This is a genomic window from Pseudomonas sp. LS2P72 (assembly GCF_054897865.1).
In genome coordinates this window covers 340053-397723 of the sequence record NZ_CM142708.1, presented here as the reverse complement: position 1 = coordinate 397723, position 57671 = coordinate 340053, and the positions used below count along the sequence as shown (strand labels likewise).

The 57671-nt window shown below is 60.2% G+C and carries 44 protein-coding genes, 1 tRNA gene and 3 pseudogenes (2 of these 48 cut by a window edge); 39 read left to right on the top strand and 9 right to left on the bottom strand.

Translation table 11 applies throughout. The annotated features are described in order from the left end of the window. Positions 1 to 5327, bottom strand: the beginning of a protein-coding gene (locus ACYZUA_RS01745) for a retention module-containing protein (protein WP_461961844.1). 6556 nt of this gene lie to the left of the window's left edge; 5327 of the gene's 11883 nt are visible here — the first part of the coding sequence; its start codon is at positions 5325 to 5327; the stop codon falls past the left edge of the window. 357 nt (positions 5328 to 5684) lie between these two features. Between ACYZUA_RS01745 and ACYZUA_RS01740 the strand changes: the two genes are divergently transcribed. The 12 genes from ACYZUA_RS01740 (at position 5685) to ACYZUA_RS01685 (ending at position 20149) form a co-directional block, all read left to right on the top strand. Then, complete coding sequence (locus ACYZUA_RS01740; RefSeq protein ID WP_461961843.1) at positions 5685 to 7037, top strand: TolC family outer membrane protein; 1353 nt, start codon at positions 5685 to 5687, stop codon at positions 7035 to 7037. Between the two features lie 44 nt (positions 7038 to 7081). Then, positions 7082 to 9238, top strand: coding sequence for a type I secretion system permease/ATPase (locus ACYZUA_RS01735; protein WP_461961842.1), 2157 nt, complete (start codon positions 7082 to 7084; stop codon positions 9236 to 9238). Next, positions 9228 to 10595 (top strand): HlyD family type I secretion periplasmic adaptor subunit, encoded by a 1368-nt coding sequence (locus ACYZUA_RS01730; RefSeq protein ID WP_461961841.1) that lies wholly within the window; start codon positions 9228 to 9230, stop codon positions 10593 to 10595. The genes ACYZUA_RS01735 and ACYZUA_RS01730 overlap by 11 nt, the downstream gene beginning before the upstream one ends. A 58-nt stretch (positions 10596 to 10653) precedes the next feature. Then, positions 10654 to 10776 carry a hypothetical protein gene (locus ACYZUA_RS01725; RefSeq protein ID WP_461961840.1) on the top strand — a complete coding sequence of 41 codons (123 nt, stop codon included), beginning with the start codon at positions 10654 to 10656 and terminating at the stop codon, positions 10774 to 10776. Between the two features lie 123 nt (positions 10777 to 10899). Continuing rightward, on the top strand, positions 10900 to 11796 hold the full coding sequence (locus tag ACYZUA_RS01720; RefSeq protein ID WP_461961839.1) for a TauD/TfdA dioxygenase family protein: 897 nt from the start codon (positions 10900 to 10902) through the stop codon (positions 11794 to 11796). A gap of 18 nt (positions 11797 to 11814) precedes the next feature. Next, entirely contained in the window at positions 11815 to 12840 is a 1026-nt protein-coding gene (locus ACYZUA_RS01715; protein ID WP_461961838.1) for an ABC transporter substrate-binding protein, read from the top strand. A 5-nt stretch (positions 12841 to 12845) separates the two neighbouring features. Further along, positions 12846 to 13706: an ABC transporter ATP-binding protein gene (locus ACYZUA_RS01710; RefSeq protein ID WP_461961837.1), complete on the top strand. Its 861-nt coding sequence runs from the start codon at positions 12846 to 12848 to the stop codon at positions 13704 to 13706. A 20-nt stretch (positions 13707 to 13726) separates the two neighbouring features. Further along, entirely contained in the window at positions 13727 to 14593 is an 867-nt protein-coding gene (locus ACYZUA_RS01705) for an ABC transporter permease (RefSeq protein WP_033058673.1), read from the top strand. Positions 14594 to 14793: 200 nt separating this feature from the next. Continuing rightward, entirely contained in the window at positions 14794 to 15714 is a 921-nt protein-coding gene (locus ACYZUA_RS01700) for a LysR family transcriptional regulator (protein ID WP_461961836.1), read from the top strand. 219 nt (positions 15715 to 15933) lie between these two features. Beyond that, complete coding sequence (locus ACYZUA_RS01695) at positions 15934 to 17469, top strand: MFS transporter (RefSeq protein WP_461961835.1); 1536 nt, start codon at positions 15934 to 15936, stop codon at positions 17467 to 17469. 26 nt (positions 17470 to 17495) lie between these two features. Next, complete coding sequence (locus tag ACYZUA_RS01690; RefSeq protein ID WP_461961834.1) at positions 17496 to 18566, top strand: HlyD family secretion protein; 1071 nt, start codon at positions 17496 to 17498, stop codon at positions 18564 to 18566. Next, the gene (locus ACYZUA_RS01685) at positions 18563 to 20149 is read left to right on the top strand and encodes an efflux transporter outer membrane subunit (protein ID WP_461961833.1); all 1587 of its coding nucleotides are present in this window, start codon (positions 18563 to 18565) and stop codon (positions 20147 to 20149) included. The genes ACYZUA_RS01690 and ACYZUA_RS01685 overlap by 4 nt, the downstream gene beginning before the upstream one ends. On the opposite strand, the pseudogene ACYZUA_RS01680 reads toward ACYZUA_RS01685, so the two are convergent. Continuing rightward, a pseudogene (locus tag ACYZUA_RS01680) lies at positions 20130 to 20530 on the bottom strand (NYN domain-containing protein). The gene ACYZUA_RS01685 and the pseudogene ACYZUA_RS01680 overlap by 20 nt on opposite strands. A 256-nt stretch (positions 20531 to 20786) precedes the next feature. On the opposite strand from ACYZUA_RS01680, the pseudogene ACYZUA_RS01675 reads away from it, so the two are divergent. Beyond that, positions 20787 to 21002: pseudogene (locus ACYZUA_RS01675) on the top strand (efflux RND transporter periplasmic adaptor subunit); the annotation flags it as partial. Next, positions 21002 to 21928, top strand: a pseudogene (locus tag ACYZUA_RS01670) (sulfotransferase family protein). The pseudogenes ACYZUA_RS01675 and ACYZUA_RS01670, both read left to right, overlap by 1 nt. A gap of 86 nt (positions 21929 to 22014) precedes the next feature. On the opposite strand, the gene ACYZUA_RS01665 reads toward ACYZUA_RS01670, so the two are convergent. The 3 genes from ACYZUA_RS01665 to ACYZUA_RS01655 all read right to left on the bottom strand — a co-directional run bounded on the left by ACYZUA_RS01665 (position 22015) and on the right by ACYZUA_RS01655 (position 24055). Beyond that, positions 22015 to 22398, bottom strand: a complete 384-nt coding sequence (locus ACYZUA_RS01665; protein ID WP_461961832.1) for a DUF6124 family protein — start codon at positions 22396 to 22398, stop codon at positions 22015 to 22017. A 365-nt stretch (positions 22399 to 22763) separates the two neighbouring features. After that, entirely contained in the window at positions 22764 to 23522 is a 759-nt protein-coding gene (locus ACYZUA_RS01660) for a slipin family protein (RefSeq protein ID WP_461961831.1), read from the bottom strand. A 2-nt stretch (positions 23523 to 23524) separates the two neighbouring features. Beyond that, positions 23525 to 24055, bottom strand: coding sequence for an NfeD family protein (locus ACYZUA_RS01655; RefSeq protein ID WP_461961830.1), 531 nt, complete (start codon positions 24053 to 24055; stop codon positions 23525 to 23527). A gap of 241 nt (positions 24056 to 24296) precedes the next feature. Here ACYZUA_RS01655 and ACYZUA_RS01650 point away from each other — a divergent pair, with 241 nt between their 5' ends. From ACYZUA_RS01650 to pgaD, 14 genes are all read left to right on the top strand, one after another. Then, positions 24297 to 24758, top strand: a complete 462-nt coding sequence (locus ACYZUA_RS01650; protein ID WP_461961829.1) for an aminoacyl-tRNA deacylase — start codon at positions 24297 to 24299, stop codon at positions 24756 to 24758. A 141-nt stretch (positions 24759 to 24899) separates the two neighbouring features. Next, positions 24900 to 25145 (top strand): DUF2789 domain-containing protein, encoded by a 246-nt coding sequence (locus ACYZUA_RS01645; RefSeq protein ID WP_461961828.1) that lies wholly within the window; start codon positions 24900 to 24902, stop codon positions 25143 to 25145. 101 nt (positions 25146 to 25246) lie between these two features. Next, positions 25247 to 26722, top strand: coding sequence for a Fic family protein (locus ACYZUA_RS01640; protein ID WP_461961827.1), 1476 nt, complete (start codon positions 25247 to 25249; stop codon positions 26720 to 26722). Positions 26723 to 26853: 131 nt separating this feature from the next. Next, positions 26854 to 27282, top strand: coding sequence for a MarR family winged helix-turn-helix transcriptional regulator (locus ACYZUA_RS01635; protein ID WP_046047267.1), 429 nt, complete (start codon positions 26854 to 26856; stop codon positions 27280 to 27282). Continuing rightward, positions 27279 to 29351: an FUSC family protein gene (locus tag ACYZUA_RS01630; RefSeq protein ID WP_461961826.1), complete on the top strand. Its 2073-nt coding sequence runs from the start codon at positions 27279 to 27281 to the stop codon at positions 29349 to 29351. The genes ACYZUA_RS01635 and ACYZUA_RS01630 overlap by 4 nt, the downstream gene beginning before the upstream one ends. After that, positions 29348 to 29557, top strand: coding sequence for a DUF1656 domain-containing protein (locus ACYZUA_RS01625; protein WP_033058629.1), 210 nt, complete (start codon positions 29348 to 29350; stop codon positions 29555 to 29557). Before ACYZUA_RS01630 ends, ACYZUA_RS01625 begins: the two co-directional genes overlap by 4 nt. After that, positions 29554 to 30441, top strand: coding sequence for an efflux RND transporter periplasmic adaptor subunit (locus tag ACYZUA_RS01620; RefSeq protein WP_461961825.1), 888 nt, complete (start codon positions 29554 to 29556; stop codon positions 30439 to 30441). Before ACYZUA_RS01625 ends, ACYZUA_RS01620 begins: the two co-directional genes overlap by 4 nt. Continuing rightward, complete coding sequence (locus ACYZUA_RS01615; RefSeq protein WP_461961824.1) at positions 30438 to 31886, top strand: efflux transporter outer membrane subunit; 1449 nt, start codon at positions 30438 to 30440, stop codon at positions 31884 to 31886. Before ACYZUA_RS01620 ends, ACYZUA_RS01615 begins: the two co-directional genes overlap by 4 nt. A gap of 82 nt (positions 31887 to 31968) precedes the next feature. Continuing rightward, complete coding sequence (locus tag ACYZUA_RS01610) at positions 31969 to 32607, top strand: NADH:ubiquinone oxidoreductase subunit N (RefSeq protein WP_095127689.1); 639 nt, start codon at positions 31969 to 31971, stop codon at positions 32605 to 32607. A gap of 293 nt (positions 32608 to 32900) precedes the next feature. Continuing rightward, positions 32901 to 34406 (top strand): YdgA family protein, encoded by a 1506-nt coding sequence (locus tag ACYZUA_RS01605; RefSeq protein ID WP_461961823.1) that lies wholly within the window; start codon positions 32901 to 32903, stop codon positions 34404 to 34406. 261 nt (positions 34407 to 34667) lie between these two features. Further along, a complete protein-coding gene (gene pgaA / locus ACYZUA_RS01600) occupies positions 34668 to 37148 on the top strand; it encodes a poly-beta-1,6 N-acetyl-D-glucosamine export porin PgaA (protein ID WP_461961822.1) in 2481 nt (826 codons plus the stop codon). A 12-nt stretch (positions 37149 to 37160) separates the two neighbouring features. Beyond that, positions 37161 to 39158 (top strand): poly-beta-1,6-N-acetyl-D-glucosamine N-deacetylase PgaB, encoded by a 1998-nt coding sequence (gene pgaB, locus ACYZUA_RS01595; RefSeq protein ID WP_461961821.1) that lies wholly within the window; start codon positions 37161 to 37163, stop codon positions 39156 to 39158. A 1-nt stretch (position 39159) separates the two neighbouring features. Continuing rightward, the gene (gene pgaC, locus ACYZUA_RS01590) at positions 39160 to 40515 is read left to right on the top strand and encodes a poly-beta-1,6-N-acetyl-D-glucosamine synthase (RefSeq protein WP_461961820.1); all 1356 of its coding nucleotides are present in this window, start codon (positions 39160 to 39162) and stop codon (positions 40513 to 40515) included. Next, positions 40512 to 41039: a poly-beta-1,6-N-acetyl-D-glucosamine biosynthesis protein PgaD gene (gene pgaD, locus ACYZUA_RS01585; protein WP_461961819.1), complete on the top strand. Its 528-nt coding sequence runs from the start codon at positions 40512 to 40514 to the stop codon at positions 41037 to 41039. The genes pgaC and pgaD overlap by 4 nt, the downstream gene beginning before the upstream one ends. Here the strand turns inward: pgaD and ACYZUA_RS01580 are convergent. Then, a complete protein-coding gene (locus ACYZUA_RS01580) occupies positions 41036 to 42565 on the bottom strand; it encodes an FAD-dependent oxidoreductase (protein WP_461961818.1) in 1530 nt (509 codons plus the stop codon). The genes pgaD and ACYZUA_RS01580 overlap by 4 nt on opposite strands. A 139-nt stretch (positions 42566 to 42704) precedes the next feature. Here ACYZUA_RS01580 and ACYZUA_RS01575 point away from each other — a divergent pair, with 139 nt between their 5' ends. The 5 genes from ACYZUA_RS01575 (at position 42705) to ACYZUA_RS01555 (ending at position 46519) form a co-directional block, all read left to right on the top strand. Next, positions 42705 to 43265: a YbhB/YbcL family Raf kinase inhibitor-like protein gene (locus tag ACYZUA_RS01575; protein ID WP_461961817.1), complete on the top strand. Its 561-nt coding sequence runs from the start codon at positions 42705 to 42707 to the stop codon at positions 43263 to 43265. Between the two features lie 87 nt (positions 43266 to 43352). Continuing rightward, positions 43353 to 45059, top strand: coding sequence for a vWA domain-containing protein (locus tag ACYZUA_RS01570; protein ID WP_461961816.1), 1707 nt, complete (start codon positions 43353 to 43355; stop codon positions 45057 to 45059). A gap of 1 nt (position 45060) precedes the next feature. Continuing rightward, complete coding sequence (locus ACYZUA_RS01565; RefSeq protein WP_461961815.1) at positions 45061 to 45627, top strand: RNA polymerase sigma factor; 567 nt, start codon at positions 45061 to 45063, stop codon at positions 45625 to 45627. After that, the gene (locus ACYZUA_RS01560; RefSeq protein WP_461961814.1) at positions 45624 to 46232 is read left to right on the top strand and encodes a hypothetical protein; all 609 of its coding nucleotides are present in this window, start codon (positions 45624 to 45626) and stop codon (positions 46230 to 46232) included. Before ACYZUA_RS01565 ends, ACYZUA_RS01560 begins: the two co-directional genes overlap by 4 nt. A 20-nt stretch (positions 46233 to 46252) precedes the next feature. Beyond that, the gene (locus tag ACYZUA_RS01555; RefSeq protein WP_224789229.1) at positions 46253 to 46519 is read left to right on the top strand and encodes a hypothetical protein; all 267 of its coding nucleotides are present in this window, start codon (positions 46253 to 46255) and stop codon (positions 46517 to 46519) included. 143 nt (positions 46520 to 46662) lie between these two features. Here ACYZUA_RS01555 and ACYZUA_RS01550 read toward each other — a convergent pair. Beyond that, a tRNA-Arg gene (locus tag ACYZUA_RS01550) sits at positions 46663 to 46739 on the bottom strand. A 350-nt stretch (positions 46740 to 47089) separates the two neighbouring features. Here ACYZUA_RS01550 and gabD point away from each other — a divergent pair. The 3 genes from gabD (at position 47090) to ACYZUA_RS01535 (ending at position 51370) form a co-directional block, all read left to right on the top strand. After that, a complete protein-coding gene (gabD, locus tag ACYZUA_RS01545; RefSeq protein WP_461961813.1) occupies positions 47090 to 48532 on the top strand; it encodes an NADP-dependent succinate-semialdehyde dehydrogenase in 1443 nt (480 codons plus the stop codon). Between the two features lie 197 nt (positions 48533 to 48729). After that, positions 48730 to 50007 carry a 4-aminobutyrate--2-oxoglutarate transaminase gene (gabT, locus tag ACYZUA_RS01540; RefSeq protein WP_033058568.1) on the top strand — a complete coding sequence of 426 codons (1278 nt, stop codon included), beginning with the start codon at positions 48730 to 48732 and terminating at the stop codon, positions 50005 to 50007. Between the two features lie 148 nt (positions 50008 to 50155). Then, entirely contained in the window at positions 50156 to 51370 is a 1215-nt protein-coding gene (locus ACYZUA_RS01535) for an HDOD domain-containing protein (protein WP_461961812.1), read from the top strand. Positions 51371 to 51497: 127 nt separating this feature from the next. Here the strand turns inward: ACYZUA_RS01535 and ACYZUA_RS01530 are convergent, their stop codons facing one another. Next, positions 51498 to 52487, bottom strand: a complete 990-nt coding sequence (locus ACYZUA_RS01530; RefSeq protein ID WP_461961811.1) for a GGDEF domain-containing protein — start codon at positions 52485 to 52487, stop codon at positions 51498 to 51500. Positions 52488 to 52638: 151 nt separating this feature from the next. After that, on the bottom strand, positions 52639 to 53823 hold the full coding sequence (desA, locus tag ACYZUA_RS01525) for a delta-9 fatty acid desaturase DesA (protein ID WP_056745676.1): 1185 nt from the start codon (positions 53821 to 53823) through the stop codon (positions 52639 to 52641). Positions 53824 to 53970: 147 nt separating this feature from the next. Between desA and dibA the strand changes: the two genes are divergently transcribed. The 3 genes from dibA to ACYZUA_RS01510 form a co-directional block, all read left to right on the top strand. Continuing rightward, positions 53971 to 55890 (top strand): phosphodiesterase DibA, encoded by a 1920-nt coding sequence (dibA, locus tag ACYZUA_RS01520; RefSeq protein ID WP_461961810.1) that lies wholly within the window; start codon positions 53971 to 53973, stop codon positions 55888 to 55890. A gap of 515 nt (positions 55891 to 56405) precedes the next feature. Beyond that, complete coding sequence (gene oscA / locus ACYZUA_RS01515) at positions 56406 to 56588, top strand: sulfur starvation response protein OscA (protein WP_007945260.1); 183 nt, start codon at positions 56406 to 56408, stop codon at positions 56586 to 56588. A gap of 142 nt (positions 56589 to 56730) precedes the next feature. Continuing rightward, positions 56731 to 57671, top strand: the 5' portion of a protein-coding gene (locus ACYZUA_RS01510) for a sulfate ABC transporter substrate-binding protein (protein ID WP_461961809.1). 73 nt of this gene lie beyond the right edge of the window; 941 of the gene's 1014 nt are visible here — the first part of the coding sequence; its start codon is at positions 56731 to 56733; its stop codon lies beyond the right edge, outside the window.

Genomic DNA, 57671 nt, shown 5'->3' with positions numbered 1-57671 from the left:
GCGGTGAAGGAACCCGTCACGCCAGCGACAGTAAAGGTCGCGACACTCAGGGTGTTGTCGACATCGCTGTCGTTGCTCAGCACATTACCGGTGGCGATGCTGTCTTCGGCGGCGGTGTTGCTATCAGCCGTCAGGACGCTTGCGTCATCGACCGGAGTGACGCTCAGGTCCAGGGTGCTGGTGGCGCCGGTGTTGGTGGTGTAACTGACTTGCGGAGCAGTGCCATTCCAGTTCGCCGTCGGGGTGAAACTGTAGTCGCCGTTGGCGGCAATGGTCACTGTGCCAACGCCAGCGATCGTTGCGACTTGACCGGCGGTGAAGGAAGCCGTCACGCCAGCGACGGTGAAGGTTGCCACGCTCAGGGTGTTATCCACATCGCTGTCATTGCTCAGCACGTTGCCGGTGGCGATGCTGTCTTCGGCGATGGTGTTGGCATCGGCGGTCAGCACGCTCGCGTCGTCGACCGGGGTGACGCTCAGGTCCAGGGTGCTGGTGGCGCCAGTGTTGGTGGTGTAACTGACTTGCGGCACGGCGCCGTTGTAGTTGGTGTTCGGGGTGAAGCTGTAGTCGCCGTTGGTGGCGATAGTCACAGTGCCGACATTTTCAATGGTCGCGGTCTGGCCGGCGGTGAAGCTGCCAGTTACGCCTTGTACGGTGAAGGTCGTCACACTCAGGGTGTTGTCGACATCGCTGTCGTTGCTCAGCACATTGCCGGTGGCGACGCTGTCTTCGGCGGCGGTGTTGCTATCAGCCGTCAGCACGCTTGCGTCATCGACCGGGGTAACGCTGAGGTCCAGGGTACTGGTCGAGCCAGTGTCGGTGGTGTAGCTGACTTGCGGCACCGCGCCGTTGTAGTTGGTGACGGGGGTGAAGCTGTAGTCGCCGTTGGCGGCAATGGTCACTGTGCCGACGCCGGCGATCGTTGCGACTTGACCGGCGGTGAAGCTGCCAGTCACGCCTTGTACGGTGAAGGTCGCGACACTCAGGGTGTTATCGACGTCGCTGTCATTAGTCAGCACGTTGCCGGTGGCTGTGGCGTCTTCGGCGACGGTGTTGCTATCAGCAGTCAGCACGCTCGCGTCATCGACCGGGGTGACGCTCAGGTCCAGGGTGCTGGTGGCGCCGGTGTTGGTGGTGTAGCTGATCTGCGGAGCGGTGCCATTCCAGTTCGCCGTCGGGGTGAAACTGTAGTCGCCGTTGGCGGCGATGGTCACTGTGCCAACGCCAGCGATCGTTGCGACTTGACCGGCGGTGAAGGAGCCGGTGACACCGGCGACGGTGAAGCCGGTCACGCTCAGGGTGTTATCGACATCGCTGTCGTTGCTCAGCACGTTGCCGGTCGCTGTAGCGTCTTCGGCGACGGTGTTGGCATCAGCGGTCAGCACGCTCGCGTCATCGACCGGTGTGACGCTCAGGTCCAGGGTGCTGGTGGCGCCGGTGTTGGTGGTGTAGCTGACTTGCGGCACGGCACCGTTGTAGTTCTCAACCGGGGTGAAGCTGTAGTCGCCGTTGGCGGCGATAGTCATCGTGCCGACGCCAGCGATCGTTGCAACTTGACCGGCGGTGAAGGAACCCGTCACGCCTTGTACGGTGAAGGTCGCCACACTCAGGGTGTTGTCGACATCGCTGTCGTTGCTCAGCACATTGCCGGTGGCGACGCTGTCTTCGGCGACGGTGTTGCTATCAGCCGTAAGCACGCTCGCGTCATCGACCGGGGTAACGCTCAGGTCCAGGGTGCTGGCGGCGCCGGTGTTGGTGGTGTAGCTGACTTGCGGCACGGCACCGTTGTAGTTGGTGACCGGGGTGAAGCTGTAGTTGCCGTTGGTTCCGATAGTCAGCGTACCGACATTTTCAATGGTCGCGGTCTGGCCGGCGGTGAAGCTACCGGTCACACCAGCGACGGTGAAGCCGGTCACACTCAGGGTGTTGTCGACATCGCTGTCATTAGTCAGCACGTTGCCGGTCGCTGTAACGTCTTCGGCGACGGTGTTGCTATCCGCCGTCAGCACGCTCGCGTCGTCGACCGGGGTGACGCTCAGGTCCAGGGTGCTGGTGGCGCCGGTGTTGGTGGTGTAGCTGACTTGTGGCACCGCGCCGTTGTAGTTGGTGTTGGGGGTGAAGCTGTAGTCGCCGTTGGCGGCAATGGTCACTGTGCCGACGCCGGCGATCGTTGCGACTTGACCGGCAGTAAAGAAACCCGTCACGCCTTGTACGGTGAAGGTCGCGACACTCAGGGTGTTATCGACATCACTGTCATTGCTCAGCACGTTGCCGGTGGCAACGGTGTCTTCGGCGACGGTGTTGCTATCAGCCGTCAGTACGCTCGCGTCGTCGACCGGGGTGACGCTCAGGTCCAGGGTGCTGGTGGCGCCGGTGTTGGTGGTGTAGCTGACTGGCGGGACGGCGCCGTTGTAGTTGGTGACCGGGGTGAAGCTGTAGTCGCCATTAGTGGCGATGGTCAGCGTGCCAACGCCAGCGATCGTTGCGACTTGACCGGCGGTGAAGGAACCCGTCACGCCAGCGACGGTGAAGGTCGTCACACTCAGGGTGTTGTCGACATCGCTGTCATTAGTCAGCACGTTACCGGTGGCTGTGGCGTCTTCGGCGACGGTGTTGCTATCAGCCGTCAGCACGCTCGCGTCATCGACCGGGGTGACGCTCAGGTCCAGGGTGCTGGTGGCGCCGGTGTTGGTGGTGTAGCTGATCTGCGGAGCGGTGCCATTCCAGTTCGCCGTCGGGGTGAAACTGTAGTCGCCGTTGGCGGCAATGGTCACTGTGCCAACGCCAGCGATCGTTGCGACTTGACCGGCGGTGAAGCTGCCAGTTACGCCTTGTACGGTGAAGGTCGCGACACTCAAGGTGTTATCGACATCGCTGTCGTTGCTCAGCACGTTGCCGGTCGCTGTAGCGTCTTCGGCGATGGTGTTGCTATCAGCGGTCAGGACGCTCGCGTCGTCGACCGGGGTGACGCTCAGGTCCAGGGTGCTGGTGGCGCCGGTGTTGGTGGTGTAGCTGATCTGCGGAGCGGTGCCATTCCAGTTCGCCGTCGGGGTGAAACTGTAATTGCCGTTGGTACCGATAGTCAGCGTACCGACATTTTCAATGGTCGCAGTCTGGCCGGCAGTAAAGGAACCGGTGACACCGGCGACGGTAAAGGTCGCCACACTCAGGGTGTTATCGACATCGCTGTCATTGCTCAGCACGTTGCCGGTGGCGACGCTGTCTTCGGCGATGGTTTGGGCATCGGCGGTCAGGGCGCTCGCGTCGTCGACCGGGGTGACGCTCAGGTCCAGGGTGCTGGTGGCGCCGGTGTTGGTGGTGTAGCTGATCTGCGGAGCGGTGCCGTTGTAGTTGGTGACCGGGGTGAAGCTGTAGTCGCCGTTGGTGGCGATAGACACTGTGCCGACATTTTCAATGGTCGCGGTCTGGCCGGCAGTAAAGGAACCGGTGACACCGGCGACGGTGAAGGTCGCGACACTCAGGGTGTTATCGACATCGCTGTCATTAGTCAGCACGTTGCCGGTGGCTGTGGCGTCTTCGGCGATGGTGTTGCTATCCGCCGTCAGCAGGCTTGCGTCATCGACCGGAGTGACGCTCAGGTCCAGGGTGCTGGTGGCGCCGGTGTTGGTGGTGTAGCTGACTTGCGGCACGGCGCCGTTGTAGTTGGTGACCGGGGTGAAACTGTAGTCGCCATTGGTACCGATAGTCAGCGTACCGACATTTTCAATGGTCGCGGTCTGGCCGGCGGTGAAGCTGCCAGTTACGCCTTGTACGGTGAAGGTCGCGACACTCAGGGTGTTATCGACATCGCTGTCATTAGTCAGCACGTTGCCGGTGGCTGTGGCGTCTTCGGCGATGGTGTTGGCATCGGCGGTCAGCACGCTCGCGTCATCGACCGGGGTAACGCTCAGGTCCAGGGTGCTGGTCGCGCCGGTGTTGGTGGTGTAACTGACTTGCGGAGCAGTGCCATTCCAGTTCGCCGTCGGGGTGAAACTGTAGTCGCCGTTGGCGGCAATGGTCACCGTGCCAACGCCAGCGATCGTTGCAACTTGACCGGCGGTGAAGGAACCCGTCACGCCTTGTACGGTGAAGGTCGCGACACTCAGGGTGTTATCGACATCGCTGTCATTGCTCAGCACGTTGCCGGTGGCGACGCTGTCTTCGGCGATGGTTTGGGCATCGGCGGTCAGCACGCTCGCGTCATCGACCGGGGTGACATTGAGGTCCAGCGTGCTGGTCGAGCCAGTGTTGGTGGTGTAGCTGACTGGCGGCACCGCGCCGTTGTAGTTGGTGACCGGGGTGAAGCTGTAGTCGCCATTGGCGGCAATGGTCAGCGTGCCAACGCCAGCGATCGTTGCAACTTGACCGGCAGTAAAGGAACCCGTCACACCAGCGACAGTAAAGGTCGCCACACTCAAGGTGTTATCGACGTCGCTGTCATTTCCCAGCACGTTGCCAACTGCAGGGCTGTCTTCTGCAATGGTTTGGGCATCGGCAGTCAAAACGCTCGGATCATCAACCGCCGTTACGGTGAGATCCAGTGTGCTGGTGGCGCCAGTGTTGGTGGTGTACGTGATTTGCGGCACGGCGCCGTTGTAGTTGGCGTCCGGAGTAAAGGTGTAGTTGCCGTTGGCGGCAATAGTCACCGTACCAACGCCGACGATGGTCGCCGTCTGGCCTGCGGTGAAACTACCGGCCATGCCGGTGACGGTGAAGTTGGCGACGCTGAGAGGCGTGTCGGCATCGCTGTCATTGCCCAGCACGTTGCCGGTGGCGACGCTGTCTTCGGCCTGTGTGCCGGTATCAGCGATCAGTACGCCCGGAGCGTTGGTGGCCGTGGTGTTCTGATTGCCGATATCGAGCGTGGTGGTTGTGGCAGTGGAATCAAGACCGTCGGTTGGGAAACCAATGGTCGGGTCGACCCGGCCAGCGGTTGCCTCCAGAGCCACGAAGCTGTGGCCGCCACCTGCCGCGCCGCCTGTGCCGGCAGCTGTCGGGCCGGCCGCGGTGGCTTCAAGATCGGTGGTCGGGTCGGCACCGGCAACGATGGCTTGCTGCAGCTCTTCAACCGATGGCGCGGCTTGTGCAGTGGCTTGTGCAAGATCGGTGCTGGAGTCCGGATCGCTGCCGCTCCACTGAGTGTCGCGACCCAGGTCCAGGGTCCGGCCGTCAGCCAGTTCAAGCGTAACGGCGCCCGCCGCGCCGGTGTCTACCTGATCGCCGACAAACAACCGATCGCCTTCAACGAGTACGCGACGCACGCCCTCTGGGGACACAGCGAAAACCTGACCGACAATGCTTTTGACGATGGCCACAACACTGCTCATTGAAGACTCTCCGGGTGTCGCATTCAATTGACTTCCATGAACCTGGCGGCGTGTTTGCCAAACAGTCTGGACGTACTTTCAAGGTATTAGAGGCGCAATTTTGACATGGTTATTCGTCAATAAATTGACTATATTTTTTCGCTATAAACTTTATGCCAATCTATTGACCTTCTGCCTGTCATCCTAAACACTCGCCTCGGTAATGTCACATTGATATTTCGGTGCCAGCCTGCTCCGCGAGTGTGATGCAGATCAAAAAACCAACTTTCCGACACACGGTCATTCCGGTTGTCATCATCCGATGCAGCGGCACGTTCTGCAGTGATTCAAGACAAGCAATTCCGGGAAATTTCAACAATGCGTTTGCACCTGCTCACGGCTTTACCCTTCGCCCTCGCCGCCAGTTTTGTTCAGGCACAGTCCCTTCCGGAAGCCATGCAACAGGCACTGGATGTCCATCCGGAAATCCAGGCAGGCGTTAATAGTCGATTGGCCGCGGATTATCAGTTAAAGGCAGCCAAAGGGGGATACCTCCCACGGGTCGATCTGCTGGGTGGTTATGGCCGCGAAGGTACTGACAACGTCACCACACGTGGCGCCGGCAACAACAATCACTGGGAAACCCTGAATCGCAGCGAGTCGAGCGTGCGGTTGTCGCAAATGGTTTTTGACGGTTTTGCGACTTCCAGTGAAGTGGGGCGTCAACAAGCCACCGTTAATTCCCGCGCTTACTCCTTGCTGGGAACGTCCGAGCGCACCGCGCTCACCGTCGCTCAGGTGTATCTCGACGTGTTGACCCGCCGCGAATTCGTGCGCCTGGCAACCGAGAACCTGAAGAGCCACGAACGGATTTTCGACCAGATCAAACTGCGCACCCAACGCGGCGTGGGCAGCGGTGCCGACCTCGATCAGGCCGAAGCGCGCATGGCCCAGGCCCGCAACAACCTGATCACCGAGCAGACCAACCTGGCGGACGCCGAGACCAACTTCCTCAGCGCCGTCGGCCAGATGCCCGATCAGCTGGAGCGTCCTTCCGATTTCATGGCGCTGTTGCCGGCCAACCTGAATGAAGCCCGGACGCAGATGCTGGAAAACAGCCCGATCCTGCGTTCCGCCGAATCCGACATCGCCGCTGCCGAGAAACAATACGAAGCCGCCAAGTCGAGCTTCTATCCGCGCTTCGATGCCGAATTGGGTCGCACCGCCGACAACGATCTCGACGGCCAGAACGGTCACAGCAATGAATGGCAGGCCATGTTGCGCATGCGCTTCAATCTGTATGCCGGTGGCAGCCACAAGGCTGAGCTGGAATCCAAGTCCTACCAGTCCAACCAGGCACTGGATATCCGCAACAACGCCTTGCGCGTGTTGAACGAAGAGTTGGGTCTGGCCTGGAATGCCTTGAACAACGCCAACGCCCAAGTGCCGATCGCCCAGCAATATGTCGATCACAGCACCCGCGTGCGCACCGCCTATCAGAAGCAGTTCGGTCTCGGCGAGCGCACCTTGCTCGACTTGCTCGACAGTGAAAACGAGCTGTTCTCGGCTTCTCGTCGCCTGGCGGAGATCAAGAACATTCAGTTATTTACTCAGTACCGAATCAAGGCGACCATGGGCGAGTTGCTCAAGAGCCAGGGAGTGGTCGCACCGTTGGCATCCGTCGTGCAAAACGACGTGAAGCCTAAGGTTCAACTGCCCGGTATGAATTGAGCAGAACCTTCATTGTTCAATTGTTAGCCAAGAGTGTGCCGAGCGTGGAATCAGAAGTCAGTCGAGTTCAACTCATTCATGATCCACGCGCGCTGCACGACGATCCGTTACTGGACGGCTTGCTGGCTCTTTGCATCCTGCATCAGAAACCGGCCAGCGCCGCGATGTTGACCACCGGCCTGCCGTTGCCCAAGCAGCGCCTGAGCGTTGAACTGCTGCCCCGCGCGGCCGCTCGCGCCGGCCTGCAAGGGCGGGTGCTGGTGCGCAAACTGGAGCAGATCCCGGCGATTGCCCTGCCGGCGCTGCTGCTGCTCAAGGATGGTCGCAGTGCCGTCCTGCTTGGCTGGCAAGGTGAAGACCAGGCGCGCCTGCTGCTCAGCGAAAGCGATGGCGGCGAAAGTGTCGTCAGCCGCGAGCTGCTGGCCGATGACTACATCGGCAAAGTGTTCTTCGCCCAACCCCAGCACAAATTCGACGTCAATCACGGCACGCTGATCCCGCGCGCGCGCTCGTGGTTCCGCGACACCCTCAAGCGTTCGCGCTGGCTGTACGCCGACGCCATCGCCGCCAGTTTCCTGATCAACATCATTGCCATGGCCGCGCCGCTGTTCGTGATGAACGTCTACGACCGCGTCGTGCCGAACCAGGCAGAATCGACGCTGTGGGTGCTGGCCATCGGCATCACCGGGGCGTACCTGTTCGACCTGATCCTCAAGAGCCTGCGCAGCCTGTGCCTGGACCTGGCCGGGAAGAAAACCGACCTGATCATCTCGGCCACGTTGTTCGAGCGCATTGTCGGCATGGCCATGAAGTACCGCCCGGCGCGGGTCGGCAGCTTCGCGCAGAACATCCATGAGTTTCAGAGCCTGCGCGACTTCCTCGCCTCGCTGACCCTGACCAGTCTGATCGACCTGCCGTTTACGCTGCTGATCTTCATGGTCATCGCGATTCTCGGCGGGCATCTGGTGTGGATCCCGGTGCTGGCGTTCCCGATCGCCCTGCTGATCGGCTATGCCTTGCAGAAGCCGCTGGTGGCGACCATGGAACGAACCATGGCGCTGGGCGCCGAGCGTCAGTCGAGCCTGATCGAAACCCTCGCCGGCCTCGATGCAGTGAAGGTCAACAACGCCGAAAGCGAACGCCAGTACCAGTGGGAGCAGACCATCGGCACCCTCAGCCGCCTCGAGTTGCGGGTGAAAATGCTCTCCGGTCTGGCGATGAACATCACCTTGCTGATCCAGCAACTGGCCGGGGTGATCATGATCGTCTTCGGCGTGTACCAGATTATCGACGGTAACCTGAGCATGGGCGGTTTGATTGCCTGCTACATGCTCAGCGGTCGCGCGCTCAGCCCGCTGGCCTCGCTGTCTGGCCTGCTGACCCGTTACCAGCAAGCGCGGGTAACCATGACCTCGGTCGACCAGATGATGGAACTGCCGCAAGAGCGCAACTTCGAGGAGCGCCCACTGAGCCGCAAAGTGCTGCAAGGCGCCATCGAATGCCGGCAGATGAACTTCACCTACCCGAACCAACAGAACGCGGCGCTGAAGAACATCAACCTGATCATCAAGCCTGGCGAGAAGATCGGCATCATCGGGCGCAGCGGCTCGGGGAAAAGTTCCCTGGCCAAACTGCTCGTAGGCCTCTACCAGCCGGACGATGGCGCCCTGTTGGTGGATGGCGTCGATATCCGTCAGATCGACGTCAGCGAATTGCGCCACAACATTGGTTACGTGGCCCAGGACATTCAGCTGCTGGCCGGGACCCTGCGCGACAACCTCGTGTCGGGCGCGCGCTATGTCGAAGACGAAATGGTGCTGCAAGCGGCCGAACTGGCCGGCGTCCACGAATTCGCCCGTCTGCACCCGCAAGGTTATGAGCTGCAAGTCGGCGAGCGCGGGCAGAACCTGTCTGGCGGTCAGCGCCAGAACGTTGCCCTGGCCCGTGCGTTGTTGCTCAACCCGCCGATCCTGCTGCTCGACGAACCGACCAGCGCCATGGACAACACCGGCGAAGAACGCCTCAAGCAACGCCTCGCGGCGGTGGTTGAAAACAAGACCGTGGTGCTGGTAACGCACCGGGCTTCGCTGTTGTCGCTGGTGGATCGTCTGATCGTCATCGACCGTGGGCAGATTCTCGCCGACGGCCCGAAAGCCGCCGTGATGGAAGCGTTGAAGAAGGGGCAGATCAGTGTTGCTTAAGTCGGGTTTCAAGAATTCGATCGGCCGTTATTTCAAAGGCTCCGATTCGCTGCATGGCCAGCCACTTCCCGAGGTCAACAAAGCGCTGATCGAGGACGCCCCACGCGTGGTGCGGCTGACCATCTGGGCGATCATCGGTTTCTTCGTGTTCCTGATGCTCTGGGCCAACTTCGCCGTGATCGACGAAGTCACCAAGGGCGACGGCAAGGCGATTCCGTCGTCCAAGATCCAGAAAATCCAGAACCTTGAGGGCGGCATCGTCTCCGAGTTGTACGTGACCGAAGGGCAGATCGTTGAGGCCGGCGCGCCGCTGATTCGCCTGGACGACACGCGATTTGCCTCCAACGTCGGCGAAACCGAGGCTGATCGGCTGTCGATGCTGCTGCGAGTCGAACGCTTGAGCGCGGAAGTCGACGACCGTCCGCTGAACTTCCCGGCTGACGTGCTCAAGGCTGTTCCCACCCAGGCCGCCAGCGAAGAGTCGCTGTACATCAGCCGTCGTCAGCAGCTGCACGATGAAATTGGCGGTTTGGAGGAGCAGTTGATCCAGCGTCAGCAAGAGCTGCGCGAGTTCACCTCCAAACAGTCTCAGTACCGCAACGCGTTGTCGCTGCAACGCCAGGAAATCAACATGTCCGAGCCGTTGGTGGCCCAGGGCGCGGTATCACCGGTTGAAGTGCTGCGACTCAAGCGCGCCGAGGTTGAAACCCGCGGACAGCTGGACGCGACCACCCTGGCCATTCCTCGCGCCCAATCGGCGATCAAGGAAGTGCAACGCAAGATCGACGAGACTCGCGGCAAATTCCGCAGCGAAGCACTGACTCAACTCAATGAAGCACGCACTGATCTGAACAAGGCCCAGGCCACCGGCAAGGCGCTGGAAGACCGGGTCAGCCGGACGCTGGTGACCTCGCCGGTGCGCGGCATCGTCAACAAGTTGCTGGTGAACACCATTGGCGGCGTGATCCAGCCGGGTAGCGACCTGGTGGAAATCGTACCGCTGGACGACACCTTGCTGGTTGAGGCGAAAGTTCGCCCGCAAGACATCGCCTTCCTGCATCCGGGGCAGGAAGCGACGGTGAAGTTCACGGCGTATGACTACACCATTTATGGTGGGCTGAAGGCCAGGCTTGAGCAGATCGGTGCTGACACCATTACCGATGAAGACAAGAAAACCACTTACTACATCATCAAGCTGCGCACTGATCGCAGTCACCTGGGGACGGATGAAAAGCCGTTGCTGATCATCCCGGGGATGGTGGCTTCGGTGGACATCATCACGGGCAAGAAGACCGTTCTCAGCTACCTGCTCAAGCCGATTATTCGCGCCCGCGCCGAAGCTTTGCACGAGCGGTAGTTCTCCTGCGCGGCTGATGGCCTCATCGCGAGCAAGCTCGGCTCCTACAGGAGATCGCGTGGCCGACAAAATCCCTGTAGGAGCCGAGCTTGCTCGCGATGGCGGCATCAAAATCACTGCAACTCAAAAGCCATATCGTTATTCGCTAACGGTATTTAAATTTCAGTTCTTATATCTATAAAGTCATTCCCCTGCGTACCTGCCGACCAATCGGCGCGCCGCACGACACGAACCAACACGGGACCTCCGTGAGTTTCTTGATCGACGCGCGCGCCCTTGAGCGTGCCGTGCGTGGGAGTGATTTATGTCTGCAGCAATGGCTTCCCCAAGCGCCGCGAACATCGCGTCGCAAACCTTCGACATCCGCCCGTTCAGTGGCGCTGTCGGTGCCGAAATCATCGGCCTCGACCTGTCCCGCCCGATCAATGATCAGGACTTCGCCCGCATTCACCGCGCGCACCTGGATCATCACGTTGTGGTGTTCCGCGACCAGCGTATTACCCCCGAGCAGCACATCGCATTCAGCCGCCGTTTCGGCGTGTTGCAGATCCACGTGCTCAAGCAATTCCTGCTGGCCGGGCATCCGGAAATTCTCATCGTTTCCAACATCATCGAAAACGGCCAATCCATCGGCCTCGGCGACGCCGGCAAGTTCTGGCATTCCGACCTTTCCTATAAAGAACTGCCGAGCCTGGGCTCGATGCTGCACGCCCAGGAGTTGCCGTCCGAAGGCGGCGACACGCTCTTCGCCGACATGCACAAAGCCTGGGACAACCTGCCCGAAGCGCTGCGCAAAGCCGTCGAAGGCCGCTCGGCCGCGCACTCCTACACCGCGCGCTACAGCGAGACCAAATTCGAAGGCAACTGGCGCCCGACGCTGACGCCCGAGCAACTGGCGCAGGTCGCTGAAGTGGTTCACCCGATTGTTCGTACCCACCCGGAAAACGGCCGCAAGGCGTTGTTCGTCAGTGAGGGATTCACCACGCGCATCGTTGGTTTGCCGGAAGACGAAAGCAAGCAACTGCTCGACGAGCTCTACGCCCGCAGCGTGCTGCCGCAAAACATCTACCGCCATCAATGGCAGGCCCACGACCTGGTGTTCTGGGACAACCGTTCGCTGATTCATCTCGCCGCCGGATGCCCAAGCTACCTGCGCCGCAAGTTGTATCGCACCACCATCCAGGGCGACGCGCCTTTCTGATTTGTCGGAGAATCTCTCATGTCCAAACGTCTTCCATTTGCACCGCTGGCCGCGGCCATCGGCCTGGGTTTCAGCCTGATCGCCGGCAGCCTGGTGGCGCCGACCGTGGCCCACGCCGAAGGTGAAATCCGTATCGCCGAGCAGTTCGGCATCGTTTATCTGTTGCTCAATGTGGTGCGCGATCAAAACCTGATCGAGAAGTACGGCAAGCAGGAAGGCATCGACATCAAGGTCGACTGGACTCAGCTCTCCGGCGGGGCGGCAGTCAACGATGCGTTGCTCTCCGGTTCCATTGATATTGCCGGTGCGGGCGTCGGTCCGCTGCTGACCATCTGGGACCGCACCCGCGGCAAGCAGAACGTCAAAGCCGTCGCCTCCCTCGGCAACTTCCCGTACTACCTGGTGAGCAACAATCCCAAGGTCAAAACCATCGCTGACTTCACCGAGAAAGACCGCATCGCGGTGCCGGCGGTCGGGGTGTCGGTGCAGTCACGCATCCTGCAATACGCGGCCGCCAAGCAGTGGGGCGACAAGGAATTCAATCGCCTCGACAAGTACACCATCGCCGTTCCGCATCCCGACGCCACAGCGGCGCTGATTGCCGGCGGCACCGAGTTGACCGGGCACTTTTCCAACCCGCCGTTCCAGGATCAAGAGCTGGCCAACCCTAACGTTCACGTTGTGCTGAATTCCAATGACGTGCTCGGCCCGAACTCGCCGACGGTGCTGTTTGCCACCGAAAAATTCCGCGACGAGAACCCGAAAACCTATAAGGCGTTCGTCCAGGCACTGACTGAGGCGGCCGAGTTTGCCCAGAACGATAAAGGCGCGGCGGCGGACACGTACATCCGTGTCACCAAGGCCAAAATCGACCGTGCCGCGCTGCTGAAAATCATCGATAACCCGCAGTTCGAATTCAGCGTCACGCCGAAAAATACTTACCCGCTGGCCGAATTCCTCTACCGCGTCGGCGCGATCAAAAACAAACCGGACTCGTGGAAGGACTACTTCTTCCAGGACGCCAAACCGCTGCAAGGGAGCTGACCGAGATGAACGCCCCTTTGCAAGGCCACACGGTCAGCAAACCGATCGCGGCAGCCCAAGCGCTGCTGTCGGTCGACAACGTCAGTCTCGAATACCGCACGCCTCAGCGGGTGGTTCGAGCGACGCATCAGGTCAGTTTTGAAATCGATCCGGCGGACCGCTTTGTGCTGCTTGGTCCGTCCGGTTGTGGCAAATCAACGTTGCTCAAGGCGGTTGCCGGGTTCATTCAGCCGTGTGAAGGCGAGATTCGTCTTCAGGGGCAAACCGTTCATGCCCCGGGGCCGGACCGGATCGTGGTGTTCCAGGAATTCGATCAACTGCCGCCGTGGAAAACCGTCAAACAAAACGTGATGTTTCCGCTGCTTGCCTCGAAAACCCTGAAGCGCAAAGAAGCCGAGGAACGAGCGCTGCACTATCTGGACAAGGTTGGTCTGGCGGCGTTTGCCGATGCCTACCCGCATACCTTGTCCGGCGGCATGAAAGCACGGGTGGCGATTGCTCGGGCGTTGGCCATGCAGCCGAAAATCCTCTTGATGGACGAACCCTTCGCCGCCCTCGACGCGCTGACTCGCCGCAAGATGCAGGAAGAATTGCTGCTGCTCTGGGAAGAGGTGCGCTTCACGCTGCTGTTCGTCACGCACTCCATCGAAGAAGCGCTGGTGGTGGGCAATCGAATCCTGCTGCTGTCGCCGCATCCGGGGCGAGTGCGGGCGGAAGTTCACAGCCATCAATACGACTTGCACAGCCTCGGCGGCGTGGCTTTTCAGGAGTCGGCGCGGCGCATTCATCGGTTGTTGTTCGATGAAGGTCAGTCCGCGCAAACCGAGCGTGAGCTGGATTTCTCCGACATCCGCATCGCTTATTGAGCCATTGAGAGGAGTGCCCGATGAGCCTTTTATCATCCCCGCGTGAAGAATTTGAAACGGTGTTGCAACCGCTGACGAGTGTGCCGCTGGAGCGTGAATTACCGCTCGGTCAGCGCCTGTGGCAACAAGGCTGGTTACGCAAAAGCCTGATCCTGATTTTGCTCGCGGTCCTGTGGGAGGTGGTTGCCCGTGTTCAGAACAACGACCTGCTGCTGCCGAGTTTTCTGCAAACCGGGAGCGCGCTGTACGACGGTCTGCTCAGTGGCGAGTTGCTGGGCAAGGTATGGATTTCCCTGGTGGTGTTGCTCAAGGGTTACCTGATCGGCATCGTTCTGGCGTTTGCCCTGACCACGCTGGCGGTGTCGACGCAGTTTGGCCGCGACCTGTTGAGTACGTTGACCTCGATGTTCAACCCTCTACCGGCCATCGCGCTGTTGCCGTTGGCGCTGCTGTGGTTCGGTCTGGGGCAGAACAGCCTCATTTTTGTGTTGGTGCATTCGGTGCTCTGGGCGCTGGCCTTGAACACCTATGCCGGGTTCCTCGGTGTCTCGGAAACCCTGCGCATGGCCGGGCGCAATTACGGCCTCAAAGGCATGCGCTTCGTGCTGTTCATCCTGATCCCGGCAGCACTGCCATCGATTCTCGCCGGGCTGAAAATCGGCTGGGCCTTCGCCTGGCGCACGCTGATCGCCGCTGAATTGGTGTTCGGCGCCACCAGTGGCAAGGGCGGCTTGGGCTGGTACATCTTCCAGAACCGCAATGAGCTGTACACCGACAAGGTGTTTGCCGGGTTGGCGGTAGTGATCCTGATCGGCTTGCTGGTGGAAAACCTGGTGTTCAGCACGCTGGAGCGGGTCACGGTGAAGCGGTGGGGGATGCAGCGGTAAGATTTGTGGTGACAGGTCTGGCCCCATCGCGAGCAGGCTCACTCCCACAGTGATCTTCAGTGGATGCAGACCCTGTATTCGACACATAACCCTGTGGGAGCGAGCCTGCTCGCGATGGGGCCAGACCTGCCACCGTATGGTTCGGGGATGTTTGCTAGCATTGCGTCTGAATCAATCCAGATCAGGCACGAGTGCTCAACATGCAACTACCGGACATGAACTTGTTGGTCGCCCTCGACGCTTTGCTCGACGAGGGCAGTGTGGTGGGCGCCGCGCGGCGCATGAACCTCAGCCCGGCGGCGATGAGCCGGACGCTGACGCGCATTCGCGAGGCCCTCGGCGATCCGATCCTGGTGCGCGCCGGTCGCGGTTTGGTGCCGACACCCAAGGCGCTGGCGTTGCGCGAGCAGGTGCGTGACGTAGTGGAGCAGGCCGCGCTGTTGTTTCGTTCGGCCGATGCGGTGGAGCTGGGCACGTTGCGCCGTCGGTTCAGCATTCGCGCCAATGACTTTTTCGTCGGTGTTTACGGCGGAAAGCTGTTCGACACCCTGGACCGTCAGGCGCCGCACTGCGAACTGCGTTATGTGCCGGAAGGCGATGGCGATGATGAGGCGCTGCGCGAAGGGCGGATCGACCTGAGCATCAGCAATACCCGGCCGTTGACCCCGGAGGTGAAGATTCAGAATCTGTTCTCTACCCACTTTGTGGGGCTGGTTCGCGAAGACCATCCGCTGTTCGACGAAGAGATCACGGCCGAGCGTTTCGCTGGGTTTTCCCATATCAGCATGTCGCGTCGTGGCATCGCCCGTGGCCCGATCGATACTGCGCTAAACGCCTTGGGGCTGGAGCGGCGGGTGGCGGTGATTGCACCAAGCTTCCACGCGGCGATGTTTGCCTTGCCTGATTCCGATTTGATTCTGCCGGTGCCCAAGGAGGCATTGCTGAGCGTCCAGCGCCTGGGTCTGAAGCTGCGTTCCTTCACCCTGCCGATTCCGCTGCCGACCCTTATGCTGACCCAGTCCTGGCACCCACGTTTCGACAAAGACCCAGCGCACCGCTGGCTGCGCGAAACCCTCAAAACCTGCTGCGACGAAACGTGGCTGGCCGCACAACCGATCTGAATTTGAACGCTGTCCCCTGTGGGAGCGAGCCTGCTCGCGATAGGGCCATCACATTCAACATAGATGTTGACTGATCCACCGCTATCGCAAGCAGGCTCGCTCCCACAGGGGGGTTGCATTGCTGCGTCCAGCGCACTTATAAGCTGCCAATAAGTCAATTTTCGTAAGGTCCCGCGCTTCTTAAAATGCTTCGGTATTCAAACCCCGGAGCTTGCAGTCATGACTTCCCTCACGGTCACGGCACCTCTCGCCGCGGCCAGCCCGGCTGCCGTCACGCCACCGGTCTTTGGTCCGCGGATCATCATCGGCCTGGTGGGTGTGTTGTTGGCGGTGCTGGTGTCGGGCCTGAACGAGATGGTGACCAAGGTTGCCCTCGCCGACATCCGCGGCGCATTGGCCATCGGGTACGACGAAGGCACCTGGCTGGTCGCCAGTTACACCGCGACCTCGGTGGCGGCCATGGCTTTTGCGCCGTGGTGCTCGGTGACGTTCTCGCTGCGACGGTTCATCCTCTGCGCCATCAGCGCATTCACCCTGTTGGGCGTGTTGTGCCCGTTCGCGCCAAACTACGAAAGCCTGCTGGTCATGCGCACCTTGCAAGGCTTGGCGGGCGGCGCGTTGCCGCCGATGCTGATGACCGTCGCGCTGCGCTTTTTGCCGGCCAACGTGAAGCTTTATGGTCTGGCCGGTTATGCCCTGACCGCGACGTTCGGCCCAGGCCTCGGCACGCCACTGGCCGGGTTGTGGACCGAACACGTAGGATGGCAGTGGACCTTCTGGCAAATCATCGCACCGTGCCTGATCGCCATGGTCGCGGTGGCGTATGGCTTGCCCCAGGACCCGTTGCGCCTCGAGCGCTTCAAGCAATTCAATTGGCGCGGCTTTCTGCTGGGGTTTCCGGCGATCTGCATGCTGGTGATCGGCATTTTGCAAGGCAATCGGCTGGACTGGTTCGAGTCGAGCCTGATCTGCGGATTGCTCGGTGGTGGGTCGCTGCTGTTGGTGTTGTTCCTGATCAACGAATGGTCGCAACCGATTCCGTTTTTCAAGATGCAGATGCTCGGCATCCGCAACCTGTCGTTCGCCTTGCTGACCCTGGCCGGGGTGCTGGTGGTGTTGTTGGCGGTGATCATTATTCCGTCCAGCTACCTGGCGCAGGTGCAGGGTTATCGCCCGGTTCAGACCGCGCCGATCATGTTGCTGGCAGCGTTGCCGCAGTTGATCGCGCTGCCGTTGGTGGCGGCGTTGTGCAACCTGCGTTGGGTCGATTGCCGCTGGGTGCTGGGGATCGGCCTGAGCATGCTGGCGCTGTCCTGCATCGGTGGGTCGCAGCTGACGTCGGTGTGGATTCGCGACGACTTCTACGTGCTGCAATGGCTGCAAATCTTCGGTCAGCCGATGGCGGTGTTGCCGTTGTTGATGCTCTCCACCGGCAGCATCAGCCCGATGGACGGGCCCTTCGCTTCGGCCTGGTTCAACACCGTAAAAGGCCTGGCGGCGGTGATCGGCACCGGTGTGCTGGAGGCGTTGACCACCTCAAGGCTGCATTTCCACTCGATGATGCTGGTGGACAGCCTCGGCAACTCACCCCTGATCGACAGCGACAGCGCGGGCCTTGCCCACCGACTGCATGAGCAGGCCGTGGTGCTGACGGCATCGGACCTTTATTTGTGCATGGCTGGCGTCGCGCTGGCGCTGATCCTGCTGATCTTCTGGCTGCCGACGCGGATCTATCCGCCGCGCGCGCCGACTTGAATGCTTCACTGAAACAGAAGGTTTTTATGACGACTCAATCAAAGCAAAAAGTAGCCGTTGGCGTCGCCGCGGTGATGGCGCTCGGTGTGCTGGTGTATTGGCTGGCGCCCGGCCTGTTCGGCAAGCGCACGCAGCAGAACACCAATGACGCCTTTGTCTCGGCGGACTTCACGCTGGTGGTGCCACGCGTGGCCGGGTTCATCAAGGAAGTGCTGGTGGAGGACAACCAGCAGGTCAAGGCCGGGCAGTTGCTGGCGTTGATTGATGACCGGGATTTGCGCGCCGCCGCCCAAGCGGCAGACGCTGAAACCCTGGTGGCCAGGGCGCAACTGCAAAATGCCCGTGCGACCCTTGAACGTCAGGCTTCGGTGATCGCTCAGGCACAGGCCACGGTCGTGTCGGCCAAGGCTGAAATGGCCTTCGCCGAGCATGAGCTGAATCGCTACAACCATCTCGCCGGAGTGGGCGCCGGCACGGTGCAGAACGCCCAACAAGCGCGGACCCGCATCGATCAGGCCACCGCGCGGCTGGCTAACGTGACGGCGATGCTGGCGGCGGAGCGCAAGCAGGTGGAAATCCTCACCGCTCAGCGTGACGCGGCTGAAGGCGGGCTGAAACGGGCGCAAGCGGCGCTGGAAATGGCCAGCTACGAGCTGTCCTACACCCGCATCGTTGCACCTCAGGACGGAATGGTCGGCGAGCGCGCCGTTCGGGTCGGTGCCTATGTCACGCCGGGGAGCAAAATCCTCGCGGTGGTGCCGCTTGCGCAGGCCTATGTGGTCGCCAATTTTCAGGAGACCCAACTGACCGACGTGCAGCCGGGGCAGGACGTGCAAGTGCGTGTCGACAGCCTCGGCGGCGAGGCCCTGAGCGGTCGCGTCGAGAGCATCGCACCGGCCACGGGTGTGACGTTCGCCTCGGTCAAGCCGGACAACGCCACTGGCAACTTCACCAAGGTGGTGCAACGGATTCCGGTGAAAATCGTGCTTGATCCGGGCCAGCCGTTGGCCGAGCGGTTGCGCGTGGGGATGTCGGTTGAGGCGAGTATTGATACTGCAAGCGCCAGCGCCGATGAGCATGAGGTCGCGCAACGATGAAGATTTTTGTCGATTATGCTGACGCCTTCGCGAGCAGGCTCGCTCCCACATTGGATCTAGGCAATGCACAGATTCATGGAGCAGAAAAAGATCCCCTGTGGGAGCGAGCCTGCTCGCGAAGAGGCCGTCAGCCTCAACTGACCTTTTGCGCCTTGCTGATCATGAGCCTCTCAGCCTGCACCGTCGGCCCAGACTTTCAAAAGCCTCAGGCACCGCAAATCGCTGAGTGGTCGACACCATCCAGATCCGCCGCCAGCCAAGCCGTCGCCGAAACCATGGACGAACGCTGGTGGGAGGTGTTCCACGACCCGAAACTCTCGACCCTGACTCAACGGGCACTGACCGACAACCTCGACCTGAAACTCGCCAGCAGCCGTTTGCAGCAAAGCCGCGCTGTGCGTCAAGTGATGACCGCAGACCGTTACCCGAATACCGCCGTCACTGGCAGTTACGGGCGAAAACGCAACAGCGGCGAAGGCCTGAACGATCCGTCAGGACACAACGGTGACTCGGCGTACAACCTGTGGGATGCAGGCTTCTCCGCGTCCTGGGAACTGGATTTCTGGGGCCGTGTGCGCCGTGAAACCGAAGCCGCCGACGCCACCCTGGAAGTCGCTGAAAACGACCGACGCGGCGTGCTGCTGTCGGTGCTCGCCGAAACCTCCCACGACTACATTCAGCTGCGCGGTGTGCAAAGTACGCGCGCCGTCACCGAGGAGAACCTCGACGTCGCCCGCCACAGCCTGAAACTCTCGCAACTGCGCCTGGCCGACGGTGTCGCCACCGACCTGGATGTCGCCGAAGCCGCCGCCCAGGTAGCGGCCATCGAATCGCGTCTGCCCGCGCTGGAGCAGCGCCACTCGCAACTGATCAACGCCTTGAGCCTGTTGATGGGCGAGCCGCCGCAAGCGCTGTCTGCCGAGTTATCCACAGACGCCCCGGTGCCGCAAACCCCGCGTCAGGTCGCTATCGGCCTGCCGTCGCAACTGGCCGAACGCCGCCCGGACATCCGTCAGGCCGAAGCCCGCCTGCATGCCGCAACCGCGAGCATCGGTGTGGCCAAGGGCGATTTCTATCCGCGGATCACCCTGTCGGGCAACATTGGATCGCAAGCCATGCAGCTCAGCGACTTCGGCTCCTGGGGCTCGCGCTCGTTCGGTATCGGCCCGCAATTCAGCCTTCCGCTGTTTGACGGCGGACGCTTGCGCGGCGTGCTGCACTTGCGCGAAGCCCAACAACAGGAAGCCGGCATCGCCTACCAGCAAACCGTGCTGCGCGCCTGGCATGAAATCGACGATCAACTGACGGCCTACAACGCCAGCCAACTGCGTCGCGACAGCCTTGCCGAAGCCGTCAGGCAGAACCAGATCGCCCTGCGCACGGCGCAACAGCAATACGTGGAAGGGGTGGTGGATTTCGTCAACGTGCTGACCGTGCAAGGCGCGTTGCTGGCGACTCAGGAGCAGTTTGTGGAGAGTTCGACCGGGGTTTCGTTGGCGATGGTTGGTTTGTATAAGGCGCTGGGTGGGGGATGGGAGTCGGTGTATCCGTTGGCTAGCGTCGTTACCAGTAATCCGGTTTGATGGCAGGCGTTTTACGGGTAGGCACGCGTTCCGGGAACTGGTGTGACTGCAACTCTTCTGCGGAGATGACTCGACGCATCCAATGGGAATGTTCCTTTAGCGAACCTGGTGAAGGACAGTTCAATTCAGCTCGATGAGGAAGAATGACCCCGATAGTTATGTCAGGAAAATCTTCGCGAATAGCTTTAAGGGCTGGAGTCATGTCTGTGTCGCTGGAAACCAGTACGAGTTGTTCAATACGGTCATGCACTTCAAGAGCGGCTTGCTTGGTAGCAGTGCGGTACATGCTGATCGCGATGTGAGGTTGAGCCACTTATAGGGAGTGCCCGCGAGCAACCCGTAAAACAGATTGTAGCCATCAACAAAAAAAGCGGTGCGCACTAACTTAATCCTCAAAAACGAAAAAACCGGCCTAGGCCGGTTTCTTCACCCCAACTGCCAGAGAACTGAATCTCTGCGTACGGGGTTGAGTTGGAGCAATCCTAAGTCGTGCTCGCCACGCACGTCAACCACCGATTGACCAGGAGCTGCACGACGGCATGCACTCCAGCGCCGGATTTCTATCCAAGGACATCTATCTGCTTGACGCCCACCCACGCTGTCATAGACTCCGCTCATCCGTCAGGGAGATACGGTTATGCGACTTGTTCGTGTGTGGGTTATTGGATTGACCTTTGTATCGTGTGTTGTACAGGCGCAAACGTCTGCGCCCGATGAACCACTGCTGGACAGCAGCGGCAGTGCAAATGCCAGCAGTGAGGCCCGTGGCGTGCTGCGTGCCCGGGATCAAGCGGTGCTGGCGAGTGAGTTGTCCGGGCGTATTGTCGAGTTGCCGTTCAGTGAGGGTGAGTCGTGCAATGGCGCGTCGATTGGTGCTGGTTAGGTGACACCCGGTTGCATCAGCCATTTTTCGCGATGCCGTGGAAGAGGCGCTGCGATTGCCGTTCAATCAGGCGTTTCGCCGGGAAACGCCATTGTCGACCCTTGTTGACTGGCAAATGTGCAGTCCCGGTTTGGCCCCAAGCGCGTTCATTTTTCACGCGTCTCGTTGCGGCTCGACCCCCATCAGCCAAATGCTTGCGCAACTCGATAACCACATCGTGATCAGCGAAGCACCGCCGCTGGATGTGCTATTGCGCAGCGACTTGCCCGCCGTCGAGCGTCGCGCGGCCATCGAAGGGTTGCTGTCGGCCTACGGACAGCGTCGGCTCGGTGCCGAGCAACGTTTGGTGATCAAACTCGATGCCTGGAACATCGGTGAACTGCCGTTGCTGCGTGAGTGTTTTGTCGAAACACCGTGGCTGTTTCTTTATCGCGACCCGCTGGAAATTGCCGTTTCACATCTACGCCGTCCGGGCATGCACATGGTGCCGGGGATGATCGGCGCGAGTGTGCTGGATGACGACTTGCCGTTTGCTGGCCGAGAGGACTTCATCGCACGGCGGTTGGGGCGGTTGCTGCAAGCAGGGTTGGCGCAATGCCGGGCGTTTGGCGGGTTGGCGGTGAATTACAGCGAATTGCCCAAGGCTATGGCCAAGCGGTTGGCTGATTTTTTTTGGGTTGGATGACGTGCAGCGTGAGCAAGTGTTTGCGGCGGTGGGGCAGCATGCCAAACGGCCTTCTGACGTGTTTGTCGGGGACAGCGAAGCCTCGGTGCTGTTGCGTGAACGGGTGGAGTGTTGGGCGCGAGCGCCTTATGACGCGCTAGTTGCTGAGTCATGTATCGACGGCACTGCCGCCATCGCGAGCAGGCTCGCTCCCACAGTTGATCTTCGGTGAACACAAGATATGTGTACGACTGATATCCAAATGTGGGAGCGAGCCTGCTCGCGATGGCGGTAGTCAATTCACCACAAACCTACCGGCTAAACCTTGACCCGAGCCTGCATGATCTCCGACTCCTCCCAATGGTCCAGCGCTCGCTCTACAAGCAACTGCACGCCATCGGCCATGCGGCTGAGCGCCAGGGCTACCGAGCGCCGTGTCCCGTCCACATCGTCTGCCAGATTGGCAGCGATGGCGCTGATGGACAGCAGGTCTTCGGAGGCGTTGGCCAGAAGGGTTTCGGTGTTGACCTCGGGGGCGACGGTGAAGAGGTTGCCTTTGCGGTGCCTGGGCGGCTTTTCGGAGGTCGGGGGGAAGTAGTGGGCGAAGGCGCGGTCGGCGGCTTCTTTGAGTTTTTCGGTTTCGAGAGAATCTTGGGAATCGGTTCCAGAGTTCTCTGGAGGATTAGGCGTTATTTTGAACATGGGATACTCGCTTTTGATTGCAATGAGGCTGACCTGATGTTCGCTTGCACGCGAAAATTAGGGTGGCAGCTATGTGCGGGGTGCAAGACCGAGTAAAGCCTAATCCCAAAAAACCTCGGCAGACCCGAAGGTCTCCCGCACACAGCCGCCATAAAGCGATTACAGCAGGCATAGAGATGCCTGATGACTAGCCAGAAGCAGTGTTGGGAAGTGCTTTTACCCGGACTTGCACGTCCGTGTCACCGTTTATTCAGTGACAAAGCCAGACTAGACCTGGGTTCGGACCGGAACAAGTTCACCAACACCGCTACAACTTGAAGGAAATCTCCGATGGGATTACCGGACGTTGGTGTCTGTAGGAAAGGTCAGGGCTTGGACGACAAATCCGCCATCCCCTTGAGCAACTCGATCGGCAGCGGAAAGACAATGGTCGAACTCTTGTCCCCGGCAATCGAACTCAACGTCTGCATATACCGCAGCTGCATGGCCCCAGGCTGGCGCCCGAGCATCTCTGCGGCCTGCATGAGTTTTTCCGAAGCCTGCAATTCGCCTTCGGCGTGAATCACCTTGGCCCGCCGTTCCCGTTCGGCTTCAGCCTGTTTGGCGATGGCGCGGATCATCGACTCGTTGAGGTCCACGTGCTTGATCTCGACGTTGGCGACCTTGATCCCCCACGCATCGGTCTGGGCGTCGAGCACTTGCTGGATGTCGATGTTCAACCGCTCACGCTCGGCCAGCAGCTCATCGAGTTCATGTTTACCGAGCACCGCCCGCAACGTGGTCTGCGCCAATTGGCTGGTGGCCATGAGAAAGTCTTCAACCTGAATAATCGCTTTCTGCGGATCGAGGACGCGGAAATACAGCACCGCGTTGACCTTGACCGAAACGTTGTCGCGGGTGATCACGTCTTGTGGCGGCACGTCGAGGACCACGGTGCGCAAGTCGACGCGAACCATTTGCTGCACCACCGGAATCAGCAGGATCAGGCCAGGGCCTTTGACCTGCCAGAAACGCCCGAGCTGGAACACCACCCCGCGCTCGTATTCACGCAGGATGCGAAAGGTCGACCCCGCCAGTGCAATCAGCAGTAACAGCAGCGCGGCAAAACCCAGTTGCAAGCCCATGGTTATTCTCCACCCGGCGCCGCGTCAGCCGCGGCCACTTCCAGCAATAATCCCTTGCGTGCCACCACCCGCACCCTTTGCCCGGGTTGCAGCGGCGTGGCGCTGAGCACTTGCCACTTTTCTCCTTGCAGGTGCACCCAACCGTTGTAGGCATTGCCGGTCAGCGACATCACCTGGGTCACGCTGCCCACCAGTCCCGCATCGCCACTGACGTTTTCGCGCGGTCGGGTTTTCAGGGCGTGGATCAGCAGGAAAATCAGCAACAGGGCACTGATCAGTCCCAGGCCGATCATCAACGGAACCGGCACCTCGGTGTTGGTCAGAATCACCGCACCGATCACGAACATCACAATGCCGCCCAGACCGATCACGCCGTAATTGGGCAAGGCCGCCTCAGCGATCAGAAACGCAATGCCAAACGTGATCAACCAGATCCCGATGGGGTTGGGCACCAGCAGGACGACGGAGTCCGCCGCGAATACCGATCCGCTCAAGGCCAACAGCAGCGCAACTGCACAACAACGAGTGTTCACGTGACCCTCCCTGTAGGAGCGAGCCTGCTCGCGAAGAACCTGAGAGCACCGTGCCGATTCAGGCGATCCGCGTTACTTACAGTCTAGCCGAGCTCTGAATTGTACGAATTTTGATCAGTTGTTGACGTTGTTCCGGCGGGCAGATTTCCCGCGCGATTACGCCAGCGGGCCTAGACTTTTAGTGGAGAGAAAAGGTTTAACCATTGTCCGCGAAACGCTATTGCGGACTCCGAGGTGCATCATGCGTATGGCAAGAACTGTGCAGGAAAGCCTCAATAAGGCTCACTGCGAATTTGACGTCGTCACCCATCCGCACTCGGCCAGCAGCCTTGAAACGGCGCGGGTCGCGGGCATTCCTGCCGAACGGGTGGCCAAATCGGTGATCCTCGACGACCACCACGGTCATTTCCTGATGGCTGTGCTGCCGGCGAGTCGTCACCTGGACCTGAGCAAAGTACGCGGCAGTGGCGAATGGCAGATCACCCGGGAAAGCACCCTGGCGCATCTGTTTCAGGATTGCGAACGCGGCGCGGTGCCTGCGTTGGGCGAATCCTATGGCATGGACATGGTCATCGACCCACTGCTGACCCGGCAAAAAGACATCTACCTGGAGGCTGGTAACCACAACAACCTGGTGCACATGAGCGTGCCGGAATTCCTGAAAATGGTGCCGCATGCTGAAGTGTGCGAGTTGAGTCAGTAGTTTTTGCGGCGTCAGTGGCGCCGTCATCGCGGGCAAGCCTTGCTCCTACAGGATTACGCGGACCCCTGTAGGAGCAAGGCTTGCCCGCGATTGACTGCGAAGCAGTCACCCTCCATTTCAAGCATTACAAAGGAGCCCGACATGGAATCCCCAACCCACAGCCTCCCCAACCTGTTCAAACAACTCGGCCTGCCTGACGACGCCGAAAGCATCGATAAATTCATCGCCACCCATTCACCGCTCAAACCCGAATTGCACCTGGCGGATGCGTTCTTCTGGAGCAAGAGCCAGGCGGAGCTACTGCGTGAGGAAATTCTGGATGACGCCGATTGGGCGGAGGTAGTGGATCAGCTGGATGTGCTGCTGCGGAAAGGGCGGGGGGTGTAAAAAAATCTGAGTGAAAATGGCGAAATGTAAAAAAAACTGGTGAGCGGTAAAAAAATCTGGGCTTTAATCGCCCAAGTGAATTTTTTCTGTGGACGCTCGCCATGCCTGTTGTTGGATACGCCTACCTCCGTGATGCGCTTCGCCTTAAAGCTTTCGTACCCAAACGCGCTGCGATGATCAAGCCAGTCACTCGTATCACATTGATCGGTGATTGCTTGGCCGTTCCCCAGTCAGTCGCACCTGCTCAGGGCTTGATGCTTGAGCATATTCTCTTTGCCCTCAAGCACGAAGGCGTCAACCTCTGCATCCTTGCCCAGGCGCTTGAAGCTGTTTCTGCTGAGCAACTGCTGGAGGAGTTGGCCAAATCCCCGAATGGCGTGTTCATCCGCAAAGCCTGCTTCTTGTGGGAGAGCTTCACCGGGCAACAACTTGAGTATTCGATGCCGGTTCGGGGGAGTGTTGTTCCACTATTTGATCCCAAACGCTATGTAACCGGCCCAGCCCTGCGCAATAGCCGCTGGCGCGTTGATTTTAACGGCTTGGGTTCGATGCACTACTGCGCCACCGTAGAACGAACTCCTGAACTCGAAGCCTTGCTCAGTCTCGACATTCTCGGCCGGGCTAAAGCCTTTATGGCGACATTACCGCCCGAAATGATGGACCGCGCCATCAACTGGGCTTACCTGCACGAAACCCGTGATTCCTTCGCCATCGAGAAAGAAGAACCCAGCGAAGAAAAATCTCGCCGCTTTGTTCAACTGCTGCGCCAGGCCCATGAAGGGCGCGAGTTGAGTGAAGACTATCTGGTCGAATTGCAGAACAGCACGGTTTCCAATCCTTTCGACAAAGCTGTCCTGTTTCGCCACGAACAGAATCATCTGCATAACGGTTTGCGTGGCGCCGCTGGCGTCAGCTATGTCCCGCCTGCACCGGACCTGTGTCGTGAACTGATGGAAGAGTTGATGAACTTCGCCAATCAGTCTTCAAGGCAAGTCGACCCACTGGTGGCGGCTGCTGTGACTGCTTTCGGATTTGTCTTCCTTCACCCGTTCACGGATGGCAATGGCAGACTTTCACGTTTCTTGATTCATCAGACCCTTTGCCACTCCGGAGCCTTGGAAAATGGGTTGCTCCTGCCCGTCTCGGTGGCCATGAAACACGAAGAAGCGAACTACCTGGAAGCGCTGAAGGACTACTCAAAGCCTGCTCGTGATTTTTGGAATGTCACTTGGCTGGACGCTGATCAGATGGTTTTCGAGTTCATCGGCAACCCGTCCATTTATCGGTTCTGGGACGCTACCCGCTGCGTCGAATTCACATTGCAGATGGCGCGACGTGCGCTAGAGATCGAACTGCGTGAGGAAACGGAATTTCTGGATCGTTACGACCGTGTAGTCAAAGCGGTAAATCAGCGTTTCGATGTTCGCGGCAGCGATTTGTCGAAGCTGGTGATGATGTGCCTGGACAACGACGGCAAGGTCTCGAAGCACCGACGCAAGCAGTTTCAGTACAGCGTGCCGGAGGAGGTTTTAGATTTTATTGAGGGAGAAGCGGGAAGATTGTTGAGTGATGTCTAAGGGGCAAGCATTCGTCTGATCATTGAATTGTTACAAAACTTGACCAACTTTCCCCTCCAATGCCATATTGATAGTTAGCAAACTAACAGTGTGTGTTTCCCCTCGTGCCGAAAAACCTCGACGCTCTCCAGATGAACATCAGCAGCTCCATGGTGGTGGCCGCCAGGCATTGGCGGAAGATCTGCCAGACCACGCTGGTCAACTATGGAATCTCCGAAGCCTGCGCCGTTCCGTTGTTGATGATCGGGCGTTTGGGCGAGGGTGTGCGGCAGGTGACGGTGGCGCAGGCGGCCGGGATGGAGAGCCCGTCCCTGGTGCGTCTGCTGGATCAGTTGTGTCATGCCGGTTACGTCTGCCGTACCGAAGACGCCCATGACCGGCGCGCCAAATGCCTGAGCCTGACTGAGACGGGTCGTGAGTTGGTGCAAGCCGTCGAAGTCGAGCTGGTGCGCTTGCGCCATGAAGTGCTCGAAGGGATCGATCAGAGTGATCTGGAAGCGGCGTTGCGGGTACTGAGGGCTTTTGAATCAGCCAATCATCTACCGGTGATAAACCCTTGAGCGGATTTTTTACCGGTATGCCCCCGGCGCGGGACTGGTTCTACGGAATGCGGACGTTTGCGGCGTCGATGATCGCGCTGTACATCGCCATGCTCATGCAAATGCCCCGGCCGTATTGGGCGATGGCCACGGTCTACATCGTTTCCAGTCCGTTTGTCGGCCCTACCAGTTCCAAGGCGCTGTACCGCGCTGTCGGCACCCTTCTCGGTGCCGCCGCTGCGGTTTTTTTCGTGCCGATGTTTGTCCAGAGCCCCTACGTGCTGGTGGTGGTCATCGCGCTGTGGACCGGGATTCTGTTGTTTCTGTCGCTGCACCTGCGCACGGCCAACAGTTACGCCCTGATGCTCGCCGGGTACACCTTGCCGCTGATCGCTCTGCCGGTGGTGGATAACCCGTTGGGGGTGTGGGACGTGGCCGAAGCGCGGACGGAAGAAATCTTCCTCGGCATCGCCGTGGCGGCGGTGGTCGGCGCCATGTTCTGGCCCCGGCGGCTGGCGCCGGTGTTCAGCGATTCAGTGAACAAATGGTTTGCCGATGCCTCGACTTACAGCCTGCGTTTCCTCAGCCGCAACGTGCAGCCCGACGAAGTCAGCGCGCTGCGCTCCTCGATGGTCGCGACCTTCAACACGCTGGAATTGATGATCGGTCAGTTGCCCCACGAAGGCGCGCGGCCGCAAACGGTGCGCAACACCAAGGAATTGCGCGGGCGAATGATTCATTTGCTGCCGGTGATTGATGCCCTCGATGACGCGCTGCATGCCCTTGAGCGGCGCACGCCCGAGCTTGTGGATAAGTTCACGCCGCTGCTGGTCGCGACCACCGAATGGCTCGGCCACAAAGACGCCGACCTCGAGCGCTGGCAAGCGCTGAAAGACCAACTGGAAGCGCTGCAACCGTCCGCCGAAGCGCTGGATGATCGCAAGCAGCTGCTGTTCTCCAATGCCCTGTATCGCCTCGGCGAGTGGATCGATCTGTGGCAGGACTGTCGCAGCCTGCAGTACGCCATTCAGTGCGAAAGCCAGGACAGCTGGCGCGCGGTGTATCGGCACTGGCGGCTGGGTCGGCTGTCGCCGTTTCTCGACCGTGGGCTGATGCTCTATTCGGCGGCGTCCACGGTCACGGCCATCATTGTCGCTTCGGTGCTGTGGATTCTGCTCGGCTGGACCGACGGTGGCGCCGCGGTGATTCTGGCAGCGGTGGCGTGCAGCTTTTTCGCCTCGATGGACGACCCGGCACCGCAGATCTACCGGTTCTTTTTCTGGACGGCGATGTCGGTGTTGTTCGCCAGTCTTTATCTGTTTCTGGTTCTGCCCAACCTGCATGACTTCCCGATGCTGGTGCTGGCGTTTGCCGTGCCGTTCATTTGCATCGGCACCCTGACGGTCAAGCCGCAGTTCTATCTGGGCATGCTGCTGACCCTCGTCAACACCTCGTCCTTCATCAGCATTCAAGGCGCCTACGACGCGGATTTCCTCAGTTTCGCCAACTCCAACCTGGCCGGCCCCGTGGGCTTGTTGTTCGCCTTCGTCTGGACCCTGATCGCCCGGCCGTTCGGCTCCGAACTGGCGGCCAAGCGCCTGACTCGTTTCAGCTGGCGCGACATTGTCAGCCTGACCGAACCGGCGACGTTGTCTGAGCACCGGCACTTGGGTGTGCAGATGCTCGATCGTCTGATGCAACATTTGCCGCGCCTGGCCATGACCGGCCAGGACACCGGCATCGCCCTGCGGGAAGTGCGCGTGGCGCTGAACCTGCTGGATTTGCTCGCCTATACACCGCGAGTCCTCGGCGCACCGCAAGTGCTGCTGCACCAGGTGGTGGCCGAGGTCGGCGAGTACTTCAAAGCCTGCCTCAAGGCTGGCGAACGTTTGCCGGCGCCGAGTCCATTGTTGATGACCCTGGACCGCACCCGCCGTGCCCTCAACACGGAGTGCGATGAAGGTGCGCGTCTGCATCTGCTGCATGCCTTGAGCGGTCTGCGTCTGTCGCTGCTGCCAGGGGTGGAATTCGTCGGCAATGGCGAACTCGAAGAACCGCTCCCCCATGGCATCGATGGAGCGCCTTTATGATCGGTGACCTGGACATCAGCGGGGTGTTTCTGCCCACGCTGCTGGTGCTGATGGGCATTACGTACGTGTTGTTCCTGCTGGTGCACGGGTTGCTGACGCGTCTGCACTTTTACCGTCTGGTCTGGCACCGGGCATTGTTTAACGTGGCTCTCTACGCTGTGCTGCTCGGCGCCGTGGACTCACTCAGTCGATACCTGATGACATGAAAAAACCTTTTTTGACCCTCGGTCGCGTGGTGCTGACCCTGCTGATCGTGACCTTCGCCGTTGTCGTGGTCTGGCGCATGGTGATGTATTACATGTTCGCGCCCTGGACCCGGGACGGCCACATCCGTGCCGACATCGTGCAGATCGCGCCGGACGTGTCCGGGCTGATCCAGCGAGTCGACGTGCGGGACAACCAATTAGTGAAGCGCGGCCAGGTGTTGTTCAGCATTGATCAGGACCGTTTCAAACTGGCCCTGCGCCAGGCCAAGGCGGCGGTCGCCGACCGTCAGGAAACCCTGGCTCAGGCGCAACGCGAAGCCAAGCGTAACCGTGGCCTCGGCAATCTGGTGCCGGGCGAGCAACTGGAAGAGAGCCAGTCCCGGGTGGCCCGCGCCGAAGTGGCGCTGATGGACGCTCAGGTGGCGGTGGACAGCGCTCAGCTCAACCTTGACCGCTCGACCATCCGCAGCCCGGTGGATGGCTACGTCAACGACCGTGCGCCGCGTAACCAGGAATTCGTCACCGCCGGGCGTCCGGTGTTGTCGGTGGTGGACAGCAATTCATTCCACATCGACGGTTATTTTGAAGAAACCAAACTGGACGGCATTCATGTCGGCCAGAGCGTCGATATTCGGGTGGTCGGCGACCGCGCTCGCTTGCGCGGGCATGTGGAAAGCATCGTCGCCGGCATCGAAGACCGCGACCGCAGCAGCGGCAGCAACTTGCTGCCCAACGTCAACCCGGCGTTCAGTTGGGTGCGACTGGCCCAGCGGATTCCGGTGCGGATCGCCTTCGACGACGTGCCGGCGGATTTCCGCATGATCGCCGGGCGTACCGCCACGGTGTCGATCATTGACGATCAAACCCAGGAGCCCGCGAAATGAGCAGGGCCTCGGGTTTGGCTATCGCCGGGTTAGGCCTGTTGCTGTCGGCCTGTCAGGTGGTCGGGCCGGATTATCACGTGCCGGACGAGGCCGCCGTACACCGTGAAGACTTGCAGGGCGACTTGGCGGTAAACGGCAAAAACGTCGTCTCGGCACCGGTGCCCAGCGATTGGTGGCGCTTGTATCAGGATCCGCGCCTCGATCAATTGGTCCAGCAGGCCATGGCCTCCAACACCGATTTGCGCGTGGCGGCGGCGAACCTCTCCCGGGCGCGCGCGCAGGTCGATGAAGCTCAAGCGGCCGGTGGCTGGAGCGGCGGGGTGAAGATGGGCGCCCAGCGTTTGCAGGAGTCCGGCGAAGCATTCCTGCTGCCGGAGAAAGTGCCAGTGGCCAACGTCGGCGATATTGGCATTACCACCTCGTATCAGTTCGATTTGTTCGGCACGTTGCAGCGCGGCATCGAAGCGGCCAAGGCCAATGCTGATGCGACTCAAGCGGCGGCGGATACTGCGCGGATTACCTTGGTGGCCGATGTGGTTCGCGCCTACACACAAGTCTGCGCGGCCAATGAAGAGCAGGAAATCGCCCAGCATTCCCTCGACTTGCAAGCCCAGAGCACCACGCTGATCCAGCGTCTTCGCGACGCCGGGCGTGGCGATGAAACCCAGGTCACCCGCTCGCAAACCCAATTCAAATCCTTGCGCGCCGACATGCCGCGTTATGAGGCGGCACGTCAGGCCGGGTTGTTCCGGTTGTCGATGCTGTTGGCCAAACCTGTGGATCAACTGCCAGCCGGCACCGACCGCTGCGCGGAGCTGCCAAAGATTGCGCAATTGTTACCGGTGGGTGACGGCGCCACCTTGCTCAAACGCCGTCCCGATGTGCGGCAGGCCGAGCGACGATTGGCTGCGTCGACCGCCGGCATCGGCATCGCCACCGGCGAGTTGTACCCGGACATCAGCATCGGCGCGACCGTCGGTACCGTCGGCATCCTGGAAAACCTCGGCAAACCGGCGACCAATCGCTGGGGCTTCGGGCCGTTGCTGACCTGGACCGTGCCGTCCAACGGCTCCCGGGCGCGAATCCGCGAAGCCGAAGCCGCCACCCAAGGCGCGCTGGCACATTTCGATGGCGTGGTGCTCAACGCCATCCGCGAGACCCAGACCGGCCTGGCCCAGTACTCCGCGTTGCTGCAGCGGCGCGACGCGCTAGCCGACGCCGAACAATCGGCGCAACTGGCGACAGACCAGACTCATCGCTTCTTCCAGGCCGGCCGCGCGTCGTTCCTCGCGGACTTGCAAGCGACCCGCACCTACACCGACGTGCGGGCGCAACTGGCTTCCGCCAGCACGCAGGTTGCCATGAGCCAGATCGATTTGTTCCTGGCCTTGGGTGGCGGCTGGGAAAGCGGACGAACGCAAGGCACGAACTCCGGCAAACCCTGAGGCCGTTGCTATGCTTTGAGTTGATGAGGTCGCGCGTCGAACTCATCAATCAAGGCTCGCGTTGGTCATGGGGATTCCAATAATGAAAAACCCTTATGCTCCCGGCTTCTGGTGCGCTATTGCGGCATTGGTGTTGCTATCGGCCACTTATTTCTACGGCATCATGCTGGCCCACCAGATCGACAAGGCACTGGTGTTCCTCGACAGCGCCGCGGCATTGATTGCCGTAATGGCAATCGTGGTGGTGGCCTGGGCGTCGGTCCAGGGTCAGCGCATCAAGAAAAGACAGCTCGAACAAGGCAAGACCCTGGTGCTGATCTGGGACACCAAGGTCGCGCTGCGCCGTGTCGAAACGGTGTTCGATCGGTATTTCTGGGGCAGTTACTGGCAACCGGGGCGTACGTTCCAGGAAGTCATGGGCGAACTCACCGGCACACCGCTGGAAAAAAGCCTCGAAACCCTGAAAAAACAATGCCAGGCGCTGGACAAGCAAGTGTCCGAGGACGGCTGGCACTGGCTCAGTAACGCCCGTGAACTCTCCGATGTCGCCACCGCCATGGCCCGCGAACGTTATCAACTGGACTTCTGCGACCCGCGCTCGGAATCCCCCAGCGGCACGGCGGTGATCAATCGCGACTTCGAAGTGCTGGTCTATACATGGACCGCACGGCTGAAGAGCTTTGATCATCAGCTGGATGAGATCGAAACGCAGTATTCCTGATTTGTGTTTGCAGGACTGACGCCATCGCGAGCAAGCTCGGTTCCTACAGGGTTATGTGTCGATCACAGGACCTTGTAGGAGCCGAGCTTGCTCGCGATGGCGATTTCATATCCGCCGAAACTCTCAACCCCCGCGCACGGTCCATAGACACTCTTTAACCTTTAATCATTGGGCCGCCCCGTGCGCCTGATGCTAATCTCCATCGCTCTTTTAACGCAGTCGTGACCACAACCCGTCATGGGTTCAGGGAAGACGACCACACCTTCAAACAACGGACATTGATCGGGTCATTCATGAATAAATCAGCAGGCGTGCTTCTTGGAATTGTCGTTGCCATCGGTGCAATCAGCGCCGGCGGTGCCTGGTACACCGGCACCAAGCTCGAAGGTGTGCTGAACACTTCGATCGCCGACGCCAACAAAGAGCTACAAGCCGCGCTGGTCGGTTCCAACGGCAAGGCGTCGCTGGAATTGGTGTCGCTGGAACGCCATGTGTTCAGCAGCACCGCGCACTACCGCCTCAAGGGCGAAGGCGAGATGTTCGGTGAGGCACCGGTGGAGCTGCTGTTCGTCGATCGCATCGAACACGGCCCGCTGCCGTTTTCGCGCCTGGTGTCGCTGAAGTGGCTGCCGGTCCTGGCCACCAGTCACTACGAACTGGAAAGAACGCCGACCACCGAGAAATGGTTCGCCGCCGCCAAGGACAAATCGCCATTCACGGGCGTGGTCAACATCGGTTACGACAATGCCACCAACGGCACTCTTCATTTGCTGCCGCTGGACGTGGCGCTGGATGACAAGTCCAGCCTGAAATTCTCCGGGCTGAACCTCGATGTCGCCGCCAGCGCTCAAGCGCAGAAGGTCAAGGCCGACGGTTACATGGACAGCCTGACCCTGAGCACGATCGCTGAAGATCAGACGCCAGTGAAGGTAGAACTGAACGGCCTGACCCTGGCCAGCAACCTGACAAAAAGTACCTACGGCTATTACACCGGCGAGAACACCGTCGAGCTGACCGACAGCAAGACCACCTTCGGCGCCAAACAGTCGGTCTTGGGTGTCAAGAAATTTGAAATGAAGAACCGGACCGAGGAATCCGGCACCAGTGCTTCGGGGCGTGCCGATTACAAGGTGGGTGAGGTGACCCTGAACGGCAAGGTTATCGGCTCTGCGCAGATGGCCATGAGCCTGAAGAATCTCGACATCCCGGCAACAATGTCATTGATGCAGATTTACCAGACCAAACTGCAACCGTACGAGAGGGCCGCCGCTCAGGCCGTGGCTGCGGGTGAACCGGCGCCAGAGCTGGTCCTGACCCCGGCCGAAGAGGCGCAGGTCAAGGCCGGCCTGGAGAAACTGCTGGCCGCCGGCCCGCAGGTGGCCCTGGAGAATCTGTCGTTCAACACCGCCAATGGCGAAAGCCGCGCCAACATGGTGCTCGACCTGGCCAAACCTCAATCCATGGACCTGCCGCCAGACCAGTTGACCCAACAACTGATCGCGCTACTGGACGTCAACGTGAAAGTCTCCAAGCCAATGCTCGTTGACCTGCTGAGCGTGCAGTCGCAAATCGATGGTCAGACCGACGCCAAGCTCATCGCCGATCAGGCCACCGCCACCGCCGACATGTTTGGCGGCATGGCAGTCGGCACGCAGTTGGCAAAACTGGAAGGCAACGACATCGTCGCCAAACTGCACTACGCCAATAATCAGGTGGATTTCAACGGCCAGAAGATGACCGTCGAAGAGTTTGTCGGGTTTGTCATGAGCAAATTCGGCGGTAATGTCGCCGTCGAGTAAAACCAGAGCTTACACACCGACGCCCGGCCTCTGCGCAACGCAGACGCCGGGCGTTTTGCTGTCTGGTGTTTGAAGCGGGACATGGAACGGCGCCCGCAGCGACACGAATCTGAACAATTATTGCGCTTGCAATAGCGCCCCGCACTCGCGTGCAAGACTGCGCCCCGATCAAGTTTGGCTGGGTCACCTGAACCCGGCTTGCCGTTACGAGTGGGCAAGGAGGGCATCACGACCCGGCTGGCCACGTAAGGATGCTGACGAATGCCGCGTATTGATGGTGCCTTTTTACATCGTGGGTTACGCCCCTTGTATCGCGTTGCGCTGTGCAGCCAGTTACTCTGGCCGGCGCTGGCGTTTGCCAATACCCCTTACGACCAATTAGTGCTTGATGCCCGGGCCGGAAACTACACCCCCGCACTGAACGTGCTGCGTCAGGTGCCTGCGGATCAGGCCACCACCGGGCAGATCAGCGATCATTTGCAGATCGCTGGTTGGGCCGGCCTGGACGCCGAAGTGGTCAAGGTCTATGAGACCCAGGGGCGCGCTCGGGCGCTGCCGGTCCTGGCGCTGACCGCCACTGCGCGGGCCTATCGCAATCTCAAGCGCTGGGATTCGGCGACCCAGGTGTACGACAAGGCCCTGGCGCTTGAGCCCGAAAATCCTGACCTTCAGTTGGGTCTGGCGCTGACCCAGGCCGACGCCGGTAAACCTGACGACGCAGTGGCTCGTGCCAAGGCGCTGGTGGCTGCCAAGCCGGATGACTCTTCCCGTCGCCTGGTCCTGGCCTATGCCTTGACCCGCGCCGGTAACCATTACGACGCGCTGTTCGAATACGACCAGGCCTTCATCCGTGCCGGCAACAAACCCGAAGTCGCCCGCGAATACGTGGTTGCGCTACAACGTGCGCGCCTGCCGGAGCCGGCCCTGCGCCTGGCCCGTCAGCGGCCGGGGCTGATTGATCCGGTCACGTTGCGCCGCATCGAAGGTGACCTGGCCGCCGAGCGTGTGCGCCTGGCCGAACTGGCCACCCGCAGCGAAAAAGAACGCTACGTGATCGCGGATCGGGCCTTGGCCGATTACGACACCTTGATTGCCACCTGGTCTGCGGATCCACAGGCCCACGACGACGTCGTGCGCTGGCGCATCGACCGCATGGGCGCCCTCAAGGCCCGGGCCCGAACCGCCGATGTGATCACCGAATACCAGAAACTGCTCGCCGAAGGCGTGAAGATTCCGACCTATGCCCTGCGTTGGGTGGCGTCGTCCTATCTGGACCAGCGTGAGCCGGAACTCGCGACCGAGCTGTATCGCCAGGTGCTGGTCGCGCCGAACGCCGATGCCGGTGATCGTCTGGAAGACAGCACCGCGCTGTACTACGCCTTGCTCGAAAGCGATAAGGCAGACGAGGCGCGCAACGTGGCCGAAGACCTGGCCAAAACCCAGAGGCCGCGGATCGAACTCAAGGGCTTGCCGGTGGGCAACCCCAATGATGAATGGATGGATGCCCAGCAACTCGCCGCCCAGGCCGGAACCTACGGTTCCGATTTGCCCCACGGCGAAGAGCGTTTGCAGGCGTTAGTGGACCAGGCGCCGGGCAACATTGGCCTGCGTCTGGCCCAGGCCGATTTGTACCTGGCGCGTGACTGGCCGCGTCGCGCCGAGAACCAGCTCAAGGAAACCGAAAGCATGTCGCCGCGGGACGCCGGGCTTGAAGTCGCACAGGCTCACACCGCTATGGATCTGCAGGAGTGGCGGCAGATGGATGCGCTGACTGACGATGTCGTCGCGCGTTTCCCGGACAACCGTCAGGTGCAGCGTTTAGCGCGCCAGCGTGAAGTCCATGACATGGCCGAGCTGCGCGTCGAAGCCTACGGCGGCAAAAGTTATGGCGGTGACGATGGCGACGCCGGGGCGGTCAATGGCAGCCGTGATTTCGGTATCGAAACCACCCTGTACAGCCCGCCGATCGACGAAGACTGGCGGGTGTTTGCCGGTGCCGGTTATGCCACGGGAGATTTCCAGGAAGGCACCGGGCACCATCGTTGGCAACGAGTCGGCGTGGAGCGCCGGACCCGCGACATGACCCTCGAAGCAGAGATCTCCAACCACTCCTATGGCTTCGGTGACAAACAGGGCGCGCGCCTGGCCATTGCCCGTGACATCAACGATCACTGGCAGTACGGCGGTAGCCTCGAGTACCTGTCGGCACAAACACCGTTGCGGGCCTTGAACAGCGACATCACCGCCAACGGCGGCAGTGGCTTCATCCGCTGGCGTGCCAACGAAAGTCGCGAGTGGAAACTGGCCGTCAGCCCGTCCCGTTTCAGCGATGGCAGCAACCGCGTCGAAGCCGTGCTTACCGGGCGCGAAGGTGTCTACAGCGCACCGGGCGTGCAAGTCGACCTGGGCCTGGAAGTGGGCACCAGCCACAACTCCAAGTCTGACGATGTGCCGTACTTCAACCCCAAATCCGACTTCAGCGTCTTGCCGACGGTGAACGTCAATCACGTGCTCTACCACCGCTACGAAACCTCCTGGAGCCAACAATTCCAGGCTGGTGCGGGCACCTACAGCCAGCGCGACCACGGAACCGGGGGCATCGGCTTGCTGGGCTACGGTCAGCGCTACAGCTGGAACGACGTGTTCGAGGTGGGCGGTTTGGTGAGCGTGATCAACCGGCCTTTTGACGGCGATCGGGAAACCGATCTGCGCTTGCTCGTCGACCTCACTTACCGCTTCTAGAAGAGTTTGAAGATGCCTTTTATTTCGCGTTTCATCCTCCTGCTGGGAGTGCTGTTAGTCAGCGCCTGCGCCCAGCAGGCACCGGCCTTTGCGCCACCGTCCGAGCGCCCGGTGCCAGCCAACGAAACCCCGTGGCCGAAAAACCATGTGCTGGGCATCGCCTACCACGATGTCGAAGACCGCGACCCCGATCAGGCGGTGGTGGCCGTGCGCACCGAGCGCATGATCGAGCAGCTTGCCTGGTTGAGGGAGAACAACTACAAACCGGTCACCGTCGACCAGATCATGGCCGCTCGCAACGGCGGTCCCGAGCTGCCGCCCAAGGCGGTTCTGCTGAGTTTCGACGATGGCTATTCGAGCTTCTACACCCGCGTCCTGCCGGTGTTGCGCGCCTATAACTGGCACGCACTGTTGGCGCCGGTCGGGAGCTGGGTCGACACGCCGCTGAACCAGCCGGTGGATTTCGCCGGTACGCCGCGCAAGCGCTCGGACTTCCTGACCTGGGATCAGGTGCGGGAAATCTCCAAGTCCGGGCTGGTGGAAATCGCTGCTCACACCGATGCCAATCACAAAGGTGTACTGGCCAACCCTCAGGGCAACCTGCAGCCGGCCGCCGCCACCCGTCGTTACGATACGGTCACTGGCCGGTACGAAACCGAAGCTGAATTTCAGGCTCGTCTGCGCACTGACGTCGCGGCGATCTCGGAGAAAATCCGCAAAGTCACAGGTAAGAGTCCGCGGGTTTGGGTCTGGCCATACGGCGCCGCTGATGGCACTGCATTGCACGTCGTCGGCAGCCAGGGTTACCAGATGGCGCTGACCCTGGACGACGGCCTCGACACCCTCGACAACCTGATGAGCAGCCCGCGTTTCCTGGTGGCCTCTGACCCGGACGGTGAGCATTTCGCCAACAGCATCGTTTCGGTGCAGTCCGAATCGCCGATGCGCGTGGTGCATGTGGACCTGGATAACGTCTACGACGCGGACCCGGCCCAACAGGAAATCAACCTCGGCAAACTGATCCAGCGCATGGCCGACATGGGCGCCAATACGGTGTTCCTGCAAGCGTTCGCCGACCCGAAGGGCGATGGCCTGGTGCACTCGCTGTATTTCCCCAACCGTCACCTGCCGATGGCCGCTGACATCTTTGACCGCGTGGCCTGGCAGTTGCGCACCCGGGCCCACGTCAAGGTGTATGCCTGGATGCCGGTGCTGAGTTTTGCCCTGGATTCGAAGCTGCCACGGGTGACTCGCTGGGACCCGAAAACCGGCACCACGTCGGTTGACCCGGACCAGTACAAACGTCTGTCGCCGTTCGATCCGAACGTGCGACGCATCATCGGTGAGATCTACGAAGACGTGGCGCGCCTGACGTCGGTTGACGGCATCCTCTATCACGATGACGCGGTGCTGTCGGACTTCGAAGACGCCAGCCCCGAAGCGCTGAAGGTATACGCCGCCAACGGACTGCCGGGCTCGATTGCCGCGCTGCGCGATGATCCGGCCACGATGCTGCGCTGGACGCGTTTCAAGAGCCGTTACCTGATCGATTTCACCCACGAACTCACCGCCAAAGTCCGCGCCATTCGCGGTCCGCAGGTGCAGACGGCGCGCAATATTTTTGCCGAACCGATGCTCAACCCCGACAGCGAAGCCTGGTACGCCCAGAACCTCGACGACTTCCTCGGTGCTTACAACTGGACGGCGCCGATGGCCATGCCGTTCATGGAAAAACAGAGCCGACAGCAATCAGGCCCCTGGCTTGAAAGACTGGTCGCCACGGTCAAGGCTCGCCCCGGCGCGCTCAACCGCACGGTGTTCGAATTGCAGGCCCGTGACTGGACGAAACAGACCGACGCCGACATCGATGGCCAGCAACTGGCCGACTGGATGAGCCTCCTCAAGCGTCAGGGCGCGACGAGCTTCGGCTACTACCCCGACAACTTCCTCGAGAACCTGCCGGACTTGAAAGCCGTGCGGCCCGAGCTCTCCAACAAGTGGAATCCATAACATGCTGGATAGACTTCTGGCCCTGCTGGTTCTGGCGATTGTCCTCGGGGTTCCCCTTGGGCTGATCTTCCTGGTCACCGGGCAATTCCTGATGGACTTCGTGTTCTTCTATCCACTGTTCATGTCGGGACTGTGGATCGCCGGCGGCCTGTATTTCTGGCTGCACTGGGAACGTCACTGGCCGTGGAAAGAGGACACGCTGCCGCCCGCGCTGAAAGGCGAGCCGATGATCTCGATCCTCATCCCTTGCTTCAACGAAGGTGACAACGTCGCGGATACCATCCACGCGGCGTTGGCGCAGCATTACCCGAACATCGAAGTGATTGCGATCAACGACGGCTCCAAAGACAACACGGCCGCCGTGCTCGACGCCTTGGCGGCGCATGATCCACGTCTGCGGGTGCTGCACCTGGCGGAAAACCAGGGCAAGGCGGTGGCCCTGCGCATGGGCGCCATCGCGGCGCGTAGCGAGTATCTGGTGTGCATCGACGGTGATGCGCTGCTGGCGCCGAACACCGCGGCTTATCTGGTCGCGCCGATGCTCGACAATGCGCGCCTCGGCGCCGTGACCGGCAACCCGCGGATTCGCACCCGATCGACGTTGGTAGGCCGGGTACAGGTCGGCGAGTTCTCGTCGATCATCGGGCTGATCAAACGCACCCAGCGCGTCTTCGGGCGGATCTTTACCGTCTCCGGGGTGATCGTCGCGTTCCGTCGCACGGCGCTGAACCGGGTCGGCTACTGGAGCCCGGACATGATCACCGAAGACATCGACATCAGCTGGAAGCTGCAACTGGATCACTGGAGCATCTTCTACGAACCCCGTGCGTTGTGCTGGATCCTGATGCCGGAAACCCTCGGCGGACTGTGGAAACAGCGTCTGCGCTGGGCTCAGGGCGGCGCCGAAGTCCTGTTCAAGAACATTCGCGGCATCTGGCAGTACCGCCATCGCTATCTCTGGCCGCTGCTGTTCGAATATTGCCTGTCCACGGGCTGGGCCTTCACATTCCTGTTGTCGGTGATGTTCTGGGGTGTGGGCAAGTTCGTCGAAATGCCTGAGGCCATCGCCGTCCATGACCTGATGCCGCCGGCCTTTACCGGGTTGTTGCTGGCACTGGTCTGCCTGATGCAGTTCGCGATCAGCATCCTGATCGACCGCCGTTACGAAAAAGGGCTGTGGAAAACCATGTTCTGGGTGGTCTGGTATCCGCTGGTGTTCTGGCTTATCAGCCTGCTCACCACCTTGGTCAGCTTTCCCAAAGTGCTGTTCGGCCAACATCAGAAACGTGCGCGCTGGGTCAGTCCGGACCGGGGCATCAAACCGTTGGACGACGCTGAAGAGGAAGTCATCAGATGAAAATCATCAGAACCCGGCAGCGTCCTTTTCTGGTCGTGATCGATGCCTTTTTCACGGTGCTGGCCTGGATCGGTCTGCTCTATTTGCTGGTCAAGGGGCTTTGGCCGCTGGTCGATACCCGCGACGGGCCCCGTATCGATGCGTCGGTGTTCGACGCGCTCGGCACGTTGCAGATTTATCTGTGGGTAGCGCTATTGAACGCGGCGATCCTGATCTCCTGGGCGCGTTATCAACAGCGCAAAAGCAAGAGCTTCGCCCAGCGTCGCCTGCCGGCACCGGTGGTGGACGATCAGGGGCTGAGCAAAAGCTTCAAGCTGAGCGATGATCGGTTTAAGAAACTGCGAACCCCAGGTTCCATGACCATTCACAACGATCAGGAGGGCGATATCACTCATGTGGTCACTCACTTCTTCCCAATCACCGCGGACCTGAAACCGGCCCCTCTGGCGCCGCTGGAGCATCCGCGGGTCATTCGCCTGCCAGCCGAAGATGACACCAACAGGGAGCCGTTGGGCCACATTTAGCCAACATCCCGAATCAACCGCCACGCCTCATCCACCGGCAGCGGCTGTTTCATCCGTTCGGCGAGCAGCGCTATCGCACGTTCTTCATCGCAAGCCACCGCGGCGACCACCAATCCGTCCTTCCCGAACAGGCCGATAAAGGGTGGATGGTCAGGGTCGCCTTTGAACTCGACCTCATCCCAGGTCGCGGCGTGGCCGATGTAGTCGTAGTTTTTACCGAAGTGCCAGGTCCAGAAATAGGGGACGTCGAGGTAATGCTCGTCGCCGCCGAGCATGTTCATCGCCGCGATTCGTGCCTGTTGCTGTGCCAGGCGCCAATGTTCGATCCGCTGGGGGTGGCCGTTGAGCGGGAAGGTCGCGATATCGCCGGCGGCCCAAAGCCCATCGGTCACGCGCATCCCGCCGTCGACCTTCAGCGATTGGTCTTTTTCCAGGGGAAGACCGGTAAATGCGCCGGTTGCCGGGCTGACGCCAATGCCGACCAACACCAGATCTGCCGGTAAACGTTGACCGTTGTCCAGGCGCACCGCTTCGACCTTGGTCGTTCCTTCGATGTGCGTTGCGTTGCCATCCGTATGAAACACCACGCCGTTGGCCTCGTGCAGGGCACGAATCGATTTGCCGACGGCATCGCCAAACTGTTTGGCAAAAGGCACGGCGTGGCGGGCCAGAACGGTGACGTCCAGGCCGTATTGACGCAGGGAGGACGCGGATTCCATGGCAATAAAACTGTCGCCGATGATCACCGCTCGTTGGCCTGGTTTTGCCGAGCCCAGAATCCGCTGCGCCTGGTCCTTCGAGCGCAGCACGAACACTTGCGGCAGGTCGGCGCCAGGCAGCGTCAGTGGATTGGGTGTGCCGCCGGTAGCGAGCAGGGCAGCGTCGTAGCTCAGCGATTGACCATCAGACAGGCGCAACGTTTTGTTCGCGGCGTCCAGACTCGTCACTTCAGCGTTTATTCGCTCAATGCGCTGTTCGCGGTAAAAGTGTTCATCACGCAGCGGCGGGACCTCTTCCGGCGGCATCTCCCCGGCAATCACGAATTTGCTCAAGACCGTGCGGTCGTAACCGGCGTCGGTTTCACGGTCGATCAACAGCACCCGGCCACCGAAACCCTTTTCGCGCAACGCCGCCGCGCACGCCGTGCCTGCCGCACCGGCACCGATGATCACAAACGTTCGCTCGTCATCCGCCGGTGGGGTGTGAGCGTCGGACATCGGCTGATCGTCGACCCAGACCTCGTCATCGCGCACTTCCAGCGGATAGCGCTTGAGGCTGTCCAGGGCCGGCGGTTCGCACAGCGCACCGTCCTCGATACGGAACGCAGATTTGTGCCACGGGCAAATCAAACGTCCGTGGCACAGAGCGCCTTCAGCCAGTGGAGCCCCGGCATGGGGGCATTCGCCCTGAAAGGCGCGCAGATGATCGCCTACCCGCAGCAGCACAATTTTGGTGTCCGCGATCTGGACTTCAAGGCCCCGGTTTTCGGACACATCGGCGAAACGGGCGATGCGGTGCAGTGCCATGACCACTCTCCTGGCAAGCGTTTCACTTAAGAGTTTGGCGCTTATCGGGAGGTTCAGCCAAATCCCGCTGCCACCGCATGAACGGTCCGGCTATAGTTTGCACGCCGACGACGGCCCCACCCGCACAAGGTGCTCCGGTATGCCCCGATTGACCTGTTTGAACCCTTGGCTGGCGGCCGTTGCAGTCGCCCTTTGCGTGCAGTTTCCGGCGCAGGCCCAGGAGCGTTTTACCCTGAACATCCCAGGTGTGTCGGATGACCGACTGTTCACGGTAGCGGCCGCCAGCGATGCCCCGGGTTGTGGCGGGCATAACGCGTCACCGGCACTGAACTGGAACGCCGGGCCGGCAGGTACGTTGAGCTATGCCATCGCCATGCACGATCCTGACGGCCAGAAAGGCCAAGGCGTCGATCACTGGGTGCATTACGGCATCAAAGCCACGACGCATCAGATTGCCGCCGGCGTCGGCGCAAAATCTGCCCTTGAAGGCGTCGGTGGCACCAACAGCAAAGGCACCACCGGTTATGTCGGCCCTTGCCCGCCCGTTGGCGACAGTTCCCACCACTACATCATCCAGCTCTATGCCCTGGACCTGGCGCCGGAAGCTTTACCCGCCGGCCTGACGCGCGCGCAGCTACTGGAAAAAATCAAAGGCCACGTGCTGAAAAACAGCAGTGTGGTGCGGCGCTATCACCGCTGAAGTTTTTATCAGCGGTCCTAACCCGAATCGACGGGGCTGTCCGTCTCAGAGGATGAATGGATCAATTTCCTCCTGAGGTCAGCCCCCATGTCCCTCCCTCTGCATTTCCTCCGCCCGGCCGCCCAGGGTTTCGCCGCCGGGTTGCTGCTGGCCATTGCCGGTTGCGGCGTTTCATCCAAGCCTGATTCCGCCTCGGTTGCGCCACCGGTTCAAGGTGCGCTGCCGGCTGAAGTGGTGCGCAGCGAGGCTGTCATGGCAGACACTTCGATGACCAAGCGCAGCGTTCACCCGGCACCGACGGCAAGCTATGCGCCGATGCCGGCGGGCGAGGCGTATCCGCAGGGATATCGGGATGAGCAGCGGGAGCAGTATCAAGCGCTGGCGGATAACCCGATTCACAGCGTGGCCGAAGCGCCCGTCTCGACCTTCAGCGCCGACGTTGACACCGGTGCTTACGCCAACGTCCGCCGCTTGCTCAATCAAGGGCGCCTGCCACCGGAAGGTGCGGTGCGACTGGAGGAGATGGTCAATTACTTTCCCTACGATTACGCATTGCCCACCGATGGCTCGCCCTTCGGCGTGACCACAGAATTGGCGCCCTCACCGTGGAACCCGCATACCCGATTGCTGCGCATCGGCATCAAGGCCTCGGACCGCGCGGTGGCGGAACTGGCTCCGGCGAATCTGGTGTTTCTGGTGGACGTGTCCGGCTCGATGGACCGACGCGAGGGGTTGCCGCTGGTCAAAAGCACCCTGAAATTGCTGGTCGATCAATTGCGCGAGCAGGACCGGGTTTCATTGGTCGTCTATGCCGGCGATTCGCGTGTGGTGCTGGAGCCGACCTCCGGACGCGACAAAGCGAAAATTCGTACAGCTATCGAGCAACTGGCCGCCGGCGGTTCAACCGCTGGGGCGTCCGGTATCGAACTGGCCTATCAGATGGCGCAGCAGGCGTTTATTCCCAAGGGCATCAACCGCATCCTGCTGGCCACCGACGGTGACTTCAACGTCGGCATCAGCGACTTCGACAGCCTCAAGCAAATGGCTGTGGATAAACGCAAGACCGGCGTTTCCCTGACCACGTTGGGTTTTGGTGTGGATAACTACAATGAACACCTGATGGAACAGTTGGCCGATGCCGGCGACGGCAACTATGCCTACATCGACAACTTGCGGGAGGCGCGCAAGGTGCTGGTGGATCAGCTCGGTTCGACCCTCGCGGTTGTGGCGAAGAACGTGAAACTGCAAGTGGAGTTCAACCCGGCGCAGGTCAGTGAATATCGGCTGTTGGGGTATGAAAATCGCGCGTTGAAGCGTGAGGATTTCAGTAACGACAAGGTCGATGCCGGTGAGATCGGCGCAGGACATACGGTGACGGCGTTGTACGAAATTGTGCCCAAGGGCGAGAAGGGCTGGCTGGAGCCGTTGCGGTATGGCAATCCTGGGGCCGCTGCTTCCGAAAAGACTGGGGAATTGGCGATGTTGCGTGTGCGCTATCAGTCGCCTGAGGGTGGGAATAGTCGCTTGATCGAGCGGCCGATCACTGACAGTGCTGCGCCAGCCAGTGGTGACCTGCGATTTGCAGCGGCCGTCGCGGCGTTTTCCCAGCAGCTCAAGGATGGACGTTACACCGGTGATTTCAGCCTGAAGGACACCGAGGCGTTGGCGCGCGGTGCGCGGGGCGAAGATCGATTTGGTCTGCGTGCAGAGTTCGTGCAATTGGTGGGGTTGGCGCAAAGTCTGCGTACCACCACCGCATCAAACAGTGAGCCGCTTAAAGGAGGCTACAACTGAAATGGCAGCGCCTGAACCGAGCGACGAATCGCTGCTGGCCCGTTATCGCGCGGGTGACGGGCCGGCGTTCGAGATTTTGTACGCCCGTCACCGTCAAGGGCTCTACCGATTCCTGCTCGGCCTGAGCGGCAAGCCCGAGCTGGCCGAAGAGGTTTACCAGGACACCTGGTTGAGCCTGATCCGCAGCACCAGTCAGCCACAAGGCCGGGCGAATTTTCGTACCTGGCTCTACCAGATTGCCCGCAACCGCCTGATCGATCACTGGCGCAAACACGGAATCCACAACCCCTTGCTCGACAGCTATGACGAACAGATCCACGCGCTGAGCGATGACGCTGCTGATCCCGAACAACTGCTGAGCCTGAGCCGCGACAATCAGCGCCTCGAAGCAGCCCTGCAAAACCTGCCTGCGGACCAGCGCGAAGTGTTCCTGCTGCGCGCTCATGGCGATCTCGACCTGCCGCAGATCGCCACCCTCACCGAAACACCGCTGGAAACCGTCAAAAGCCGCTTGCGCTACGCCCAGCAAAAACTGCGTCGGCTGCTGGCCGAGGAGGTACTGACATGACTGACGCCCGTCCTACGCCAGAAGACGAAGTGTTGAAGCACTATCGTGAACACGCGACCGGCGAACCGCCGGCCCATCTCGACGCGTTCCTCCTGGCTGCCGCACACCGTGAAGTCCCTGTGCAGAAGCCAGGTCTGTGGAAACGCTGGGTCCAGGCCTGCCAGAAACCCCGTTGGCAAGTCGCATTTGCCAGCCTCGTCGGTGTGGCCCTGATGCTTGCACTGGTGCAACGCACGGAGGAGCAACCGCCGAGTTATGACTTCGCGCCTGCACCCAAAGCGTCTGCACCGGTCGCGAAAAAAGAAGCCGCAGAGGCATCACCTTCGGTTGCGCGCTCGCTGGCGGCCCCCGCACCTGCGGCGCCAATGGCCGATTTTGCCGCGCCCGCGCAGAACGAATCGATCAATGCCGAAATGGCCGATGAAGCAAAGGTCAGCAAACGTGCAGTAGCGCCGACGAAAACCCTGGATGAGCAATTGTATGAAGTGGTACGCCTGCAAAAAGCCGGTCAGACGCAAGCCGCCGATGCGCTGTTGAAGACATTGCACAAGCGCTTCCCTGACGAAAACCTCCCGGCCCGACTCAAGGCGTTGCAGAAAAACTGAAGGACGCAACGGTCGCCAATTTGGCATCGACACCCGAAAGCGCGCACTATCGGCCCATAGCCGATGCGTTGGAGGAAGCCATGGCGAAAAAAATCGACCGCATCGCCCAAATGCTCAACTGCCCGGTGAAGGGGCAGGAATTACGGCGAGCTGTTACTGAGAGTCGTAAGGAGTTTCTGCTGGCGAAGCAGGCAGAGGAAGCGTTTGAGGAAGACGTTCTTGATGATGAGGTGGTTGAGGACGAAGAGGATGATGAATACGACGAGTTCGATTGGACGACTGAATAAAAAAACCGCTTCGGCGGTTTTTTTTTCAGACTCAGTTGTTCGGTTAAACCGAACAACTGCATCCAGCGCCTGTCCTGAGGCTGTAACGAGACCCACAAAAAAGCCCCAGACCCTAAGATCTGAGGCTTTCTCGTTTCTACATCTGGTGCACCAGGCGGGATTCGAACCCACGACCACTGCCTTCGGAGGGCAGTACTCTATCCAGCTGAGCTACTGGTGCAATGCGGGCGCCATGATACTCATATGCGCTGCGGGCGTCCATGCTGCTGAATCGCCTGCGTTTTTCCAAAGCGTAACCTGCGGTTGCTACGTTGATCAGAAAAATTAGGCAAATGCGGCGTTTTCGTTCTTTTTTTCGAACAGGCTATTGTCCTTTACCCCCTTTGATCCTAGGATTCGTTTGAGATTTCAAACGCTCTTGTCTGGGTGCTGAACCGCACGAGTTTCAATCAGTGCGCTATTTATGTGCTTCAGCCCGGTGAATGATTTCCCTGACGGCAGCCTATAAGGCGCCTTTCTACAATCATAATTCGCTCCGCGCTTGCCGCGGTGCTGTTAAGGAAAGCCGACATGCAGCTTAAAGACACCCAGTTGTTCCGCCAGCAAGCCTTTATCGATGGCGCTTGGGTTGATGCGGACAATGGTCAGACGATCAAGGTCAACAACCCGGCAACGGGCGAAATTCTGGGCACCGTGCCGAAAATGGGTGCTGCCGAAACCCGCCGTGCAATCGAAGCCGCTGACAAAGCGCTGCCGGCCTGGCGTGCACTGACCGCCAAGGACCGTGCGAACAAGCTGCGTCGCTGGTTCGAGCTGATCATCGAGAACCAGGACGACCTGGCTCGCCTGATGACCCTCGAACAAGGCAAGCCATTGGCCGAAGCCAAGGGCGAAATCGTTTACGCCGCTTCCTTTATCGAGTGGTTCGCCGAAGAAGCCAAGCGCGTCTACGGTGATGTGATTCCGGGCCACCAGCCAGACAAGCGCCTGATCGTGATCAAGCAGCCAATCGGCGTGACCGCTGCAATCACCCCGTGGAACTTCCCGGCCGCGATGATCACCCGTAAAGCCGGCCCGGCTCTGGCCGCCGGTTGCACCATGGTGCTCAAGCCTGCTTCGCAAACTCCGTTTTCCGCATTCGCTTTGGCTGAACTGGCCCAGCGTGCCGGTATTCCTGCCGGTGTGTTCAGCGTGGTGACTGGCAGCGCCGGCGACATCGGCAGCGAGCTGACCAGCAACCCGATCGTGCGCAAACTGTCCTTCACCGGCTCGACCGAAATCGGTCGTCAGCTGATGGCTGAATGCGCCAAGGACATCAAGAAAGTATCCCTGGAACTGGGCGGCAACGCGCCGTTCATCGTGTTTGACGACGCGGATCTGGATAAGGCCGTCGAAGGCGCGATCATTTCCAAGTACCGCAACAACGGCCAGACCTGCGTCTGCGCCAACCGTCTGTACATTCAGGATTCGGTCTACGACGCATTCGCCGAGAAGCTGAAAGTGGCAGTCGCCAAACTCAAGATCGGTAACGGTCTGGAAGAAGGCACCACCACTGGCCCGCTGATCGACGAAAAAGCCGTGGCCAAGGTTCAAGAGCACATTGCTGACGCGATCAGCAAAGGCGCAACCGTTCTGGCGGGTGGCAAGGTCATGGAAGGCAACTTCTTCGAGCCGACCATCCTGACCAACGTCCCGAAAAACGCTGCCGTGGCCAAGGAAGAAACCTTCGGTCCATTGGCTCCGCTGTTCCGCTTCAAAGATGAAGCCGAAGTGATCGCGATGTCCAACGACACCGAGTTCGGACTGGCCTCGTACTTCTATGCTCGCGACCTGGGTCGTGTGTTCCGTGTGGCTGAAGCCCTGGAATACGGCATGGTCGGCGTCAACACCGGGTTGATCTCCAACGAAGTCGCGCCGTTCGGCGGCATCAAGGCGTCGGGCCTGGGCCGTGAAGGCTCCAAATACGGCATCGAAGATTACCTGGAAATCAAATACCTCTGCCTGGGCATCTAAGCTCGAAGGGATAAGCCCGGCAAGGCATTGCTTCAAACGCAAAGGGCACGAGAGCGCTGTCCCTTTGCGCGCTTCAAACGGAATTTTCTCTGTGGCCGGGAACGCTGTGGCAGTCGATCATCGCATGCTGCCGTAGTTGCCTCCCCGCCGCATTTTCCTTGAACCACGCCGCCCGATGAGCGGTGAATGAGGACTTTATGAGCAAGACGAACGCATCCCTGATGAAACGCCGCGAAGCCGCTGTACCACGCGGTGTTGGCCAGATTCACCCGATCTTCGCAGAGTCCGCGAAGAACGCCACCGTGACCGACGTTGAAGGTCGCGAGTTCATCGACTTCGCCGGCGGTATCGCCGTGCTGAACACCGGCCACGTACACCCGAAAATCATCGCCGCCGTGACCGAACAGCTGAACAAGCTGACCCACACCTGCTTCCAGGTGCTGGCTTACGAGCCGTACGTCGAAGTGTGCGAAAAAATCAACGCCAAGGTGCCGGGTGATTTCGCCAAGAAAACCCTGCTGGTGACCACCGGCTCCGAAGCCGTGGAAAACTCCATCAAGATCGCCCGTGCCGCCACTGGTCGTGCTGGCGTGATCGCGTTCACCGGCGCCTACCACGGTCGCACCATGATGACCCTGGGCCTGACCGGTAAAGTCGTGCCTTACTCGGCCGGCATGGGCCTGATGCCAGGCGGCATCTTCCGCGCGCTGTACCCGAACGAACTGCACGGTGTGAGCATCGACGATTCGATCGCCAGCATCGAACGCATCTTCAAGAACGACGCCGAGCCGCGTGACATCGCTGCAATCATCATCGAGCCGGTTCAGGGCGAAGGTGGTTTCTACGTCGCGCCTAAAGAGTTCATGAAGCGTCTGCGCGCGCTGTGCGACCAGCACGGCATCCTGCTGATCGCTGACGAAGTACAAACTGGCGCTGGTCGTACCGGCACCTTCTTCGCCATGGAACAGATGGGCGTTGCTGCCGACCTGACCACCTTTGCCAAATCCATCGCTGGCGGCTTCCCATTGGCCGGTGTTTGCGGCAAGGCCGAATACATGGACGCCATTGCTCCAGGCGGCCTGGGCGGCACTTACGCCGGTAGCCCGATCGCTTGCGCCGCGGCCTTGGCCGTGATGGAAGTGTTCGAAGAAGAGCACCTGCTGGATCGCTGCAAAGCTGTCGGCGAGCGTCTGGTCACTGGTTTGAAAGCCATTCAGGCCAAGTACCCGGTGATCGGCGAAGTCCGTGCCCTGGGTGCGATGATCGCGGTAGAGCTGTTCGTTGATGGCGACAGCCACAAGCCGAACGCTCCAGCGGTAGCCGCTGTTGTGGCCAAGGCTCGCGACAAGGGTCTGATCCTGCTGTCCTGCGGCACATACGGCAACGTTCTGCGCGTCCTGGTACCGCTGACTTCACCGGACGAGCAACTGGACAAAGGTCTGGCGATCATCGAAGAGTGCTTCTCCGAGCTGTGATCTCCAGGCTCTGATCGATTTGTGAACTGATCGACAAAAAACCCGCTTCGGCGGGTTTTTTTGTGTCTCTGGAACCCATCGATGGCAAATGCGCTGTATCGAATGGCCAGCATTGACTAAGGTGCAGGCACTACTTTGGAGTGTGTAAATGACTGCTGTGGTGTTACCCGCTGCACCGCGTGTGCTGATTGCCGAGGCCGACCCCTGGTCCCGCGACCTGCTCAAGCAGGTGTTGTTGAATGTGCGCTGCGACGCACGGCTGGATCTGTGTGCCGATGGTCAGGAAGCGCTGCACCTGTTGGCGGAAAATCCTTACGACCTGGTGATCGTCGACTGGGAACTGCCCGGCGTCGATGGTTTGAATGTCTTGCGCAATGTCCGCCAACGTAAACGTAATCCACCTCTGCCATTCATTCTGATGAGCAGCCGCAACGACAGCGCCAGCGTTCGCGAAGTCTTGCCCTTGGCGCCTGCGGCGTACCTGACCAAACCCCTGAACATGGAAAGCCTGACCCACCGCTTGCAGGACTTGCTGCTGAACGCCGGTGAAGAGCTGTCTTGCGAAACGCCTTCGCTGTCGCCAGGCATGACGTTGGCGGTTTACCTGGAGCGTCGTCGTGAGATTGCCGACGGTGCGCCGCTGATGACTGACGTGCAGTTGGCGGTCAAGCGCAGCCTCAATCCCAATGGCCTCGATCTGACACTGCTGCATGACGAGATCCGTACCGATCCGCAAATCACCGCTGTGCTGATCGCCGCCGCCAATAGCGCGGCCCAGCACCATGGCGCCGCCGTGCAAACCCTGTCCCAGGCGCTGCACCGCCTCGGCACCGGGCAAAGCATGAACCTGATTCTGGGGCTGGCCCTCAAGCGCAGTGCCCGACTCAGCGATCCGTTTCTGGCCGACTATGCCGAGCGCTATTGGGAGTTGTCGCTGCGCACTGCCGAGTATGGCCGGACCCTGGCGCGCTTGCTGGATCTGGATCAGGAGCGTTGTTATTGCGCCGGCATGCTGCATCGCCTCGGCGACCTTGCGTTGTTGCGGTGTTTGCAGGAGTGGAAGCAGGCCGGTGGTGAGCTGGATGAATGGGAGGAGGTTGGCGAGGCGCTGGCCGAATTCGGCGCGGCCTATGGTTCGGCGCTTCGCACTCGCTGGCGCCTGCCGCTGGAGCTGCGAGAGCTGATTGCGGCGGTCTACCAGTTCGGTGGCGGGGTTTACTCCCGCGAAGCGCTGGTGATGAACATGGCTGCGCAATTGGCGCGACTGACCGAGCATGAGGGCATTGAGGACCTGGCGAAGAGCCGGACGGCGCGGTTGCTCAAGATCGGGTTGCCGGAGCTGATGCGCCTGCGCAAGAAATAAAATCACCGCCAAACCCTGTGGGAGCGAGCCTGCTCACGATAGCGGTCTATCGGCCAATATCAATGCTGAATGTCAGTCCCTCATCGCGAGCAGGCTCGTTCCCACAGGGGGATTGGGTGTTGGCCTATCAGCCCACGACAATCCGGTTCTTGCCCTGATGTTTGGCTTGGTACATTGCCGCATCCGCGCGGGCAAACAGGCTGTCGACGCTTTCGTCCTCGGCGGTGAGGCTGGTCAGGCCCTGGCTGACGGTGATGCCGAACGTCTGGTCGCCATGGCTGAAACTCAAGCGCTGAATCTCCCGTTGCAGGCGCTCGGCCACCTGCATGGCCATGTCTGGCGCACAGCCGGGAAACACCGCTGCGAATTCCTCACCGCCAACTCGTCCGAACACATCACCTCGACGCAACGTCGCGCGACCGCTCTCGGCGATTCGTTGCAGCACGTTGTCACCTTCCTGGTGGCCGTAGGTATCGTTGATTACTTTGAAGTCATCGATGTCCAGCAGCAGGAAGGCCAGTGGCGTGCCTTGGTGTCGTGCCTGTTCGAGTTCACGGTGGGCGCAGTCGAAGAAGTGTCGGCGGTTGCTGCTTTGGGTCAGCACGTCGGTGGTAGCCAGTCGGTGTAGCTCGGTTTCCATCTGCTTCTTGTCAGTAATGTCTTCGGCAATGCCGACGATGATCACCGGTTGCCCCGGCTCGGCCTGACGGTTGATGAAGCACTTGTCGCTGATCCAGCGGACCTGGCCGTCGGCGGCAATGATTCGGTATTCGCGGTCTTCATCGGTGCCTTTGACCAGTACTTCGGCCAGGCTGCGTTCGGCATAGTCCAGATCGTCGGGGTAAATGCTGTCGCGCCATTGGTTGTAGTCGGACAGCAACAACCCTGCGGAGCGGCCGAAAATCCGTTCATACGCAGGGCTGACATAGAGCACCCGTCGGGATTCCCAGTCGAAGGCCCAAAGCACCGCGTTGACGCTCACCAGCAGAGCGCTGAACAGCTGTTCGCGTTCGCTCAGTCGCGCCACTTCGCCTTGTGCATGCATCAGCGCCAGCAGGGTTTGCGCGGCCTCGGGCCACTGCGGGAGGGATGAGTCTTGTAGGCTTTTATTGACCATTGACACAAAATCTCAAAGGGCGTGTGCCGCTCGAGGTTCGAAAGCGGCCAATACCAGAGCCCGCCTGGATGGCGAAGTGTCTTTGAGATAGGGGATTTGGAGCTTAGTTCCGAAGGGTGCGCCCACGAACGGGGCGCACCGATCAACGGCGTCAGACAGCGGCGGGGCGCAGGGAGTAGGTTTTCAACTGATCGGCGAAGTCGCGCAGGGATTGAATCCCGCTGGCTTCGGCTTCGTGTACCCAATCCTTGATGGCGGCCAGCATGTCGTGACCATTTGAGCTGGTCTTGACCCAGATCTGCTGCAAGGCCAGGCGTTTCTCGTAAATTACCTTCAGCGCCTGACTGTGCTCGAGCATGGTCTGGATGCGAATGTGGTGTTTGTCATCCAGCAGGCTGGTTTCCCGCGAGAGCAGGCGCTTGGCGCGGTGGAACTGGTGACGGACCGAGTGATCGACCTTTTCCAGCTCTTGTTTGACCAGCGGTGCGATCACCAATTTGCGGTACTGGGCCATGATCTGGAAGCGGTTGTTGAGGATCGCCATGGCGGTGTCCATGTCCAGGTTGCCTTTGCCTTCGACCCGATGGGCGATGGGCGCGACCCGCTGAACCTTGGCCAGACGCAGGAAGCTGAAGACCTGGATCCAGGCCCAGCCGAGATCGAATTCCCACTTCTTCACCGACAGTTTTGCCGAATTAGGGTAGGTGTGATGGTTGTTATGCAGTTCTTCGCCGCCGATCAGGATGCCCCACGGCACCAGATTGGTCGCCGCATCGCGGCATTCGAAGTTGCGGTAGCCGATGGCATGGCCCAGGCCATTGACCACGCCGGCGGCCCAGACCGGGATCCACATCATCTGGATCGCCCAGATGGTGATGCCGATGGTGCCGAACAGCAGCAGGTCGATGACGCCCATGATCGCCACGCCCAGCAGAGGAAAACGGCTGTACAGGTTGCGTTCGATCCAGTCTTCGGGGCAGTTCTTGCCGTAGATGCGCAGGGTCTCGGGGTTTTCCGCTTCGGCGCGGTACAGCTCGGCGCCTTTGCGCAGAACGGTGGACAGGCCTTTGATGACCGGGCTGTGCGGGTCATCGACGGTTTCGCATTTGGCGTGATGCTTGCGGTGGATGGCGGTCCACTCGCGGGTGTTCTGCGCCGTGGTCAACCACAGCCAGAAGCGGAAGAAATGTTTCAGGCCAGCATTGAGCTCGAGGGAGCGATGGGCTGAATAACGATGCAGATAGACCGTGACGCCGATAATCGTAACGTGGGTCATCAGCAGGGTGACTGCCACCAGTGACCAGGGCGACAAGCCGAGAAAACCTTCGTACCACATAGGCTATTGGGCCCTCGATAAAGAAAATAACAGCCGTTGCATTATCACTAAGCTCACAGATAAAACCAGTCGCCCTTTCAGATAAGAGTGGCTGGATGTGTCTTTTAACTATAATTCCATCCTTTTTGAAGGGACATGGACGGCCGAATGTCTGCCACCTATCGCGATGCTTTGCGTGCAGCGCTGCTTTATCTTCTGGTTTCTGTAGGTTGGCTGCTGTTCAGCGGCTATTTATTGAACAGGTTCTTCGATAGCTCTGCTGAGCTAATGCGATGGCAACTGATCAACGGTTACGCTTGGGTGGTATTCAGCGCCGGTTTGATTTTTCTCGCCCGGGCGCGATTGTTTCGCTGCCTGGGGATCGGCGCCAAATTGCGTGAACGCACTGAAGACCACGAGCGTTTGCGTCAGGCGGCCGCAGTGTTCGATTGCACGCGTGAAGGGGTGCTCGTCACCGACAACCACGGGTTGATCGTTCATGTGAACCGGGCCTTCATGGCAATTACCGGCTATCAGAGCGAGGAGGTGCTCGGCCAGCGCCCCAGTCTGTTCAAGTCCGGTCATCACCCGCCGGCTTTCTACCAGGCGATGTTCGCGACACTCAACAGCACCGGTGAGTGGAGCGGGGAAATCTGGAACCGTCGCAAAAGCGGTGAAATTTACCCGCAATGGCAGACCATCCGCATCATTGACGACGAGAGCGGGCGGCGCAGCCATTACGTGGCGGTGTTTTCCGACATTAGCGCCATCAAGAACTCCGAACATGAGCTGACACACCTGGCTCACTACGATCCGCTGACCGATCTGCCCAACCGCTTGCTGTTCACCGATCGCACCGAGCAGGTTCTGGCTTCGGCGCAGATCCACAAGCGCGGCTGCACGTTACTGATGATCGATCTTGACCACTTCAAGATGATCAACGACAGCCTCGGGCATAGCATTGGCGACCAGTTGCTCAAGGGCGTGGCCGAGCGTTTGAAAGCGATGGTCGGCCCGGGAATCACCCTGGCGCGCCTTGGCGGTGACGAGTTCGCCGTGCTGGCTGAAAGCTGTCCGCAAATGGTGCACGCGGCGGCGCTGGCTCAGCGGATCATTGATGGCCTCAAAGAGCCGTTCCAGATCGACGGGCATCAGTTGTTCGTCAATATCAGCGTCGGCATCAGCCTGTTCCCCAGCGACGCCTTGAGCGTCGAGCAGCTGTTGCGCAACTCCGACTCGGCGCTGTTCAAGGCCAAGAGTGCCGGCCGCAACGGCTACGCCCTCTATACCGAAGAGTTGACCGCCCATGCCCAGCAACGGGTCGAGACTGCATTCGAATTGCGCCGTGCGCTGGAGCAGCAGGAGTTGCGGGTTTATTACCAGCCGGTTCACGACCTCAAGACCAGTCGCCTGATCGGCGTCGAGGCATTGGTGCGCTGGGAGCATCCGCAGCGAGGATTGGTGTCGCCGGCAGAATTCATTCCCATTGCCGAGCGCACCGGTCTGATCGCCGAAATTGATGCCTGGGTGATGCGCCAGGCGTGTGAGCAGATGTGCCAGTGGCAGCAGGCCGGGGTGGTGTTGTCGTTTGTCGCGGTGAATGTTTCTTCTCGACTGTTCGCCCGCCGTGAGCTGTTCGGGCAGGTGGCGAAGGTGCTGCACGAAACAGGGCTGGATCCTGCTTTTCTGGAGCTGGAAATCACCGAGAGCGCTGTGATGGATGACCCGGAAGTCGCGCTGGAGCAGATGCACCGATTGCGCGAGTTGGGCGTGCGGCTGGCCATCGATGACTTCGGTACAGGCTATTCGTCGTTGCTGCGCCTCAAGCGGATGCCGGTACAGAAACTCAAGATCGATCAGGGCTTCGTTGCAGGGTTGCCGTGGGATGAGGATGACGCGGCGATTGTGCGGGTGATCATTGCGCTGGCCCAGAGCATGGGGATGCAGGTTCATGCCGAGGGGATCGAGCAGGTCGAGCAGGCGGGCTTTTTGCTAGAACACGGCTGCGATCTGGGGCAGGGCTACTGGTTTGGGCGGCCGGTGCCGGCTGAGAAACTGGATTGGATGTGTGCACCGGTGATTGGCTGAGTGCACCTTGTGCCTTGTGGCGAGGGGACTTGTCCCCGTTGGGTCGCGCAGCGGCTAATGCCGATCAGTTAAGCCAAAACGCGATCCGGAGCAGCTGGCGAAGCCTGCGTTCGGCTGCGCAGCAGTCGTAAAATCAGCAACTGCGGTGCGTCAGGCGGACCGCGTTAGCCGGATTCACGACTGCTGCGCAGCCGAACGCAGCCTTCGGCAGCTGCTACACGAAAATGCGTCGCAGCTGAAATTGCTTAACTGATTGGCATTACGCCCAGCGGCCCCATTTTTTTTGCGTCTGCTGCGCAGCCGAACGGGGACAAGTCCCCTCGCCACAAGGGATTTGTGTGGTTAGGAAAAATCATATCTCCCTGCACAACCACTTGCTCTACCGGATTATTTATTTGGTTATATAAACATTCTTAAATAGTCTTTTTAAGAATATCCGCGCTTATCTACTATTGGTCTCACGCCGCAAGCAGTCTCGCCACTGCCAGGCAACCTCTAGTTGAAGGAGCAGCACCATGAGCGCATCCCTACGTAGCGTTGACGGTCAGGACGAAGCAACCATTCTGCGAGAGATCCAGAGCGCCTTGCGCGATCTGCGTTTTGGCGCAGTGGAAATCACCGTGCACAACGCCCAGGTGGTCCAGATTGAACGCAAAGAGAAATTCCGGTTGCAGAACCCGAGCAACAAACCGAGCTGAAACAAAGATCAAAAGATCGCAGCCTGCGCCAGCTCCTGCGGGGAGCTTTGTGTAGCAGCTGCCGAAGGCGGCGATCTTTGGCAGGCAACCCCGACTCCAGACCATAAAAGCCATTACAAACAGAATTCCAGGAGCTTTCACCATGTCGTCGATTCGTCATTTCGCTTTGGCCGCCCTGGCCAGTACCCTTTTTGCTGGTTCCGCGGTTGCCAAGGATTACGAACTGCTCAACGTGTCGTACGACCCGACTCGCGAGCTGTATCAGGACTATAACGCCGAATTCGTCAAGTTCTGGCAGAAAGACCATGCCGGCGACAGCGTGAAAATCCAGCAGTCCCACGGTGGTTCGGGCAAGCAGGGCCGGGCGGTGATCGACGGTCTGCGTGCCGACGTGGTGACCCTGGCCCTGGCCGGTGACATCGATGAAATCGCCAAACTCGGCAAGACCCTGCCAGCGGATTGGCAGAAGCGTCTGCCGGAAGCGAGCACGCCTTACACCTCGACCATCGTGTTCCTGGTGCGCAAGGGCAACCCTAAAGGCATCAAGGACTGGGGCGACCTGACCAAGAACGGCGTGGAAGTCATCACCCCGAACCCGAAAACCTCCGGTGGCGCACGCTGGAACTTCCTCGCGGCGTGGGCCTATGGCCTGAAAGCCAACGGCGGTGACGAAGCCAAGGCCAAGGAATACGTGCAAACCCTGTTCAAACACGTTCCTGTGCTGGACACCGGTGCTCGCGGTTCGACTATTACCTTCGTCAACAACGGTCAGGGCGACGTGTTGCTGGCCTGGGAAAACGAAGCCTTCCTGGCCCTGAAAGAAGACGGCGGCGCTGACAAGTTCGACATCGTCGTGCCTTCGCTGTCGATCCTCGCCGAACCTCCGGTAGCCGTGGTCGACAAGAACGCCGAGAAAAAGGGCAACACCGAGATCGCCGAAGCGTACCTCAAGTACCTGTACAGCCCGGCCGGCCAGGAAATCGCGGCAAAAAACTTCTATCGTCCACGTGACAAGGATGTTGCCGCCAAGTACGCCAAACAGTTCCCGACACTGGACCTGGTGACCATCGACAAGGACTTCGG

Bases quoted from the DNA above. Each gene is read 5' to 3' on its own strand.
- ACYZUA_RS01740 (WP_461961843.1), top strand. From the start codon at position 5,685: ATGCGTTTGCACCTGCTCACGGCTTTACCCTTCGCCCTCGCCGCCAGT.
- ACYZUA_RS01720 (WP_461961839.1), top strand. From the start codon at position 10,900: ATGTCTGCAGCAATGGCTTCCCCAAGCGCCGCGAACATCGCGTCGCAA.
- ACYZUA_RS01715 (WP_461961838.1), top strand. From the start codon at position 11,815: ATGTCCAAACGTCTTCCATTTGCACCGCTGGCCGCGGCCATCGGCCTG.
- ACYZUA_RS01710 (WP_461961837.1), top strand. From the start codon at position 12,846: ATGAACGCCCCTTTGCAAGGCCACACGGTCAGCAAACCGATCGCGGCA.
- ACYZUA_RS01705 (WP_033058673.1), top strand. From the start codon at position 13,727: ATGAGCCTTTTATCATCCCCGCGTGAAGAATTTGAAACGGTGTTGCAA.
- ACYZUA_RS01700 (WP_461961836.1), top strand. From the start codon at position 14,794: ATGCAACTACCGGACATGAACTTGTTGGTCGCCCTCGACGCTTTGCTC.
- ACYZUA_RS01695 (WP_461961835.1), top strand. From the start codon at position 15,934: ATGACTTCCCTCACGGTCACGGCACCTCTCGCCGCGGCCAGCCCGGCT.
- ACYZUA_RS01690 (WP_461961834.1), top strand. From the start codon at position 17,496: ATGACGACTCAATCAAAGCAAAAAGTAGCCGTTGGCGTCGCCGCGGTG.
- ACYZUA_RS01685 (WP_461961833.1), top strand. From the start codon at position 18,563: ATGAAGATTTTTGTCGATTATGCTGACGCCTTCGCGAGCAGGCTCGCT.
- ACYZUA_RS01665 (WP_461961832.1), bottom strand. From the start codon at position 22,398: ATGTTCAAAATAACGCCTAATCCTCCAGAGAACTCTGGAACCGATTCC.
- ACYZUA_RS01660 (WP_461961831.1), bottom strand. From the start codon at position 23,522: ATGGGCTTGCAACTGGGTTTTGCCGCGCTGCTGTTACTGCTGATTGCA.
- ACYZUA_RS01650 (WP_461961829.1), top strand. From the start codon at position 24,297: ATGCGTATGGCAAGAACTGTGCAGGAAAGCCTCAATAAGGCTCACTGC.
- ACYZUA_RS01645 (WP_461961828.1), top strand. From the start codon at position 24,900: ATGGAATCCCCAACCCACAGCCTCCCCAACCTGTTCAAACAACTCGGC.
- ACYZUA_RS01640 (WP_461961827.1), top strand. From the start codon at position 25,247: ATGCCTGTTGTTGGATACGCCTACCTCCGTGATGCGCTTCGCCTTAAA.
- ACYZUA_RS01635 (WP_046047267.1), top strand. From the start codon at position 26,854: ATGAACATCAGCAGCTCCATGGTGGTGGCCGCCAGGCATTGGCGGAAG.
- ACYZUA_RS01625 (WP_033058629.1), top strand. From the start codon at position 29,348: ATGATCGGTGACCTGGACATCAGCGGGGTGTTTCTGCCCACGCTGCTG.
- ACYZUA_RS01620 (WP_461961825.1), top strand. From the start codon at position 29,554: ATGAAAAAACCTTTTTTGACCCTCGGTCGCGTGGTGCTGACCCTGCTG.
- ACYZUA_RS01615 (WP_461961824.1), top strand. From the start codon at position 30,438: ATGAGCAGGGCCTCGGGTTTGGCTATCGCCGGGTTAGGCCTGTTGCTG.
- ACYZUA_RS01610 (WP_095127689.1), top strand. From the start codon at position 31,969: ATGAAAAACCCTTATGCTCCCGGCTTCTGGTGCGCTATTGCGGCATTG.
- ACYZUA_RS01605 (WP_461961823.1), top strand. From the start codon at position 32,901: ATGAATAAATCAGCAGGCGTGCTTCTTGGAATTGTCGTTGCCATCGGT.
- pgaA (WP_461961822.1), top strand. From the start codon at position 34,668: ATGCCGCGTATTGATGGTGCCTTTTTACATCGTGGGTTACGCCCCTTG.
- pgaB (WP_461961821.1), top strand. From the start codon at position 37,161: ATGCCTTTTATTTCGCGTTTCATCCTCCTGCTGGGAGTGCTGTTAGTC.
- pgaC (WP_461961820.1), top strand. From the start codon at position 39,160: ATGCTGGATAGACTTCTGGCCCTGCTGGTTCTGGCGATTGTCCTCGGG.
- pgaD (WP_461961819.1), top strand. From the start codon at position 40,512: ATGAAAATCATCAGAACCCGGCAGCGTCCTTTTCTGGTCGTGATCGAT.
- ACYZUA_RS01580 (WP_461961818.1), bottom strand. From the start codon at position 42,565: ATGGCACTGCACCGCATCGCCCGTTTCGCCGATGTGTCCGAAAACCGG.
- ACYZUA_RS01575 (WP_461961817.1), top strand. From the start codon at position 42,705: ATGCCCCGATTGACCTGTTTGAACCCTTGGCTGGCGGCCGTTGCAGTC.
- ACYZUA_RS01570 (WP_461961816.1), top strand. From the start codon at position 43,353: ATGTCCCTCCCTCTGCATTTCCTCCGCCCGGCCGCCCAGGGTTTCGCC.
- ACYZUA_RS01565 (WP_461961815.1), top strand. From the start codon at position 45,061: ATGGCAGCGCCTGAACCGAGCGACGAATCGCTGCTGGCCCGTTATCGC.
- ACYZUA_RS01560 (WP_461961814.1), top strand. From the start codon at position 45,624: ATGACTGACGCCCGTCCTACGCCAGAAGACGAAGTGTTGAAGCACTAT.
- gabD (WP_461961813.1), top strand. From the start codon at position 47,090: ATGCAGCTTAAAGACACCCAGTTGTTCCGCCAGCAAGCCTTTATCGAT.
- gabT (WP_033058568.1), top strand. From the start codon at position 48,730: ATGAGCAAGACGAACGCATCCCTGATGAAACGCCGCGAAGCCGCTGTA.
- ACYZUA_RS01535 (WP_461961812.1), top strand. From the start codon at position 50,156: ATGACTGCTGTGGTGTTACCCGCTGCACCGCGTGTGCTGATTGCCGAG.
- ACYZUA_RS01530 (WP_461961811.1), bottom strand. From the start codon at position 52,487: ATGGTCAATAAAAGCCTACAAGACTCATCCCTCCCGCAGTGGCCCGAG.
- desA (WP_056745676.1), bottom strand. From the start codon at position 53,823: ATGTGGTACGAAGGTTTTCTCGGCTTGTCGCCCTGGTCACTGGTGGCA.
- dibA (WP_461961810.1), top strand. From the start codon at position 53,971: ATGTCTGCCACCTATCGCGATGCTTTGCGTGCAGCGCTGCTTTATCTT.
- oscA (WP_007945260.1), top strand. From the start codon at position 56,406: ATGAGCGCATCCCTACGTAGCGTTGACGGTCAGGACGAAGCAACCATT.